The following is a 41,603-nucleotide window of genomic DNA, read 5'->3' as shown; positions in this document are numbered from 1 at the left end:
GGCCAGCGCCGGGGTCACCTTCGACAGGCCGCCGTAGTCGGAGATCAGGCGCGAGCCACCCCGGATGATCACCATGCCGACGACGATGAACAGCATGCCGGTGGTGATGCCGTGGTTGACCATGTAGAGCGTGGCGCCGGCGAAGGCCTGGCTGGAGAACGAGAAGATGCCCAGCGCGATGAACCCGAAGTGGGCGATCGAAACGTACGCCACGAACCGCTTCATGTCCTGCTGCCCGGCCGCGAGGATCGACCCGTAGAGCACGCCGATCACGGCCAGCACGAGCACCAGCGGTGCCAGCGTCTTGCTGGCTTCGGGGAACATCGGCAGGCAGTACCGCAGGAACCCGAACGTGCCGACCTTGTCCAGCACGCCGACCAGCAGCACCGCGACCCCGATCGGCGCCTCACCGGCCGCGTCGGGCAGCCAGGTGTGGAACGGCACCAGCGGCGCCTTGATCGCGAACGCCAGGAAGAAGCCGAGGAACAGCCAGATCTGCGTGGACAGCGGCGCGTCCCGCACGACCGTGACCAGGGTGGCCCAGTCGAACGTGCCGTTGCCGGGCACCAGCGCGTAGGCGCCGATCGCCGACGCCAGCATGATCAAGCCGCCGAGGAACGAGTACAGGAAGAACTTCACCGCCGCGTACTGCCGGTTCGCGCCGCCGTAGCCGCCGATGAGGAAGTACATCGGGATCAGCATGATCTCGAACAGCACGTAGAACAGGAAGACGTCGGTCGCCGCGAACACCGCGATGGTCAGTGCCTCCTGCACCATGATCAGCGCGAAGAACCCGGCCACGCTGCGGCCTTCCGGCAGCCGGTCGGCGGTGCCCAGCGCCCCCATCACGATGGGCACCAGGAATGCGATCACCGCGATCATGACGAGCGCGATCCCGTCGACGCCGAACGAGATGTGGATGCCGAAGGACGGGATCCAGTCCATCGACGTGGCCTGCTGGATGCGTGCGCCACCGGGCGAGTAAACCGTCCACAGTGGAATGATCAGCACCAGTTCCAGCAACGCGAAGGCGAGCGCGATCCGCGTGGCCAGCCGGTCGTTCTGCTTGAACGGCGTGAGCGCGAGCGCGCCGACCAGCGGCAGGAGGATGAGGGCCAGTACCCAAGTCATGAGAACCTCACCAGGAGCAGAGCCGCCACCAGGACGAACGAGCCGGCGAGCATGGAGAGCGCATACGACCGGACGAAACCGGTTTGCAGCCTTCGCAGGCGTCCCGACCCGCCGCCCAGACCCGCGGCGAGACCGTTTACCGCGCCGTCGACGCCCCGGCTGTCCAGGAACACCGAGAACCGCGTGAGCCACAGGCCGGGCCGCGCCACGAGGGTCTCGTTCAGCGCGTTGCCGTAGAGGTCCTTCCGCGCGGCCCGGACCGGCGCCGACACCCCTGCGGGCCGCTCGACCGGAGTGTCCCGCCTACCCACCACGAGCCACGCGACGAGCACGCCGAGCGCCGCGAGAGCGATGGTCAGCCAGGGCACCAGCGCGGGCGGCAGCGCCGAGTGCTCAGCCTCTTCGAGGCCGCCGAGCGACGGCTCGAGCCAGTTCGTCAGCCGGTGGCCGAGCGAGAAGAACGCGCCGGCGCCGATCGAGCCGACCGCCAGGATGATCATCGGCACGGTCATCACGCGGGGCGACTCGTGCGGGTGGAACTCCTTGCCCTCATCGGTGCGAAGGTTTTTCCAGCGTTCCTTGCCGAAGAAGGTCATCAGCATCAGGCGGGTCATGTAGAACGCGGTCAGGCCGGCGCCCAGCATCGCGGCGAGGCCGAACACCCAGCCCTGCCAGCCCGGCCGGCCGAACGCCGCCTCGATGATCGCGTCCTTCGAGAAGTACCCGGACAGGAACGGGAACCCGATCAGCGCGAGGTAACCGAGGCCGAAGGTGACGAAGGTGATCGGCATGTGCTTGCGGAGGCCGCCGAACCTCCGCATGTCGACCTCGTCGTTCATGCCGTGCATGACCGAACCGGCGCCGAGGAACAGGCCCGCCTTGAAGAAGCCGTGGGTGAGCAGGTGCATGATGCCGAGCGCGTAGCCGAACGGGCCGAGCCCCACCGCCAGCATCATGTACCCGATCTGGCTCACCGTGGAGTAGGCAAGGACCTTCTTGATGTCGTCGTAGGCGCACCCGATGACACATCCGATCAGCAGCGTCACCGCGCCGACGAGGGCCACCAGCAGGCGACCGGTCGCGGTCTCGTCGAAGATCGGGTTCGACCTCGCCACCAGGTAGACCCCGGCGGTGACCATCGTTGCCGCGTGGATCAGGGCGGACACCGGGGTCGGGCCCTCCATCGCGTCCGGAAGCCAGGCCTGCAACGGGAACTGGCCGGACTTGCCGCAGGCGCCGAGCAGGAGCAGCAGCGCCATCGCGGTGATCACGCCGGGCGGCGCGTGCCCGATGTTGGCGAACACGCCCGCGTAGCTGACCGTGCCGAGGTACTTGAACATCAGGAAGATCGCCAGTGCCAGGCCGACGTCGCCGACCCGGTTCATCAGGAAGGCCTTCTTCGCCGCGGTCGCCGCGGACGGCCGGTCCTGGTACCACCCGATCAGCAGGTAGGACGCCAGGCCGACGCCCTCCCAGCCCAGGTAGAGGGTGACGAAGTTGTTGCCGAGCACCAGCACGAGCATCGAGGCCACGAACAGGTTCAGGTAGCCGAAAAACCTGCGCTTGTCCGGATCATCGGCCAGGTAGCCGATCGAGTAGACGTGGATCAGCGAGCCGACACCGGTGATCAGCAGGACAAAGACCAGGGACAGCGCGTCGATGCGGAACCCGAAGTCGACCTGCAGGCTCTCGACCGGGATCCAGGAGAAGAACTTCGTGTCGGCCGGCTTGCCGTCGCTGCCGAAGAACAGCACCAGGCCGTACACAAAGGACAGGATGACGGTCGCGCAACCGAGCAGGTGGCCCCACGGGTTGGTGCGCCTGCCACCGGCCAACAGGACCAGCGCACCCAGGGCCGGGAACGCGACCAGCAGCCACGATGATGCGATCACACATGAGTCCTTTCTGCGGCGCGCCAGCGCCTCCGTTGAGGGTGGCGGGCGGGGCTCTCAGTACTTGAGCAGGTTCGTGTCGTCGACGGAAGCCGAGCGCCGGGTGCGGAAGATCGCCATGATGATCGCCAGGCCGACCACGACCTCCGCGGCGGCCACGACCATCACGAAGAACGCCATCACCTGGCCGTCGAGCCCGCCGTTGATCCGCGAGAACGTGACGAGCGTGAGGTTCACCGCGTTGAGCATCAGCTCGATGCACATGAACACCACGATCGTGTTGCGCCGCACCAGCACGCCGACCGCGCCGATGGTGAACAGCAACCCCGACAACAGCAGGTAGTACGTGGGAGTCATTTGCCCGCCCCTGTTTCTTCGGCATCCGATCCGATGAGTGCGTGCGCGTCCGGCTTGGGTTCGGTGCCTTCGACGACCTTGCGTTCCGCTTCGAGCCGCGCGGTCGGCGTGGACTCGATGATCGCCGACAGCGACTCCGGGGCCACCGAGCCGTCCGGCAGAAGCGCCGGGGTGGCGACCGAATGGGAGGTGGCGAAGACACCGGGGCCGGGCTTCGGCGAGATCCGCTCGTACTCGCCCCGGAACCGGGCTTCGACGAGTTCCTTCTGGGTGCGGCGGCGGCCACGCTTGTCGGTGAACGCCAGCACCATCGCACCCAGCGCCGCGGTGATCAGCAGCGCCGAGGTGAGCTCGAACGGGAACAGGTAGTCGGTGAAGATCATCCGCCCGAGCCCGCCCGGCGTGCCGTCGGCGGGGGGCGCCGGGGTGACGTTGGTCAGCGCGCGGGTGAGCGCGGTGGCCAGCAGCCCGGCGACGCCGACACCGAGGATCCCGGCCCAGAGCCGTTGGCCCCGCAGCACCTCCACCACCGAGTCCGAGCTCTCCCGGCCGACCAGCATGAGCACGAACAGGAACAGCATCATGATCGCGCCGGTGTACACGATGATCTGGGTGAAGCCCAGAAACGGCGCCTGCTGGACCATGTACAGCACACCGAGGGAGAACATCGTCATCGCGACGAACAGCGCGGAGTGCACGGCGCTGCGGGCGAAGATCAGGCCCAGCGCCCCGAGCAGCGCGATCGGGCCGAGCACCCAGAACGCGATCGCCTCGGCGACCGAGACATGCTGGTCGACGCCCTGCGCCAGGACGAGTGCGGTCATCACTGGATAACCTCCTCCCGTGCCGTCTCGACGGTTTCACCCGCGGGAACCCCGCGCCCACGAGCCAGTTCGGGCCCGTTGACGTAGTAGTCCTGCTCGTTGTCGCCGAGCCGCATCGGGTGCGGCGGCGCCTCCATGCCGGGCAGCAGCGGCGCCAGCAGGTCTTCCTTGGTGTAGATCAGCCGCTGACGGTCGTCGTCGGCGATCTCGTAGAAATTGATCATGGTGAGTGACCTGGTGGGGCAGGCCTCGACGCACAGGCCGCAGCCGATGCAGCGCAGGTAGTTGATCTGGTAGTCCTTGCCATAGCGCTCACCGGGCGAGTAGCGCTCGTCCTCGGTGTTGTCGCCGCCCTCGACGTAGATCGCGTCCGCCGGGCAGGCCCACGCGCACAACTCACAGCCGACGCACTTCTCCAGCCCGTCCGGATGCCGGTTGAGCTGGTGCCGCCCGTGGTAGCGGGGGGCGGCGGGGGCTCCGGCCTCGGGATACTCCTCCGTCGCCACCTTCTTGAACATCGTCGAAAAGGTGACCCCGAAGCCCTTGATCGGATCGAAGATACCCATTCAGCTCTCACTCCCGATCTGCGCGTGCTCGCTCGTCTTCGCCACCCGGCGGCGCCGCTTCCGCGCGGCACCCCGTTCCGGCACCTCGGGCACCTTCAGGTCCAGCGGCGGCAACGGGTAGCCGCCACCGGTGACCGGCACCGAGTCGGTCCTGACCGGCTGTTTGGCGTCCACGCTCAGCGCGGCCGTCACCGCCACCAGCACCGCGATGGCGCCGCCGACGACGATCTTGATGCCCCAGTTGTCGATCGTCCGGAACGAGACCACGGCCACGATCCACACCAGGTTGACCGGGACCAGAACCTTCCAGCCCAGCTTCATGAACTGGTCGTAGCGGAACCGGGGCAGCGTGGCGCGGAGCCAGATGAACCCGAACAGCAGCACGAACAGCTTGACGAAGAACCAGATGATCGGCAGCCAGCCCTTGTTCAGCGGCGAGTCGAGTCCGACGAACGGGAACATCCAGCCGCCGAGGAACAGCGTGGTCGCGAACGCCGAGACGATCACCATGTTGACGTACTCGGCGAGGAAGAACATCGCGAACTTCATCGACGAATACTCGGTGTGGAAGCCCCCGACCAGTTCGGACTCGGCCTCCGGCAGGTCGAACGGCGCCCGGTTGGTCTCGCCGACCATGGAGATCAGGTAGATCACGAAACTGGGCAGCAACAGGTAGAAGTACCAGCCGTGCTGCTGGGCGTTGACAATGTCCCCTGTGGACAGTGAGCGCGCGTAGAGCACCACCGCGACCAGTGAAAGGCCCATCGCGATCTCGTAGGAGATCACCTGCGCCGCCGAGCGCAACCCGCCGAACAGCGGGTACGGCGAGCCGGACGACCAGCCGGCCAGCACGATCCCGTACACCCCGACCGAGGAGCAGGCGAGGACCACCAGCACCCCGACCGGCAGGTCCACCAACTGCAGCACGGTGCGCTGCCCGAAGATCGACACCTCGGGGCCGAACGGGATGGCCGACAGCGCGATCAGCGCCGGGACGGCCGACAGCACCGGGGCGAGGAAGTAGACCTTGCGATCGGCGGTGTCCGGGATGATCTGTTCCTTGAACGGCAGCTTGACCGCGTCCGCCAGGGACTGGAGGTAACCGCCGGGGCCGACCCGGTTGGGGCCGGGCCGGTTCTGCATCCGGCCGATCGCCTTGCGCTCCCAGACGATCAGGAAGATCGTCAGCAGCGGCCCGATCAGCAGGATCACGATCGCCTTGACCAGGACCAGCCACCACGGGTCGTCGGCCAGCAACTCGGCCCGAGTCAACGGCTCCTGCGCCTGCACCAGCAAGGGGCTTGATGACACAAGTGGTGTCATTCTTCGACGCCTCCCTTGATCGAAACCACGCTGCCGTGCCCGGCTCCGAGCGTGGCGCGCACGCGGGAGCCGGTGGAGTTGGCGGGGAGCCACACCACGTTGTCGGGCAGGTCCGCCACCTCGACCGGGAGCGTGACCTCCCCGCGGTCGGTGGCCACCGTCACGGTCTCGCCCACGCTTTCGGCCGTCTTGGCCGACAGCCGCGCCACCACCTTGCGCGCGGTTCCGGCCAGGTGCGGCTCGTCGTCCTGCAGCGACCCCTCGTCGAGCAACTGGCGCCAGGTCGCGAGCTTCGCCTGTGAACTCGCCAAGGCGACCTTCGCCGCCTCGGACGCCGGGAAGGTGCCGGGCCGCGGCGTGAACCTGGGCAGCCTCGCCAGGTCCGCCCCGGATGCCGCCGGGGTCTGGGTGAACAGGTCGGCGTCCATCTCGACGGCGAGCGTGTCGAGGACCCGGCAGTCGGAAAGGGCGCCGGTGTTCTCGATCGTGGTGTCGAACGGGCGGGAGCGCCCTTCCCAGTTCAGGTAGCTGCCGGACTTCTCCACGTCCGGGGCGATCGGCAGTACCACGTCGGCGTACTCGGTGACCGCGCTCGGCCGCAGTTCGAGGCTGACGATGAAGTCCGCGGACTCCAGCGCCCGCCGGGCCAGTTCCGGGTCCGGCAGGTCGTCGGGGTCGACACCGCCGATGACCAGGCCGGACAGCCCGCCCTCCGCGGCGGCCCTGAGGATGCCGTTGGTGTCTCGGCCGGGCTTGGCCGGGATCGGGACGCCCCAGTGGGACTCGACCTCGGCGCGTGCCGCCGCGTCGGTGACCGGGCGGCCGCCCGGGAGCAGCGACGGGGCCGCGCCCACCTCCAGCGCGCCACGCTCACCGGCCCGGCGCGGGATCCACGCGACCTTCGCGCCGGTCCGCTCGGAAAGCGCGACCACGGCGGCGAACAGTCCCGGCACCTCGGCCGCCCGCTCCCCGACCAGGATGACCGCACCCGGCGCGGAAAGCGCCCGCTCCAGGTCCGGGGCGTGCCTGCCGAGCCCGTCGAGCGCGGCCGGTTCCTCGCCCGGGACGCAGGCCAGCAGCTCGCCGAAGGTCTTGCGTACCGACGGCGTGCTCCACTGTCCCAAGTGGACGATTCTGGCACCGCGCTTGCGGGCCGCCTTGCGCAGCCGCAGGAAGACGATCGGCGCCTCTTCCTCGGGCTCGAAGGTCACGCAGAGCACGGTCGGCGCGTGCTCCAGCGCGGCGAAGGTGACGCCGTTGTCCGGGTTCGTGCCGACCACCCGTGAGGCCAGGAACTCCAGTTCCTCGGCCGAATGTGCACGGGCCCGGGAGTCGATGTCGTTGGTGCGCAGGGCGATCCGGGCGAACTTCGAGTACGCGTAGGCGTCCTCGACGGTCAGCCTGCCACCGGTCAGCACCCCGGCGCCGCTGCCTTCGCGGGCCTTCACCAGCCCCTCGGCGGCGACTCGCAACGCCTCCGTCCAGGACGCTTCCTCCAGCAACCCGGAGGCGTTGCGGACCAGCGGGCGGCGCAACCGGTCGCCGGCTTGGGCGTACCGGAACGCGAAGCGGCCCTTGTCGCAGATCCATTCCTCGTTGACGTCCGGGTCGTTGCCCGCCAGCTTGCGCATGACCTTGCCGCGCCGGAAGTCCGTGCGCTCGGCACAGCCGGACGAACAGTGTTCGCACACACTCGGCGAGGACACCAGGTCGAACGGCCGCGACCGGAACCGGTACTGCGCACTGGTCAGCGCGCCGACCGGGCAGATCTGGATGGTGTTGCCGGAGAAGTAGGACTGGTTTCGGTCCCCGCCGACGCCGTCGCTTTCGGCCGCTCCCTCGACCTCGGCCGTCGACGCTGTCCCGATCTGCTGGTGTGCGCCGCGTTCCAGCAGGTCGAGGAAGTTGTCCCCGGCGATCTGCTGGGAGAACCGGGTGCAACGCTGACAGAGCACGCAACGCTCTCGATCGAGCAGGATCTGTGCCGAGATCGGGATCGGTTTCGGGAACGTCCGTTTCGTGTCGTGGAACCGGGAGTCCGCACGGCCGTGCGCCATCGCCTGGTTCTGCAGCGGGCACTCCCCGCCCTTGTCGCAGATCGGGCAGTCCAGCGGATGGTTGATCAGCAGCAGCTCCATCACGCCCTGCTGCGCCTTGTCCGCGACCGGCGAGGTCAGCTGGGTCCTGACCACCATCCCGTCGGCCACCGTCATGGTGCACGAGGCCTGCGGCTTGGGCATCGGCCTGCCGCCCATCTCGACCTCGACCAGGCACTGGCGGCAGGCGCCCGCCGGGTCGAGCAACGGATGGTCGCAGAAGCGGGGGATCACTGTGCCGAGCCGCTCGGCGGTGCGGATGAGCAACTCGCCCTTGGGCGCGATGACCTCCTCACCGTCGATGGTCAGCCTGACGTAACCCTCGGGCACAGCGTTCTCGGAATCGGGTGCTGTGTCTTTTCGGCTTGGCGCCATGGTCATGCGCGCGCTCCCACCAACTCGGCCTTGGCTGTCCCGGCCTTGTCACGTTCACACAAGGCCAGGAACTCGTCCCGGAAGTACTTGATGCCACTGACGATCGGGCTGACCGCGCCGTCGCCGAGGGCGCAGAACGACCGGCCGAAGATGTTGTCGCAGACGTCGAGCAGGGTGTCGATGTCCTCCTCGGTGCCCCGGCCCTCGACCATGCGCTCCAGAATCTGCGCCAGCCAGTAGGTGCCCTCACGGCACGGGGTGCACTTGCCGCACGACTCGTGCTCGTAGAACTTCGTCCACTTCATCACGGCCCATGGCACGGAAACCGTCTCGTTGAAGACCTGCACCGCCGTCGTGCCGAGCATCGAGCCGGCTTCCGCCGCGCCCTCGAAGTCCAGCGGGACGTCCAGGTGTTCGGCGGTCAGCAGCGGCGTCGAGGACCCGCCGGGGGTCCAGAACTTCAGCGGGATGCCGTCCTTCATGCCGCCGCACAGTTCAAGCAGCTCCCGGAGCGTCGTACCGAGCGGCGCCTCGTACTGACCGGGCCGTTCCACGTGCCCGGAAATCGAGTAGATCTTCGGGCCCGGCGACTTCTCGCGGCCCATCTGGCGGAACCAGTCCGAACCCGCGTTGACGATGAACGGCACGCTGGCGATGGTCTCCACGTTGTTCACCGTCGTCGGCGCCGCGTACAGGCCGGCGGCGGCCGGGAACGGCGGCTTGAGCCGGGGCTGGCCTCGCCGTCCTTCCAGCGAGTCCAGCAGCGCGGTCTCCTCGCCACAGATGTAGGCACCCGCTCCGGCGTGCACGGTGATGTCGAGGTCGTAGCCGGTGCCGAGGATGTTCCGGCCCACATACCCCGCGTCGTACGCCTCGCGTACCGCGGCGTTCAGGCGCCGCACGCAGTGCAACGCCTCGCCGCGCACGTAGATGAAGCAGTGGTGGGACCGCATCGCGTAGGAGGCGATGACGCAGCCTTCCAGCAGCGAGTGCGGGTCCGCCATCATCAGCGGAATGTCCTTGCAGGTCCCGGGTTCGCCCTCGTCGGCGTTGATCACCAGGTAGTGCGGCTTGTCCTCGTTGGGCGGCATGAACGACCACTTGAGGCCCGCGGGGAAGCCCGCGCCGCCACGGCCGCGCAGGCCGGCGTCCTTGATCAGCTGGACGAGCTGTTCCGGGGTCCCGGCCAGCGCCTTGCGGATCGCGGTGTAACCCTCGAGCTGCTCGTAGGTGGACAGTCGCCAGGAGTTCGGCGAGAGCCAGCGTTTGGTCAGCACCGGAGTCAACGGATCAGCCATTACTTGGTCCCTACTTCTGGAAGGGGCACGTCCTCCATCACCGGCGCGGTCCAGCCGCGGTCCCGGGCGAGCGCGGCACCCCGCAGGGTCTCCACCGCCTGCGAACGACCGTCCACCTCGGACCGGTAGGTTTCCTCGTCTTCCGGGAAGAATCCCGCCAACTGCAGCTCGGCGCCCTTGAAGTCGCTCAGCGGGGCGCCCCGGGTCGGCGCCGGCTTCTCTCCGCGCCGCAGGGCCGCCACCAGCTCGGCCGCCGACTCGGGCGTCTGCTTGTCGTAGTACTCGTAGTTGACCTGCAGCACCGGGGCGAGGTCGCAGGCCGCGAGGCATTCGACGTGCTCCAGGGTGATCGACCCCGGTTCACCGGGCTCGCCCGCGGTTTCCTCGTGCCCGACCCCGAACTGCTCGGACAGCCTGGCGTAGATCGCGTCGCCGCCGAGCGCCGCGCACAGTGTGTTGGTGCACACGCTGACCAGATGCTCACCGCAGGGCCGCCGCTTGTACATCGTGTAGAACGTGACCACGGCGCTGACCTCGGCCTCGGACAGGCCGAGCTGCTCGGCGCAGAAGTCGATGCCCTCCTGGCTGACGTGGCCCTGAACCGACTGCACGAGGTGCAGCATCGGCAGCAACGCCGACCTCGACTGCGGATAGCGCGCGACGATGCTCCGCGCCTTCTCCACGATCTCGGAACTGAAAACCTGTGCTCGAGTCACCTGTCAACTCCCCCCATCACCGGGTCGATCGAGGCCACCGCGGCGATCACGTCCGCGACCAGACCGCCTTCGGACATCGCGGGCATCGACTGCAGGTTGACGAAACTGGGGTCGCGGACGTGCACCCGCCACGGTTTCGTGCCGCCGTCGGACACCACGTGGTAGCCGAGCTCGCCGCGCGGCGACTCCACCGGCACGTAAACCTGCCCCGGCGGCACCTTGAAGCCCTCGGTGACCAGCTTGAAGTGGTGGATCAGCGACTCCATCGACTGGCCCATGATCTTGCGCACGTGCTCGAGCGAGTTGCCCATGCCGTCGCTGGAGATCGACAGCTGGGCCGGCCACGCGATCTTCTTGTCCGCCACCATGACCGGGCCGGGTTCGAGTTTCTTCAGCACCTGCCGGATGATCCGCAGCGACTCGTGCATCTCCTCGACCCGGCACAGGTACCGCGCCCAGCAGTCCGCCTCCGTGCGGGTCGGCACCCCGAAGTCGAACTCGTCGTAGCACGAGTACGGCTCGATCTTCCGGAGGTCCCACGCCAGCCCGGCCGAGCGCAGCACCGGACCGGTGGCCCCGAGCGCGAGGCAGGCGTCCACCGGCAGGTAACCGACGCCCTTGAGCCGGTTGCGCCAGATCGGCTGGCCGGTGAACAGCTTGTCGTACAACGGAAGCCGCTTGCTCATCACCTTGATGAACTCGCTGATCTTCTCGTGGTGGTCGGTGGGCAGGTCCTGCGCGACCCCGCCCGGCCGGATGAACGCGTGGTTCATCCGCAGGCCGGTCAGGTACTCCAGCAGGTGCAGCACCTCTTCGCGCTCGCGGAAACCGAAGGTCATGGCCGTGGTGGCACCCAGTTCCATGCCGCCGGTGGCGATGTAGACCAGGTGTGAGCCGATCCGGTTGATCTCCAGCAGGAGCACGCGGATAAGCTGGGCCCGCCGGGGCACCTCGACACCGAGGAGCTTTTCGACCGCGAGGCAGTAGGCCATCTCGTTGGCCAGCGGCGCGAGGTAGTCCATCCGCGTCACGAAGGTGACGCCCTGGGTCCAGGTGCGGTATTCGAGGTTCTTCTCGATCCCGGTGTGCAGGTACCCGATCACGGACCTGAGCTGGGTGACCGTCTCCCCCTCCAGCTCCAGCACGAGCCGGAGCACGCCGTGCGTGGACGGGTGCTGCGGGCCCATGTTGATGACCATGCGCTCGTCGTGCTCGGCGTCGGTGAGCACGTCGTCCCAGTCGCCGCCGCTGACGTGGTAGACCCGGCCCTCGGTGGTCTCCCGCGACGCCGCGTAGGGTGCGCTGTCCGCACCCTTACCGGTGGTGTCCGTTCCGGTCGTGACGTCCGAAAGGCGCTCTGTGTTCGTCACGAGTACGACCTCCGCTGGTCCGGGGGCGGGATCTCCGCGCCCTTGTATTCCACCGGGATCCCGCCGAGCGGGTAGTCCTTGCGCTGCGGGTGCCCGTCCCAGTCGTCCGGCATCAGGATGCGGGTCAGCGCCGGGTGGCCGTCGTAGACGATGCCGAACATGTCATAGGCCTCCCGTTCCTGCCAGTCGGCGGTCGGGTAGACCTCCACAATGGACGGCACGTGGGGATCGTCAGCGTCGTTGCAGTCGAGCGTGACCTCGAGCCGGATCCGCCGCCGGTAGGTCATCGAAGTCAGGTGGTACACCGAATGCAGCCGCTGCGGCACGTCCGGGCCGTAGTCCACTCCGGACACCGAGCTGCACAGCTCGAACCGCAGTCCCGCGTCGTCGCGCAGGATCCGGCACATCTTCACCAGATGCGTCTTGTCGACGTACAGGGTGATCTCGCCGCGGTCCACGGTGACCTGCTGCACCGCCTCCGCGGGCACCCCGTTTTCGGCCAGCGCGGCGAAGAACTGGTCGGCGAACTCGTCGAACCAGCCGCCGTACGGGCGCTCTGCGGGGGCCGGCGTGTAAGCGGGCAGCCGCAGCCCGCCGTAGCCCGAGGTGTCCCCGGTGTCGGACACCCCGAACATGCCCTTACGCGCCCGGCCGGCGACCACCGGCTGAGCCGGCCGGGGCCCGCGCGGCTCCAGGCCCTGCTCGGCCCGCTCGGCGCTGGACTGCTCGCCGCCGGTGACCGGTTTCTCTTCAGACATTCCGTATCACTTCTTCGCGTATTTGATCGACGACGGCACCAGTTCGGTCCGGTGGCCCGCCTTGAGCGCGGCGCGGCGCGGGCCCATCGGCTCGTCCTGGATCTTGGCGTGCAGCTTGAGGATCGCGTCCAGCAGCATCTCCGGCCTGGGCGGGCAACCGGGCAGGTACATGTCGACCGGCACGATGTGGTCCACGCCCTGAACCACCGCGTAGTTGTTGAACATGCCGCCCGAGGAAGCGCACACCCCCATCGCCAGCACCCACTTCGGCTCGGCCATCTGGTCGTAGATCTGCCGGAGCACCGGCGCCATCTTCTGGGTCACCCGGCCCGCGACGATCATCAGGTCCGCCTGCCGGGGGGTGGCGCTGAACCGCTCCATGCCGAACCGGGCGATGTCGTAGCGGGAACCGCCGACCGTCATCATCTCGATCGCGCAGCAGGCGAGACCGAAGGTGGCCGGCCACAGCGAGTTCTTCCGCGCCCAGTTGACCAGGCCTTCCAGGCTGGCCAGCAAAATTCCGTTCGGGAGCTTTTCTTCCAGACCCATGACTCACTAGTTCCAATCCAGGCCGCCGCGCCGCCACACGTAGGCGTAGGCGAACCCGACCGTGGCGATGAACAGCACGATCTCCACCAGGCCGAACACACCGAGCGCGTCGGCCGTCACCGCGAACGGGTAGAGGAAGACCATTTCGATGTCGAACAGGATGAACAGCATCGCGGTGATGTAATAGGCGACGGGCATCCGGCCGCCACCCACCAGCGGCTGCGGCGACGGCTCGATGCCGCATTCGTACGCCTGCAGTTTCGCCTTGTTGTACCGGGTGGGGCCGACCAGCGGGCCGAGCAGCACCGAGAACACGGCGAACGCCGCGGCGAGTGCGAACAGCAGGACGAGCGGCAGATATTGGGCCAAGGACATCGGCTAGCGCCCCTTCCACAACACTGTGTTCCTCGCGACCCGCGTCGCGGAACCCTCGTCGCTTGTGAAATCATTCACAAGCTTCCCGACGAAGTTGTGAAGCGGTTCACAAAGCATGGGTGCAGTGTAGGACGGCGCTCACATTGTTGTCTCGGGGGCTTTGGTTTGAGGGCGACCTAACCTCGGTGCCACCGCTCGGGTGACCAACAGCCTGGACCAGCACCAAAGGATCAAGATCACCTTTGTGTCGCTTGGTAACTGTGATGTTTCACACGGTGTCGCGCCATGCACGGGCCGCGACATCGCCGGCCAGCCGCCGGCTGGCCGGGTATTTTACACATGAGCCGCTGACCTGCGGTGATGCCCGGGAGATCACCCTAGTGCAGCCCGCTGACCAGCCGAAACGTGTCCATGTGCGGAGAACGGGACCAGCGGTCCACAGCGACGACGGCCCGCCTCCCCGCCCGGGTACGGCGTCACTCCCCGTCACCGGGCCCGTTCCGCGCGGCGTTCACGCCTCATGCGCTCGGGGTGAGCCGGGCGGCCAGCGAGATCAGCCGGTCGACGCCGTCGCCACCGCTGGCGTCGTAGCAGCCGGAAAGTCCCTTGTATATCAACGGGATCAGGGGGTTGACCCGCAGCCCGTACCTGGTGGCCGCGTGCATCACCTTCGGGTTGCCGATGGCCTTGGCGAAGAGGTTGCCGAGCCGGTAGTAACCGCCCATCAACTCCTTGAGCGCCACCGGGTACCCGCACAGCGCACGCTCCCGCGACGGGCCCTCCGGGCGGGCCAGCGCCTGACCGACGACCTCCGCCGCGAGTTGCGCCGACTCCATCGCCGCCGAGATGCCCTCGCCGTTGAACGGGCTCACCATCCCGCCGGCGTCGCCGAGCAGCAGCAGGCCGTCGCGGTAGTGCGGGGTGCGGTTGAAGCCCATGGGGAGCCCGGCGCCCCCGATCCGGCCGATGGCGTTCTCCTCGCGGAACCCCCACTCCTCCGGCGTCGAGTCCAGCCACTGGCGCAGCAGTGCGCGGTAGTCGGTGTTGCGAAACGCTTTCGACGTGGACAGCATGCCGAGGCCGACGTTCACGGTGCCGTCCCCGAGCGGGAACGCCCAGCCATAGCCGGGCAGCAGTTTCGGATCGCGCGGGTCGCCGCGGTCCCAGAGCTCGAGGTGCCCTTCGATGAACTCGTCGTCGTGGCGCGGGCTCTTGTAGTAGCGGCGCACCGCCACGCCCATCGGCCGTTTCTCGCTCGTCTCGATGCCCACCGAACGCGCGAGCCGCGACGACACGCCGTCGCAGGCCAGGACGAGCGGCGCGCGGTAGGTCACCGGGGCCTTGTCCGGACCGGTCTTCGCCTCGACGCCGATCACCCGGCCGGTGCGCTCGCCGGTCAGCGCGCCCGTGACCGTGGTCTGCTCCCGCAGCCGCGCGCCCGCCTTGACCGCGGTCTTGGCCAGCAGGTCGTCGAAGTCGTGCCGCGTGCGGGAAACGCCGTACGGCGGATAGCTGGTCAGTTCGGGCCAGTCGAGTTCGAGCGTGCGCCGGCCGGTGAGGATGCGCAGGCCACGGCTGTGCACCCAGCCGGCTTCCCGGCTGGTGTCGATGCCCAGGTCGATCAGCTGCTTGACGCCGCGCGGGGTCAGCCCGTCGCCGCAGACCTTCTCGCGCGGGAACGTGGTTTTCTCCAGAAGCAGCACGTCGAGCCCCGCGCGCGCCAGATACGTGGCCGCGGTCGAGCCTGCCGGACCCGCGCCGACCACGATCACCTGAGCTGTGTTGTCTTCGCACTCGCTCGCGTGGCCAGGGCTCTCCACCGCGTCTACCTCACATTTTCCTTGATCGGAGCCCTGCCCCAGGATCGGGTACCTGGTGCGGCACCTCGTCTTGACGAGGCATGTCACGTTGAGCAGGAACGTCAGTCACTGAGCCGAGTCTACGGGTGGCTTGATCGCGCGGTGGATCGCGACGACACCGAACGTGAGGTTCAGCCATTCGACCCGCTGCCACCCGGCCGAAGCGATGATCTCGGCGAGGGCGCGCTGATCGGGCCAGGTCGCCATCGACTCGGCCAGGTAGGTGTACGCCTCCGGGTTGGACGAGGCGAACCGGCCGAGCATGGTCGTCGCGCGCCGGATGATCTTCCGGTACAGGAACCGGATGGGCGGCGGTGTGGGCGTGGACACCTCGCAGACCACCAGCCTGCCGCCGGGCCGGACCACGCGGGCGATCTCGATCAGCGCGGCCTTGGTGTCGACGAAGTTGCGGATGCCGAAACTGATCGTCGCCGCGTCGAAGCTGTTGTCGGAGAACGGCAGGTGCAACGCGTCGGCGGCCACCATCGGCACCTTGCGGTGCAGGCCGTTACGGAGCATGCCGAGCGAGAAGTCGGCGGCCAGGCACCAGGCGCCACCGCTGGCGTACCTCTGGGTGGACACCCCGGTGCCCGCGGCGAGGTCGAGCACCCGCTCCCCCCGCCGCGCGCCGAGGACGTGTGCGGTGGTGGTTCGCCAGCGCCGGTCGAAGCCGAACGTCATGACGGAGTTGGCCCGGTCGTAACCGGAGGCGACACCGTCGAACATGGCGGCGACCTCGTGCGGCTCCTTGTCCAGACTGGCTCGCATGCTTGGAATGTAGTGCGGTGGCCCCCACGCGCCTCCGTCGAGGGTGGGGTGGGCTGGCGGGCGGCCCTCAGTGCGGGCTGGGGAGAACGGCGAGCATGCCCTGGACGGAGGCCGGCCAGGCGAACTCCTCGGCGCGGGCGCGGGCGGCCGCGCGGCGAAAGTCCTCGGGGCTGTCCAGCAGCCCGGTCACGGCCGAGGCGAAGGCCGGTGCCATGTCCGCCACCGCCGCCCCGCATCCAGGACGCACGATCTCGCGCAGCGCCGAAGACGCCGAGACCACCACGGGCGTGCCCGAGGCGAGCGCTTCCAGCGCGGCCAGCCCGAATGTCTCATGTGGGCCGGGCGCGAGCGAGACATCGGCGCTGGCCAGCAGGCGGGCCACGGTGCTCCGATCGGACACGAAGCCGAGGAAGGTGACCGGCAGGCCGCGGGCACGGCGTTCCAGCGCGCGCCGGCGGGGCCCGTCGCCGGCGATGACCAGCCGCACCGCGGCGCCCGACTCGGTGAGCTCGGCCACGGTGTCCACGCTGCGCTCCACGTGCTTCTCCGGCGACAACCGTCCACAGTGGACAATAAGCGCGTCGGCGCCGCGGGCCAGGTCCTGGCGCCAAGCGCCGTCCCGGTTTCCGGGCGCGAAGGTGGCGAGGTCCACACCGAGCGGGACCCGCTGCACGTTGGGCGCGCCGATCCGGTCGAACTCCTCACGGGCGAAGGCCGTGGTGCACACGACCCGGTCGTAGCTCTCGGCCATCCGCCGGTTGGCCACGTCGGCGACCTTGCGGGCCAGCGGGCCGGGCACCAGGAACTGCTTCAGCAGCCGGTCCAGCCGCTCGTGGGAGATCACCAGGCTGGGCACGCCGTTACGCCGGGCCCACGCGCCCATCCCGCGCAGGGTGAGCCGGTCCGACACCTCGAGCCGGTCGGGCGTCAGCGCGCGAAGCAGCCCCCGCACCCGGTACGGATCGACCGCGCGATAACCACCGGTGCCCGGGATCTTGGGCGCGGGCAGGGAAATCCGGCGCACCCCGGTCGGCAGCATCTCGTCATCGAAACGGTGCCCGGGGACCACGAGCGTGACGCGATGGCCGTTCGCCACATACCCGGCGCCGAGGTGGTTCAGGGCCGTGCGCAGCCCGCCCGACCTCGGTCCGTAGAAGTTGGCGAGTTGAACAACGTGCACGGCTCACGCCGCTTCGGCCACTCGGCCGGTCACGGCTTCGTAGTGGCCGACCAGTTCCGCGCACACCGCGGGCCAGGTCCGGCCGAGCACCACCTTGCGCGCCTTCTGCCCGAGCCGCGCCCGCAGCGCCGGATCACGCAGATCGTCGATCCGGCGAGGCAGTTCGGCGGCGAACCCCGCCCGGTCGGCCGGGAGCAGGTAACCGGTGCGGCCGGGTAGCACGAGATCCCGCGGGCCGCCCGCGTCCGGCGCCAGCACCGGCAGCCCGGACGCCATCGCCTCCTGCACGGCCTGGCAGAACGTCTCGTGCGGGCCGGTGTGGACGAAAACGTCCAGGCTCGCGTAGGCCGCCGACAGCTCCTCGCCGTAGCGCGCGCCAAGGAACGCGGCGTCGGGAATGCGCTCTCTGATCAGGTCCAGTTCGGGCCCGTCGCCGACGATGACCACTCGCACCCCGGCCATCCCGGCCAGTGCCGCCAGCCGGTCGACCTCCTTTTCCGGGGCGAGGCGGCCGACGAATCCGACGAGCAGTTCCCCGTTGGGCGCGAGTTCGGCCCGCAGTGCCGGATCCGCGTAGGCCGGTGAAAACCGCTCGACATCGACTCCGCGGCCCCAGCGGTGCACCCGCGGCACGCCATGCGCCCGCAAGTCCTGTACGGACTGCGTGGACGGAGCGAGGGTGCGGTCGGCCCTGCTGTGCAGTCGCCGCACCCAGCGCCAGGCCGCCCGCGCGCCAAGACCGAGGCCGTACGCGGTCGCGAAGCCGGCGATGTCGGTCTGATAGACGGCGATCGACGGAACGCGAAGGCGCCGCGCGGCGGCCAGTCCCCGGGCGCCGACCACGACCGGCGACGCCAGGTGCACCACGTCCGGCCCGAACGCCGCCAGCGTGGTGAGCACGGTTCTGGTCGGCAGGCCGACCGGCAGCGAGTTCACCACGGGCAGGTCCACCGCCGGAATCCGGACCACCGGGGCGCCCCGGTATTCCGTGGGCCCGGTCAGCCCGGGGGCGACGACCAGCACGTCGTGGGCTCGCTCGCGCAGGTGTTCCACCACTCGGAGCACGGAGTTGGTCACGCCGTTCACCTGCGGGAGGAAGCTTTCGGTGACAATGGCGACTCGCACAACACCGACCATGACATTCGGCGCGTTACCGGCGCACCTACTCGCAGGTGAACTCTTCGGGGTTCGGCGGATTAATCGAAAACAGGAAGTTGGTTCTTCATCTCCCCGTAGCGTTCCGGACACTCGGCGCGGCCACACTCGACGGGCGTGACCCTGCTCTCCGCCCGCCCCGCCCAGCCGGTCGAACCTGGCCTGCTGTCGCGCGCGCTCGAGGTTGCCGGACGGCTGGCCAACGAGGCCACCGACGTGATCACCGCGACCGCGGGCAGAGGCGCACATCCGGAGACCAAGGACTCCCCCTTCGACTGGGTCACCGACACCGACCGGACCCTCGAACGGCACACCCGCCGGGTGCTGACCGCCGAGTTTCCCGGGATTCCCGTTGTGGGCGAGGAGTTCGGGGCCGACCTGGGCGCCGGTGACGCGCCCTACCGTTGGGTGGTCGACCCGGTCGACGGCACCGCGAACTACGTCGCCGGAATGCCCTGGTGCGCCTACAGCCTCGCGTTGATCGACGCCTACGGCCCAGTGGTCGGGGTGGTCGCCGACCCGTACCGCGCGCAGATCTACGCCGCCGCCCGAGGTCGGGGCGCCCGTGCGAACGGGAAGCCCATGCGCCTGGTCGACCGTGGCCACACCGAGAGCGCGATCGTGTGCACCGAACTGGCCCGCAAGGGACCGTGGCCGGGAATGGGCGAGTTCATCCAGCATGCCGCCGGAGCGCACGCGGGGGTGCGGGTGCTCGGCTCGGCGGCCCTGTCGATCGCGCAGGTCGCGCTCGGCCACGCCGTCGCCGCGGTGCTGCACAGCTACCACGAATGGGACGTGGCCGGTTCGGTGGCACTCGCCATCGAGGCCGGAGCCGTCGTGCTGGACCGCCGCGGCGAGGACACCGCGTTACCGGCGGACGGGCTGCTCGTCGCCGCCCCGAGCGCCGCTGAGCAGGTTCTTTCCTGGTGGCAGAAGGCCGCCTCGGCCACGGCTGCCTGAGCGGTTCGGAACCACGCGTAGGGTTCGTGCGTCGGAGGCACGACTCTGGAGGGAAACCGATGCTCATCTACGGCTGGCGGAAGCGCGTCCTGCACCTGGCGACCGCGACCTACCTTTGTGGACAGTGCCACAACCCCACCGCGCACGCGTTGCGCCGGGCGGTCACGAAGTTCACCCTGTTCTTCATCCCGCTGTTCCCGATCAGCTCCAAGTACTTCACGGTGTGCACGTTCTGCGGCGCGACGAACCAGCTGAGCAAGGCCGAGGCCCAGCAGGTCCTCGCCGTCCAGCAGTCCCCGGCGCATCAGCCGCAGGCGCCCGCGCCGCAACCGCGGACGCCCCAGTACCTGCAGCCCGGCTACCCGGCGCCCGGCGGGCTCCCGCAACAGCAGCCGCCGTTCCCGCAGCAGCCACCCCACCCCGGGCGGTAACTCTCCAGGTCGTGCTTCAGAAGCGGCGGAGCCGCTTGCGGTGCGGCACGCGCTATGAACCGGCCACGGTCGCTGGTTCCCGCACCGCGGCCACCGCATGGGCGCGGTGCCGGATCCACCACAGCAGGCCGCCCGCGACCAGCCAGGTGATCAGCAACGTCGTGCCGAGGGGCAACAGGGTGAGCGTCGCGGTGCGGCCGGCGACCCGCGCCAGCTCGGGGTTCGCGGTGTCGTACTCGATCCGCACCAGGTCGCCCGCGACCAGGCCGGCCGGGTAGAGCACGCCGTTGGCGGGGATGTGCACGATCCCGTCGGGGGTTTCGAACCGGATGATCGTGCGGTCGAAGGACACCGAGTCGACCTGGGCGTTCGCCGTCCCGAGGTGACCGGTGATGGCGCTGTCGTTGCGGATCGCCGCCAGCAGCAACCCGACACACACCACGCTGACCAGCACGGCGACCGCGAACACGACGCGGCGGCCGACCTTCTGCCGCCGCTCGTGGTTCGTCGTCACACGACCGAGCATAGCCACCACGATCGACGGGGTCCGGGGGGCAAGCCCCGGACCCCGTCACGGTCAGTACTGGTGCGCCGCCGCCAGCAGTTCGTGCGTGCGCTCGATCCGCTGGTACGACTTGGGCTCCTTGGCCTGGGCGGTCGAGAACGTGGTCGCGCTGGTCCCGTTCGGGCCGACCGCGGGCTTGCCCATGGTGAACAGCCAGGTGTTGAACAGGTCGTGCAACGGCTTTCCGGAAATCCGCTCCGACAGCGCGATGAAGTCGTTGATCCGCGCGGCTCCACCCCGGTGCGCGGCCGTCCACGTCTTGAGGATCGTGAAGAACGCGTCGTTGCCGACGGCGGTGCGCAATGCCTGCAGCGCCAGCGCTCCCCGGTCGTACACGGCGTCGTCGAACTGGTTGGCCGCGCCGGGATCACCGGGCAGCACCTTCCAGAGCGCGTCGTCGGCCGGGCGCGAGTCGTAGATATACTGGGCGAGTTCGGCCGGGGTGCCTTCGCCTTCGTGCTCCGACCACAGGTACTCGGCGTAGCTGGCGAATCCCTCGTTCAACCAGATGTCGCTCCACCTGCCCAGCGACACCGAGTCGCCGAACCACTGGTGCGCGTTCTCGTGCGCGATCACCGAAGTGTTGCTCCCGGCCAGGAAGAACTTGTCACTGTAGACCGGGCGCGTCTGTGCCTCCAGCGCGAAGGTCAGCCCCGTGGACACCACGCCGCCCTGGGCCTCGAACGGGAAAGGCCCGAACTGGGTCGCCAGGAAAGCGTCGATCTCGGGGGTGCGCTCGACGCTCGCCTTCGCCGCGCCCAGGGAGTCGCCCGTGGCCGGGTCGTACGCGGTGATGAACGGCTTCCCGTCCGGCGTGGTCGACTGGTTGACCTGGAAGGCACCGATCTCGAGCGTGGTGGCGTAGGTGTTCTGCGGCTGCGTGCTGCGCCACCGCCACCACGTCCAGCCCGCCCGGTACTTGTTCGTGGCAAACGTCCCGTTGGACAGGGCGACGACGTTGTCCGGCACCTCGACGGAAACGTCGTAGGTGGCCTTGTCGGTCGGGTGGTCGTTGGCCGGATACCACCACTGGGAGTTCTGCGGTTCGTCCACGGCCAGCGCGCCGTCGGGGGTCTTCTTCCAGGCGGTGTAGCCGTCGATGACGACCTTCGACGGAGTGTCGGCGTAGTTCACCACGACCGTGATGGTCTGGTTGGCCGCCAGCGGCCTGGCCGGGGTGACGACCAGCTCGCCGTTCTCCTTCGGGTCCACTTCGAACGACGCCGGCACGTTGTTGACCAGAACCGAGTTGGTGTGCAGCCCGAAGTCCAGGTCGAAACTGGACAGTTCCTGGGTGGTCTTCGCGAGGATCGTCGTGGTGCCCGCCAACAGGTCGGTGGCGGGCTGGTAGGTCAACCGGATGTCGTAGTGCGACACGTCGTAGCCGCCGTTGCCCGCATAGGGGTAATACGGGTCGCCGACGCCGGACGCTCCGGCGGCCGGCGCGGCGCTCGCGGTGGAGGTGAACAACATGATCGCGAGGCCGGTGGAGATGGCTCCAACACTCGCTCTGGTTCTCGGACGCATGGGGCAGAACCGTATCCGGCCAGTGGTCAACCTGATACGGCCATAAGGAGGTTTCTTACCACCTGGACGGGGATCGATGGTAGTGACCACTCCGACCAGCCGCCCGGCTGCGCGTCAAATGCCCCAGGTACCGTCGAAGCAGTTGGTAGACCTCGTCGCGGGTCGAAATCGTGATCACAAGGATGACCAGTCGGCCATCATCGATCTTGTAGCACACCCGGTAATCCCTACGCGAATCCGCCACACATCGGCCAGGCCGGTGATCGGCTTGCGGCCATGCGGACGCGGCTCGACGGCCAGGTCCGCGCCTTTGATTGCCTCCGCGTGCTTTGGTTGAGAACGCGCAAGCTTGTCGAGGATTTTTCGCGCAGGTCGGAAGAGGCTGATCGAAAGGTCACTCAGATGTCCCGCAAGGGAGTGCCGCCGGACGAAGGGCTCCGCCTGATCGTTGCCATCGGCGAGTTCGGCCAGTGCCGCGCGCGGCTTCGATGCCGATGAGTTCTTCGAGGTCCTCGAGTGGTTCGGCGGCGGCCGCGGGCACCACGGCTACCGTGCGCTTGCCGTGCTTGGTCGGATGGACCGTTTCACCGCCGTACCCGACGCGATTCGCCACAGGACCGAGTTCTTCTCGCGCGGCGCTCACTGATCACTGTCTACCTGTACAAGATGTACACCTGGACAGTGATCGGGCCTAGCCCAGGGCGGCGGCGACCGCGGCGCGGACGCGAGCGTGCAGGTCCCGGTGCCGTGACCGGTCCACTCGCACCTCGACGACTTGGAGGCCCGGCGCGGGCCGCAGCGCCTCGCGAAACTCCTCGCGCGTCCGGGCGAGACTGTGCGGCACCCCGAAGCCCTGGCACAACGCACCCAGTTCCGCCCCGTGCGGGGTGCCGAAAACGCGTTCGAATGCCTCACTGTGCTCGGGCGCGCCCTGCTCCAGCAAGGAAAAGATGCCGCCGCCGTCATCGTTGAGCACCACGATGGTCAGATCCGGCCGGGCGTCCGCCGGACCGGCGAGCAGACCGTTCACGTCGTGCAGGAAGGTCAGGTCACCGACCAGCGCATAGGAGTGCCCGCGGTGCACGCTCGCGGCCCCGATCGCGGTCGACACCGTGCCGTCGATACCGGCCACTCCGCGGTTGCGGTGCACCAGGACGTCCGGCCGGAGGCCCCCGGCCAGCGCGACGTCGCGTGCCGGGTTGGACGAGCCGACGACCAGCAGCGCGTCCGGCGGCAACGCGTCGACGAGTTCCGCGGCCAGCCGCAGGCCGGTCGGCCATGGTTCGGCCGCCAGCGCGGCGCTCACCGCCGCCAGCGCCGCCCGGTCCGCACGCTGCCAGCTCGCCAGCCAGTCCGGGTCGGCGGGCTTCGACGGCTCGTCGAACCACTGGCCGACCTGCCGGACGTTGTGCGCGGGCGCGGGCCAGTCCGAGTCGGGCCGCACCAGCAGCACCTCGACCTCGGCGTCCGAAAGCAGGGCCTGCACCTGCCGGAACACCGTCGGCCGCCCGATGCACAACACCTGCTCGGGCTTGTGTGCCGCGATGAACTTCTCCGCACCCAGCAGCCAGGCGCCGCTCGCGATCGCGCTCGACCCGGACAGCCCCAGCCCGCCGGTCTCCGACACCACGGGCCAGCCGTGCTGCTCGGCCCACTCCCCGGCCAGCCGGACCCCGCTGTCGCACGCGACGACCAGCCCGCACCGCGCGGAAGGCACCACGGACGAAGGCAGCGCACCGAAATCGGGCAGTTCGGTCCAGCGTGCGCCACCCGGCCTGCCGTCCAGCGATTCGTACCATTCCGGGTCGCCGTCCGGCACCAGCGGCTCGCGGAACGGGATGTTCAGGTGGACCGGCCCGCCCCGCCACTCCCCGTAGGCCGCGTTCCAGGCACGGCAGATCTGGCTTCGCCAGTAAGCGTTCTGCCCGGCCCGGCGTTCGGCGACCGCGAGCTCGTCGAAGTACCGCACCGCTCCGCCGTAGAGCCGCTGCTGGTCGACGACCTGGTTGGCGCCGGCCGCGCGCAGCTCGGGCGGGCGGTCGGCGGTGAGCACGATCAGCGGCACCCCGGCCCGGTCGGCCTCCAGCACGGCCGGATGGAAGTTCGCCGCCGCGGTTCCCGAGGTGCAGACCACCGCGACGGGCCGGCCGGTGCGGGCCGCGATCCCGAGCGCCAGGAACGCGGCGCCTCGCTCGTCGATCCGGACGTAGAGCCGCAGCCGTCCCGCGGTGGCCGCTTCGTGCAGCGCGAACGACAGGGGCGCGTTGCGGGAACCGGGGCAAAGCACGACATGGGAGACGGTGTTGCGAACAAGCTCGTCGACGATGACGCGTGCCTGGGCGGTCGACGGGTTCACCGGCTGCTCCCCGATCGTGGAGTCCGTTGCGTCACGCGGTTCTCCTCCTGAGCGCCTGCCCCAAGCTTGCCCTCGCGCCTACGTCGTAGGCCACATCCGTTGCCGTTGCTGGTCGGCCTATTGTCCCAAAGGTGCATGACAACCGCGTTTCCGAACTGTTCGACCCGACCGTGTGGACCGAGGTCGAGGGTTTCGGGTTCACCGACATCACCTATCACCGCTCCGCCGAGGCCCGCTCGGGTAAACGCGTGGTCCGCGTCGCGTTCGACCGCCCGGACGTCCGCAACGCCTTCCGGCCGCACACGGTCGACGAGCTCTACCGCGCGCTCGATCATGCCCGGATGAGCGCGGACGTGGGCTGCGTCCTGCTCACCGGGAACGGCCCGTCGCCGAAGGACGGTGGCTGGGCCTTCTGCTCCGGTGGAGACCAGCGTATTCGCGGACACGCCGGCTATCAGTACGCCAGCGGCGAGACCTCCGACACGGTGGACCCCGCGCGGGCCGGCCGGCTGCACATCCTCGAGGTGCAGCGGCTCATCCGGTTCATGCCGAAGGTGGTGATCGCGGCGGTGCCCGGCTGGGCGGCGGGCGGTGGCCACTCGCTCCACGTGGTGTGCGATCTCACGCTCGCCTCGGCCGAGCACGCCCGGTTCAAGCAGACCGACGCCGACGTCGGCTCGTTCGACGGCGGTTACGGCTCGGCCTACCTGGCACGGCAGGTCGGGCAGAAGTTCGCCCGCGAGATCTTCTTCCTTGGCCGCACGTACTCCGCCCAGCAGATGCACGAGATGGGCGCGGTGAACGCCGTCGTGCCGCACGCCTCGCTGGAGGCGGAGGCTCTGCGGTGGGCGTGGGAGATCAACGGCAAGTCGCCGACCGCGCAGCGGATGCTCAAGTACGCGTTCAACCTGATCGATGACGGGCTCGTCGGCCAGCAGCTGTTCGCCGGTGAAACCACCCGACTGGCGTACATGCAGGATGAGGCCGTCGAGGGCCGCGACGCCTTCCTGGAGAAGCGCACCCCCGACTGGTCCGCCTTCCCGTACTACTACTGACGGCTCGAACTTTCCCAACTCACCCCTACCGCGAGGGCGACTCGCCGAACCCGTGTAGTTCGCGCTCAACCGAGGGTCCAGGTGCCCTCGGTGGCTTTCATGTACGCGAATTTCGCGCCGTTCGCGGCCACGAGGCACCAGGCGATCGTGCCCCGCCAATGACTGACGTCCAGACCGTGCGTCGTGACAGCCGCGGTCGAGTCCGCTGTGGACATCGTGCGCATCGTCGGGTGGCAGCGGATCACCGGGACTTGTGCGCGCCGGGGGTGGAGCCCAGGTATTCGGTGTCGGGCTTTTCCCCGAACGGCTGGCGGTCGTTCGCGATTTCGCCGTTTGCCGCACTTTGCCGGTTTCCGGCGCGCCGGTCGCCGCGGGCGTGCGCCTGATTTCACCAGCGCGCGCTGTGGACACCGGGTCTCCCCGGTTATTCGGCCGAAACGAACAGTCGGCGGTGAACGCGGAACCCCGAATCGCGTTGCACGAATGGACCGGCCTCGCCGGTACCCTGAGCCACGGAGGAAGCGGTGCGCGAAGTGTGGATGACCGGACCGGAGTCCGTGGCCGAGTTGAGCCGGGCGCTGGCCGACGCCCTCGACGGGGGACCGGCCGTGCTACCGCTCGACGGGCGTGACCTGTCAGCGGCGAAGCTCCGGGACGCGATGGCCCCCGGGAAACCGGTCGAGCCGGATACCGCGGTGATCATCGCCACTTCGGGGTCCGCCGGGCACCCGAAGGGCGTGTTGCTTTCCGTGGGCGCGCTCGGGGCCTCCGCCGCGGCGACCCACACGCGGCTCGGCGGTCCCGGCCGGTGGTTGCTCGCCACGCCCGCCCACTACATCGGCGGCCTGCAGGTGCTGGTCCGCTCGCTGCTGGCCGGAACGACGTGCGAAGTCGTGCCGCCGGGACCGTTTCGGGCCGACACGTTCGCCGAAGCCGCGGCGCCCGTCCTGAAGTGCGACGGCCCGCGTTACACCGCGATGGTCCCCACCCAGCTCACCCGCCTGCTCGACGCGGGAGGCAAGGGACTTGATGCCGCACGCGCCTTCGACGCGATCATCATCGGCGCCGCGGCCACTCCCCCGGTGCTCCGTGAGCGGGCGGCCGAGGCCGGGGTGCGGATCGTGCCGTCGTACGGGATGAGCGAGACCGCCAGCGGGTGCGTCTACGACGGCGTTCCGCTCGACCGTGTCGAGGTGGAAATCGCGGCGGACGGCCGGATTCTGCTGTCCGGGCCGATGCTGGCACATGGCTACCGGCTGCGCCCGGACCTCACCGCCGAAGCCTTCGCCGACGGGTGGTTCCGCACCGGGGACGCGGGCCGGTTCGAGGACGGCAGGCTGACCGTGCTCGGCCGGATCGACGACGTGATCAACACCGGCGGCGTCAAGGTGTCCGCGGCGGCGGTGGAACGCGTTCTCACCGATTGTGCCGGGGTGCGGGACGCGTGTGTGGTCGCGTTGCCCGACGCGGAATGGGGACAGATCGTCGCGGCCGCCGTCGTCGCGGACCGGCCCGATCCCGAACTGCTGTGCGCGGCGGTCCGGGCAGGTCTCGGGGCTGCCGCCGTGCCGAAACGCCTGGAGTTCGTGGACGGGCTTCCGCTGCGCGGCCCGGGCAAACCCGACCGCTCGGCCGTCGCCCGGATTTTCCGCTCCACCAGTTGACACGGCGCGGGCGAACCGTGTTCATTCGGGCCATGAAACGTGCCCTGCTCACGGCCATGATCGGGGTCCTGCTGGGACTTTGGGAGATCCCCGCCGCCGCCTCGGCCGACGAATGTCCCAACAGCGGAACCCTGACCTGGGCCCAGCCAGACCATCGGTGACCGTTCCCCCAGAATGGGGACATGGCGACGGTGACGGAATGGATCGAGGGAGCACGGCCACGCACGCTGCCGAACGCGGTGGCGCCCGTACTGGCCGGAGTCGGCGCGACGATCCAGTTGGGGGCGTTTTCGTGGTGGCGATCGCTGCTCGCGCTGCTGGTGGCGTTGTCGCTGATCGTCGGGGTGAACTTCGCCAACGACTACTCCGACGGCATCCGCGGCACCGATGAAAACCGCGTCGGCCCGCTGCGGCTGGTCGGTTCCGGCGTGGCCGCGCCGAAGACGGTGCTCGTCGCGGCGCTGACCTGCCTTGGCCTCGCCGGAGTGCTCGGCCTGGTACTGGTCGCCGCGACCGGCAAGTGGTGGCTGCTCGCGATGGGCGCGTTGTGCATCCTCGGCGCCTGGTTCTACACCGGCGGCAAGAAACCGTACGGCTACGTGGGTCTCGGCGAAATCGCGGTGTTCGTGTTCTTCGGACTCGCGGCCGTGCTCGGCACGGTCTACGTACAGGCAGGCACGATCAGTTGGCCCGCGCTCGGCGCCGCGGTCGGCATCGGCTGTTTCTCGACCGGCGTGCTGACCGCCAACAACCTGCGCGACATTCCCACCGACCGCGAGGTGGGCAAGAACACGCTTGCCGTCCGCCTCGGCGACGCGAGCACACGCCGGTTCTACCTGACGCTGGTGACGGTGCCCTTCGTCATCACCGTCCTGCTCGCCCTGGCCCACCCGCTCGTGCTGATCGCGCTGGTCACCGCCGTCCTGCTGGTTACGCCGGTGCGAGTGATCATTAGCGGCGGTACCGGGCCGCGGCTCATCCCGGTGCTGCGGGACACCGGCCTGGTCATGCTCGCCTGGTCCGCGTTCACCAGCCTTGCACTGGCACTGTCCTGACAGCCAGACGTCGGCGGACCACAAACCGTGTGGTCGCGGTGTTCACCCGGTCCAAACGGTGTGGACAAGGTGCGACGTCCTCATTGGCTCATTGGCCGTGGCTCACTTCGGCCAGCGGCCGGTGCGGAGGAACTCCTCCATCAGGGCCAGCTGAGGGCCAAGATCCAGACCCTGCTCGGCGAGCCATTCGTCGTTGTAATACGTATTCGCGTAGCGCTCGCCGCCGTCGCACAGCAACGTGACCACACTGCCGGCCTGCCCCTCGGCGAGCATCCGGGCGATGAGCTGAAAGGCGCCGTAAAGATTGGTGCCGGTGGAGCCCCCCGCCCAGTGCCCGGTGTGCTCACGCAGCACGCGGATCGCCGCCAGGGAACCGGCATCCGGAATGCGCAACATTTCGTCGATCACGCCGGGTACGAAGGACGGCTCCACCCGCGGCCGCCCGATCCCCTCGATCCGCGACGGCATGCCGGTCGAGTAGTCCATCGCGCCGGTCTCCCAGGCGCCGTAGAACGAGGAGTTCTCCGGGTCCACCACCGCGATCCTGGTGGTGTGCCTGCGGTAACGGACGTGGCGGCCGAAGGTCGCGCTCGTGCCGCCGGTGCCCGCGCCCACCACGATCCAGGCGGGCACGGGATGCCGCTCGGACCGCATCTGCGCGAACACCGATTCGGCGATGTTGTTGTTGCCCCGCCAGTCCGTGGCCCGCTCGGCATAGGTGAACTGGTCGAGGTAGTGACCGCCGACCTCGGCGGCGAGGCGCTCGGCCTCCCCGTACATGTCCGGCGCGATGTCGACGAAGTGACATTTGCCACCGTAGAACTCGATCAACGCGACCTTCTCGCGGCTGGTCTTGCGTGGCATGACCGCGACGAAGGGCAGGCCCAGCATGCGCGCGAAGTACGCCTCGGAAACCGCGGTCGAGCCGCTGGACGCCTCGATGAGCGTGGTGCCGGGGCCGATCTGACCGTTGACCAGGCCATAGAGGAGCAACGACCGGGCGAGGCGGTGTTTGAGCGAGCCGGTCGGGTGCACCGACTCGTCCTTGAGATAGAGGTCCACACCCCATTCCTGGGGGAGCGGGAAGACGTGGAGGTGGGTGTCGGCGCTGCGGTTGGCATCGGCCTCGATGCGCCGGACCGCCTCACGCACCCAAGCCCTCACTCCTCGCCTCGCAGTTGTGCCCTCAGCTTGGCGCGCTCGCGGGCACGGCGCTCGTTACGCGCGGCGAGGCCGGCCGTGACACGGGCGTTGAGCCCGCGCAGGGTGAGCAACCCGACCGGGAGGCCGACCACGACGGCGACGGCGAGTGCCACCAGCAGCGGCACCTTGACCAGCACCAGAACGGCCGCCACGACGGCGATCAGGCCGAACCGCGCGAGGATGTAGAGCGTCAGGTCACGAGCCAGGTGCGGAGTACTCACAGGTCACGAGATTACGCGTCCGGGTCGATCTCGCTGTTGTTCGGCCGTCCCTCGAAGCGGGTGGACAGCACGACCGTGGTGCGGGTGCGGGCCACCCCGTCGATGCGGCGCAGGCTGTTCAGCGTCTGCTCGAGCTCGTCCACCGTGGCCACCCGCACCTTGACCACGAACGCCTCGTCGCCGGCCACCGCGTAGCAGCTCTCCACCTCGGGCAGTTCGCCGAGCGCCCCGGCCACGTCCTCGTTCGCCGCCGTCTCGGTGGGATGGATGCCGACCAGCGCGGTGACGCCGAGACCCACCATGCCGGGGTCGACCACCGCGTGGTAGCCCGTGATCACCCCCGCGGCCTCGAGCTTGCCGACCCGCTCGTGCACCGAGGACGCGGACAAGCCGACGGTGCGGCCGAGTTCCGCGTAGGTGGCCCGGCCGTTGACTCGTAACGCCGCGATGATCCTGCGGTCCAGTGCGTCCACGGACCCACCCTAGGCCGCGCTTGAAAAGGCCTGATGGTGACACCGACGGCTGGGCGATTTGTCCCTTACTACCCCTTTACTCTTCCACAACCGTTCGAGTACCCGCCGGGTGAGATGCCACGATTGCCCCGTTGGCAGGCCCGGGACCAACTCGGGTCTAACACAGAAGTCGTGAAGGAGGCGGAAAATGACCTCGACCATCGGAGGGCGGCTGCTCACGCCCGGCGAAGTCGCCGCGCTGTTCCGCGTGGACCCGAAGACCGTGACGCGCTGGGCGACGGCGGGCCGGATCGGCTCCATTCGTACCCCCGGCGGCCACCGCCGGTTCCGCGAGTCCGAGGTGAACGAACTGCTCGCCCAGCTCACCACGGACGCCAGCGAACCGGCTCGCTGACTTCCCGTGAGGTCACCTTGGGGGCATCCGACGCCGTTCACGGCATCCGATCCCCCCAAGGTGGCCTTGCGGGCCATGATCCGGGGGTCCGGGGGCTCACCCCCGGTCGGGGCGGTGTCGGTGCCAGCCTCATAAGGCCCGGAGGGGATGTCCCCGAACTGCCACGGAAGGGTTACCCTCGTGGACAGTCAGTTCGCGGCATTCGGAAGGAGCGAGCATGATCTACGCGCTCGCAGCGATCGGAGCGCTCACCATCGCTGTCCTGTTGTGGCGGGCCTTCGGTCCCGAACAGGTCGGTGTTTCGGCACGCCGCGCCCCGGTAGCGCCGGACGACGACCCGGACTTCCTCCGCAAGCTGTCGGAGGAGCAGCGCCGCAAGGACGAAGAATCCTGAGTCAGTGTCCCTTGAGCGGAAACGCGTCGGCCATCGCGGCGGCGAGTTCCAGCAGGGCCGTTCTTGTCTCCGGCGACAACCGGTCGAGTTCGATCTCGGCGCCTTCTTCCAGGTGTGGATCGAACGGGATCTGACATACCGCTCTGGTCCGCGCGGCGAAGTGGGCGGCCAGCCTCTCCAGATCGACCGAACCCGCCCGCGGGCGCACCGAATTGATCACCGAGATCGACCGTTGGACCAGGTCACCGTAGCCGTGCGCGTCCAGCCAGTCGATCGTCGCGGACGCGCTCCGCGCGCCGTCGACCGATGAGGAAGACACCACCACCAGCGCGTCGGCCAGGTCGAGCACGCCCTTCATGGCCGAGTGCATCAGCCCGGTCCCGCAGTCGGTGAGCACGATGTTGTAGTAGTACTCCAGCAGGTTCACCGTGCGTAGGTAGTCGTCCTCCGAGAACGCCTCGGACACCGCGGGGTCCTGTTCGCTGGCCAGGATTTCCAGCCGGCTGGCACCCTGTGACGTGTAGGCCCGGACGTCGCTGTATCTGGTGATCTTGTCGGCGTCGCGCAGCAAATGCCGGACCGTCGCCGTGGTCTCGATCGGGATCTTCTGCGACAGCGTGCCGCGGTCGGGGTTGGCGTCCACCGCGATCACCCGGTCGCCGCGCAACGAGGCGAAGGTCGAGCCGAGGATGGTGGTCACCGTGGTCTTGCCCACCCCGCCCTTGAGGCTGAGCATGGCGATCTTGAAACACCCGCGCAGAGGCTGGTTGACCCGCAGCACCAGTTCCCGCTGCAGGCGTTCGGCCGGGCTTTCGCCGGGGTTGACCAACTTGCCGGTGCCCAGGTAAAGGGCCTTGCGCCAACCCGACCGCGGGGCGCGCTTGGGCGGGCGGATCGGTTGGTGGATGCCGCCCGCGTTCTGCCGGGGCCGCGAGGGCTGTGGCAGCGGTGGGTACGGCGACTCGGGCACGAGCGGCAGCAGCATTTCCTGGCCGGCGTAGGCGCCCCCCGGTAACTGGGCCCCCGGGGGGCCGGGATGGGACGTCGAGTCGGTGCTTTCCTCTGAGAAGTAGGGATCGGGTTGACGCGGATCCGCCATCAGCCGACCCCGGCGTACGAATGCAGCCCCGTGGTGACCAGGTTGACGAAGAACAGGTTGAACACCATCACGGCGAACCCCAGCACGTTGATCACGGCCGCCCTGGTTCCGCGCCAGCCCGCCGTCGCCCGCGAGTGCAGGTACGCGGCGTAAACCACCCAGGCGACGAAGGCGGTCGTCTCCTTGGGGTCCCAGCCCCAGAACCGGCCCCAGGCCGACTCCGCCCAGACGGCGCCGCACAGCACCCCGAAGGTGAACAGGGGGAACGCCAGCACGGTCGCCCGGTAGGCTACGCGGTCCAGCACGGCGGCGTCAGGCAGCTTCGGCGCGAACCGGGCGAAGCGCCGTTCGTCACGCTCGTGTGCCGATCGGATGAGGTAGCAGATGCTGGCGACGCCGGGCACCATGAACACGCCGGAGGAGATGATCGCGGCCGAGACGTGGATCCACAGCCAGTAGGACTGCAACGCCGGCTGGACCGGTGCGGCGACCGTGTAGAGCGCGGTGCCGCCGACGAACATCAGGATCACGACCGGCAGCAGCATGAACCCGGACAGGTGGCGCACCGGGAACTTCCTGAGCACCACCAGCCAGGTCACCACGGCGATGAAGGTCACCGCCATGATGTACTCGTACATGTTGCCCCACGGCACGCGATGCGTCGCCAGCCCGCGCAGCAGCAGCGCCGTGACGTGCAGAAGCACCCCGAGCACGGTCAGCGAGACGCCCATCCGGCCGATGCGCTCGGCCCGGCCCCGCACCGGACGCACGGGTGCCGGCGGCGGTGCCTCCACGGGCGCACCGGCCCCGACCAGTTGGCGGGCACCGGACCGTTCGGCGGCCAGCCGGCCCTTGGCGCCGAAGGACTGCTCGATGAGGAAGAACACCAGCGCCAGCACGTAGATCGCCGTCGCCGTGGTGTAGGACCAGTCGCTGTACTGGGACAACGTCTCGTTCACCGGCATGCCTGATTCTCCCTCTCCCCATCCGTCCCGGGCTTGTTTTCCCTGGTGAGACACCCTGCCGACGGGTCAGCGTACGCCCTGCTCAGCCCTTGGCGGGGGTGCCGCCCCCAGACTTCGTCGCGGCATCCGCTATTCGGTGGAACTCCTCGCCATAGCCCGCCTGGTCGGTCCGGGCCAGCCCGCCGACCTGCACCACGGTACCGCCCTCGCCGGCCGGGGCCGGGCTCACCCGAATCCACACGCGCCGCCTCTTGATCAGCAGCGAGGCACCCAGCCCGAGCAGCATCGCGACCGCGAAGACGAGCACGTAGTCCTGGGTCGGATCGTGCGAGACCTGCAACGACACCCACCGCTCGACACCGTCGAAGCCGACCTTCGTGCCGTCGTCGAGAGTGATGGCCTGGCCCACCGCCAGGTTCTCCCGCGCCACCCGCTTGAGCCTGCCGTCGTCCACCATGGACTGATCGATCTCGAAGATCGACTGGCTCCGCCCGGAATCGAGGCCGAGATCACCGCGCATCACGTCCACCGCCACCATCGGGCCGTTCAGCTGGGGCGCGGTGGAGGTGAGCACGCCCTCGTGGACGAACGGGGTCGGCGCGAGCAGCCCGGTGACCGCCAGCTGTTTCGTACGCCGCTCGGCCGCGTCGGTGATGCCGGGCGGGTCGAACTTCGTCGCGCCCTCGGCGAGCATGGTGCTGGGATCGGTCGTCCGCCACTGGATGGTCTGGGTGCGCTTCTCCCCGTTGGGATAAGTGACCGTGAACGTGGGCGAGTAGCCGTTGCCGAGGAGGTAGACGCGGTCGCCCGCGGTGCGCAGCGGCGAATTCACCTCGAGCAGGTAGGGCTTCCAGACGTCGTTCCGCAGGTCCGCGCCGGACTGGTACTCGATGTGCGACTGGTAGCCCACCGGTTGGTTGGCCTCGGTGTACCGCGCGGAAAAATCGTCGACCTTGACGCAGAACGGGTTCAGGTCGGTGCCGTCGACACGCAGGCCGGGCGAGAACGAGTCATAGTTGAGGATGCCGGAGTTGCAGAACTGAGAGCCGTCGGCCTGCACGATGACCTGGCCCTCGTAGCTGTACATCTTGCCCAGCGCGAAGGCGATGATCAGGCCCAGCATGGCGAAGTGGAACACCAGGTTGCCGGTCTCGCGCAGGTAGCCGCGCTCGGCGCTGATCGTGCGGACGCCGCCGTCCTCGTCGCGCTCCGCCGTGCGCCAGCCCTTCAGCCGCGCGCGGGCGGTTTCGAACACCTTGTCCGGGCTCGCGTCGAGACGGGCTTCGTGGAAATGCGGCATGCGCGAGAGGTTGCGCGGGGTGAGCACCGGCTTGGCCCGCATCGACCGGACGTACTCCAGGCTGCGCGGCGCGAGGCAGCCGACCAGCGACACCATGAGCAACAGGTAGATGGCCGAGAACCAGACGCTGGAATAGACGTTGAAAAACTGGAGGCGGTCGAGCAGGGTGCCCCACCAGCCGTGGTCGGCGATGTACTGCTCGGTCTTCGGCGGGTTGAGCGTGCGCTGGGGCAGCAACGCTCCCGGCATCGCGGCCAGCGCGAGCAGGAAGAGCAGGATCAGCGCCGTCCGCATCGACGTCAGCCCGCGCCAGGCGTTGCGGGCGAAGGCGACAGCGCGTCTCGCGGGCGTATCGCGGTACGCGGGCTGGGGCGGTGTAGCGGTGGTGGTCACAGCGGCAGCACCGTGTCCGTCACGACGGCATTGCGCAGCCAGCCGACCATCTCCGCCCACAACCCGGTGACCAGCAGCGCCCCGACCACGATCAGCAGCCCTCCGCCGAAAACCTGCACCCGCCTGCCGTTGCGGCGCAGCCAATCGGTGGCACGCACGGCCCAGCGCGCGCCGAACGCGATCAGCACGAACGGCAGGCCAAGGCCCACGCAGTAGACGAGCACCAGCAGGAAACCGCGCGCCCCCGCGGTCCCGGTCGCTGTCGCCAGCGCCAGCACCCCGGACAGCGTCGGGCCGATACAGGGTGTCCAGCCGAGCCCGAACACCGCGCCGAGCAGCGGCGCACCGAGCAGCCCCGCGCGCGGCACGCGGTGGGCCCGTACATCACGTTGCAGCCACGGGACCAGCCCGAGGAACACCAGGCCCATCGCGATGGTGACCACCCCGCCGACGCGCTGCAGCAGATCCTGGTTACCCAGCACGGCATCCGCGAGCCAGACCAGGCTCCCCACCCCGGCGACGAACACCACGGTGAACCCGAGCACGAACAACGCCGCCGCGCCCACCACCGCGAAGCGGCCCTTCTTGCGCTCCTCGTGCACGCTGACCGCGGGCGCATCGGCACCGACCAGAGCCGCGAGATACGCGAGGTAACCAGGCACGAGCGGAACCACGCACGGCGAGGCGAACGAGACGGCACCGGCGAGCAGGGCCACTCCGGCGGCGAGCAGCAGCGGCCCGGAGGTCGCCAGCTCGGTCACGGAGTTCACCTTGCTGAGCGTAGGCAGTGAACTTCGTGTGAAGTCAGTTGGGGCAGCGCGGAAGCTGGTCATCAGGACATGCGCCCCGACCGTCGCGTGACGATGCCAAGCGCGCCCCTGGGATTACTCCTTCGCGAGCTTCTCCACGAGCGGGAGCACGTCGGAGGCCAGGATGGAGCGCAGGTAGACCGCCGCGACGCGCTGCTGCTTGTCGAGCACGATGGTCGACGGGACCGCGCTCAGGGGGTAACCGTTCAGCTTCAGTAGGCCCCGCCCCGGGGGGTCGTAGATCGACGGGTAGGTCAGGCCGCGGTCCCGCACGAAGTCCTGCGGCGCCGACCGGTCGAAATCGCGGACGTCGTAGCCGAGCACCTGCACGCCCGAGGCCTGTCCCCGCTGATGGAGCTTCTCCAGCTCCGGCGACTCGGTCCGGCACGGGGCGCACCACTGGCCCCACAGGTTGAGCACCACGACCTTGCCGGTGTAGTCGGCGACCGAGATCTGCTTGCCGTCGTTCATCAGGTCGTCGCCGGACAGCTTGGGAATCGGCTGCCGGTTGCTGTCGTAGGTGATGTCGGTCTGCCCCCCGGGCGAGACGAACTGGAAGTCGCCGCCCTGGGAAACCGCGTCCTTCCCGGTCGAGCAGCCGGCCAGGGCCAGCACGGCGCCCAGGGCCGCCAGCAGCCTTCTCATGCGCCCGTCACCTTGGGATCGCCTGCCCCGGCAGGCTCGGAGTAGACGATGTCGACCAGTTCCTCGTCGTTGAAGACCAGGCTGGTCAGCGAGGCCAGGGAACACTGCCGTTTGCGGGGGTCGTGCCACAACGTCTTCGCTTCCAAAAACCGCCGCAGCGTCCAGATCGGGAGCTGGTGCGACACGCACAACGCCTCGTGGCCGCTGGCCGCCGCACGCGCCCGGTACACCGCACCGAGCATCCGGTGCGCGATTTCCACGTACGGCTCGCCCCACGACGGGAGGAACGGGTTGTACAGCTTCGGCCAGTACCTCGGTTGCCGAAGCGCGCCGTCGCCGACCGAGACGCGCTTTCCCTCGAAGACGTTGTCCGCCTCGATGAGCCTGCCATCGGTGTGCACGTCGAGCCGGTGTGCGGCGGCGATAGGGGCAGCGGTCTCCTGGGCCCGCTCCAACGGCGACGCCACCACGTGCGTGATGTCGTGTCCCGCGAGTGTTTCGGCGACGAGCAGTGCCTGCCGCTGTCCCCGCTCGGACAGCCGGAAACCGGCCAACCGCCCGTACAGGATCTGATCCGGGTTGTGTACTTCGCCGTGCCGGAGGAGGTGGACGATGGTGGTCACCGGCCGGCCTCCACCGCCGCCTGAGCCGCCGCCGGCAACGCCGCTTTGATGATCTCGAACGCGGCGTCGTCCATCGCCGCGTTGACGAACCAGGCCTCGTAGGGACTCGGTGGCCCGTACACGCCCCGATCCAGCAACGCGTGGAAGAACGGCGGGAAGCGCCAGGTGTCCGTGCCCCTCGCGTCGTGGTAGTCCCGAACGGGCTGCTCGCTGAAGAACACGCTCAGCAGATTCCCGGCGTACGCGACGTGATGCGGGACGCCCGCCGCGTTCAGCGCCTCGGTGAACAACGCGCCGAGACGCTGCGAGTTCGCGTCCAGTGCGCGGTAGACGTCGTCATCGGCCGCCCGCAACGTGGCCAGGCCGGCCGCCACGGCCACCGGGTTCCCGGACAGCGTCCCCGCCTGGTACACCGGGCCGGTCGGCGCCAGCCTGACCATCACGTCGGCCCGCCCGCCGAAGGCCGCCGCCGGCAGCCCACCGGACATCACCTTGCCGAAGGTGTAGAGGTCACCCGGCACGGCTTCCAGGCCGAACCAGCCCGCGCGCGAGACCCGGAAACCGGTCATCACCTCGTCCATGATCAGCAGCGCGCCGTGGTCGTGGGCGAGTTCCCGCAGGCCCGCGTTGAAGTCGCCGACCGGGGCGACCGCGCCCATGTTCCCGGCCGCCGCCTCGGTAATGATCGCGGCGATGCTGTCCGGGTTCTCCCCGAAAGCCTTCCGCACGGCTTCGAGATCGTTGTACGGCAAGACGATCGTGTCCGCGGCCTGCGCTCCGGTCACACCGGGCGACGTGGGCAGGCCGAGCGTGGCCACGCCTGAACCGGCTTGAGCGAGCAACGCGTCGACGTGACCGTGGTAGCAGCCGGCGAACTTGATGATCTTGCTGCGCCCGGTGAACCCGCGGGCCAGGCGGATCGCACTCATCGTCGCCTCGGTGCCGGAGCTGACCAGCCGCACCTGCTGCACCGGGTCGACCCTGGCGATGATCTCCTCGGCGAGTTCGACCTCACCGGTGGTCGGGGTGCCGAAGGACAAGCCCGAACCGGCCGCCTCGCGCGCCGCGGCCACCACCTGGGGATGGGCGTGCCCGAGGATCATCGGCCCCCAGGACGACACCAGATCGACATAACGGTTGCCGTCGACGTCCCAGAGATACGGCCCTTCGCCCCGGACCATGAACCGTGGGGTGCCACCGACCGAATTGAAGGCGCGCACCGGCGAGTTCACCCCACCGGGAGTGGCGGCCGCCGCCCGTTCGAACCATGCCCTGGACTGATCGACTCCGTGCGTCACGACTGCCAGTCTCGCAGCTCGCAGAAGGAGCTGTCAGGCACCCTCGAGGTGGGCCTCCGGAATCCGGCGAGAGGGCACACGGACGGCGAGTATCGCTTCACGCGCGGCGTCCACCAGCAGGATCGCCGCCACCAGACCGAGCCCGATCGCGCCGGTCATCCAGCTGCCGACGAACCGGGTGGAGGTCAGCACGGTGCCATCGGACAGCGTGACCGTGAGCGTTCTCACGCCGAGATCCCAGAGCGGAACCGCGCCCCACACGGCGCCCGCCGCCAGCAGCACTTCGACGACCACGATCAGCGCGCGCCACGGCCGGTGCAGCCTCGCCGGTCTCATACCGTCGTCGTTCACGGCGACCAGCCTTTCACACTCCGAATCGCGGCGCGCAACGCTGCGCCCTCCCTCGCCCAGGCGAGCACGACCGAGTCGTCGTCCAGCCGGATCGGGATCTCGTCGTATTTCCGGGGCGCGCTCCAGCCACCGCCGAGCACCCGCGCGCCCGCCGGGAGACCGACGTCGGTCACCTCGGCGATCCGGCCGATAGGCAGCTCCTCCCGGCCCTGCCACAGCGCGGTCGGGGTGACGCGGACGGTGAAGAACCGTCGCCGCGCGTGGATCCAGGGCGCGGTGATCGCGGCGAGCCCGAGACCGGCCAGCACCCAGGCGAAGACGTGTACCGGCCCGCCGATGGCCCATTCGGCGAGCGCGCCGAGCACCGCGAACCCCGGCCCGTACAGCAGCGCACACCAGCTCGCGCCACGCTCCAGATAGTGGTCGGGGGCGTCCACGAACCGCCCCCTATCCGCGGCCGGCCTTCGGGAAGTAGGGCCATACGGCCGGCAGGTACATCAAGAGCAACGCGATGAGGCCGAGCAGCACGCTGAGCAGCCCCAGGTAGATCATGAGAAGGCCGAGGGTGAGCTGCAACAGCCCCACGACCAGCCACAACACGGTCAGCACCGTCCGCGCCGAACGAGTCCCCTGGCGGGCCTTGTAGGCGAACAGGCCGTACAGGAGGGCCACACACACGGCGCCGATCAGTGCGATCACGAGGATTCGCGTGGTGCCCGTCGCGATCATTTCCGGGGTGTACCTCGGGTCATGGGTGTTCTTCACGACCTGATCGACGATCTGCTGACGATACGCGAACACGTACGCGTAGTTGGCGATCGTCAGCAACGCCGAGACGATCCAGAGCCAGAACGAGATCGTGACCGGTCTCGGCGGCTTGGCCAAGGCGGGCGTCTCGTCCGCGGGGCTCGGCGCGCGAGGCGGCCAGAACGAGATCGTGGCCGGTTTCGGCGGCTTGGCCGGGGCGGGCGTCTCGTCCGCAGGGCTCGGCGCGGGAGGCCGGTCCTTGCCGCGACGCACGTCGTCCGATTCGTCTGGTGGGGTCACGACCAGAGAATACTTCGCCACACGGCGAGCCCGCGGATCGGCGGTGACCCTCAGTCCAGCCAGGCCGGGGCTTCCGCGGCCCAGTACGTCAGGATCATGTCCGCCCCGGCCCGGCGGATCGACGTCAGCACCTCGAGGATGGTGCGCTCCCGGTCCAGCCAGCCGTTGGCGGCCGCGGCCTCGACCATCGCGTACTCGCCGGAGATGTTGTACGCCGCGACGGGAACCGGGGACGCCTCGGCCGCCGCACGCAGGATGTCCAAATAGGACAATGCGGGCTTGATCATCACGGCGTCCGCGCCCTCGGCGACGTCGAGTTCGATCTCGCGCAGCGCTTCGCGGGCGTTTCCCGGGTCCTGCTGGTAGGTCTTGCGGTCACCCTTGAGCTGGGAATCCACCGCCTCCCGGAACGGGCCGTAGAAAGCGCTGGCGTACTTGGCCGAGTAGGCGAGAATGCCGGTGTCGGTGTGTCCGGACGCGTCGAGCGCGCCGCGGATCGCGCCGACCTGCCCGTCCATCATGCCGCTCGGGCCGAGCAGGTGGGCGCCCGCTTCGGCCTGCGCGACCGCCATGTCCGCGTACACCCGCAGCGTCGCGTCGTTGTCCACACCACCGTTTTCGTCGAGCACACCGCAGTGGCCGTGGTCGGTGAACTCGTCGAGGCACGTGTCGGCCATCAGCACGGTTTCGTCGCCCAACTCGGCCTTGAGGTCGCGCAGCGCGACGTTGAGGATGCCGTTCTCGTCGACCGCACCGGAGCCGACGGCATCCCTGTGCCGCGGCACCCCGAAGATCATCAGACCGCCGACGCCCGCCCGGACCGCGTCGACCGCGGCCTTGCGCAGCGAATCACGGGTGTGCTGGACGACGCCGGGCATGCTCGCGATCGGCCGCGGCGCCTCGGCACCCTCCGCGACGAACATGGGCAGGATCAGCTGGCGTGGCCGCAGCGTGGTCTCGCTCACCAGGCGCCGCAGCGCCGCCGTCGTACGAAGCCGCCGTGGACGATGTTCGGGAAACACGCCGTCGAGGCTACTCCCGCCCCGCGAGTCCCCCTCCCAGTGCACGCGAGTTCGGCTTTCGCGACGCGCGAGTTCCGACTTCGGGACGCCGCGAACGTGGAACCCGCGCGCGGTGAGTGTTGGGACTCGCGGCGCGAAACCGGTCAGGAGCGGCGGGTGCGCTTGGCCTTCCGGGGCGGGGGCAGGGTGCCTTCGGCACGGAGCTTGGCCGCGTGCGCGGCCAGCGCGTCGACCAGGTGCGGAACGTCCGCCTTCTCCGGCTGGACGTCCACGCGCAGGCCGAACTCCACCGCCGTCTCCGCCGTCTTGGGGCCGATGCAGGCGACCAGCGTCCGCGTGTGCGGCTTGCCCGCGATGCCGACCAGGTTCCGCACGGTCGACGACGAGGTGAAGCACACCGCGTCGAACCCGCCGGTCTTGATGGCCTCGCGGATCGGTGCGGGCGGCGGGGCGGCGCGCACGGTCCGGTAGGCGGTGACGTCGTCGATCTCCCAGCCGCGCTCGGTCAGGCCGGCGGCGAGGGTCTCGGTGGCGATGTCGGCCCGCGGCAGCAGCACCCGGTCGACCGGGTCGAGGATGTCGTCGTGCGGCGGGAACAGCTCGAGCAGGCCCTCCGAGGTGGAGCTCTGCGCCTCGTTCACGTCCGGCACCAGCTCGGGCACGATGCCGAACTCGCGCACCTTCTCGGCGGTCGCGGTGCCGACGCAGGCGATCTTGACGCCGGAGAAGGCGCGGGCGTCGAGCCCGAACTCGGCGAACTTCTCCCAGATCGCGCGCACCGCGTTGGTCGAGGTGAACACGACCCAGGCGTACCGGCCGTCGACCAGGCCCTTGACCGCGCGCTCCATCTGCGTGGGCGAGCGCGGCGGCTCCACCGCGATGGTGGGGACCTCCTCGGGGATCGCGCCGTGCACGCGCAGCCGGTCGCTCATCGCGCCGGCCTGGTCCTTGGTGCGCGGCACCAGCACCCGCCAGCCGTACAGCGCCCGCGACTCCCACCACGACAGCCGGTCGCGCTGCTCGACGGCGGTGCCGATCGTGACGACGAGCGGGCCCTCCAGGTCGGCGCCCTCGCCCGCCAGCTTCTCCAGCGTCGTCTGCACGGTCTTCTGCGCCGTCAGCGTGCCGCGCGCGGTGACAGCGACCGGCGTGCCGGCGGTG

45 protein-coding genes are annotated in these 41,603 nt (G+C 69.3%); 8 read left to right on the top strand and 37 right to left on the bottom strand.

Annotation, left to right across the window (positions count from 1 at the left end; genetic code table 11):
• The 17 genes from VJT49_RS03310 to VJT49_RS03230 form a co-directional block, all read right to left on the bottom strand.
• On the bottom strand, positions 1 to 1,131 hold a 1,131-nt coding region (locus tag VJT49_RS03310; RefSeq protein ID WP_324163174.1), incomplete at its 3' end, for an NADH-quinone oxidoreductase subunit M.
• A complete protein-coding gene (gene nuoL / locus VJT49_RS03305; RefSeq protein ID WP_324163173.1) occupies positions 1,128 to 3,023 on the bottom strand; it encodes an NADH-quinone oxidoreductase subunit L in 1,896 nt (631 codons plus the stop codon). The genes VJT49_RS03310 and nuoL, both read right to left, overlap by 4 nt.
• Positions 3,024 to 3,080: 57 nt before the next feature.
• The gene (nuoK, locus tag VJT49_RS03300) at positions 3,081 to 3,380 is read right to left on the bottom strand and encodes an NADH-quinone oxidoreductase subunit NuoK (protein ID WP_324163172.1); all 300 of its coding nucleotides are present in this window, start codon (positions 3,378 to 3,380) and stop codon (positions 3,081 to 3,083) included.
• Positions 3,377 to 4,204 carry an NADH-quinone oxidoreductase subunit J gene (locus VJT49_RS03295; RefSeq protein ID WP_324163171.1) on the bottom strand — a complete coding sequence of 276 codons (828 nt, stop codon included), beginning with the start codon at positions 4,202 to 4,204 and terminating at the stop codon, positions 3,377 to 3,379. The genes nuoK and VJT49_RS03295 overlap by 4 nt, the downstream gene beginning before the upstream one ends.
• Positions 4,204 to 4,770, bottom strand: coding sequence for an NADH-quinone oxidoreductase subunit NuoI (gene nuoI, locus VJT49_RS03290; RefSeq protein ID WP_324163170.1), 567 nt, complete (start codon positions 4,768 to 4,770; stop codon positions 4,204 to 4,206). Before nuoI ends, VJT49_RS03295 begins: the two co-directional genes overlap by 1 nt.
• Complete coding sequence (gene nuoH, locus VJT49_RS03285; protein ID WP_324163169.1) at positions 4,771 to 6,093, bottom strand: NADH-quinone oxidoreductase subunit NuoH; 1,323 nt, start codon at positions 6,091 to 6,093, stop codon at positions 4,771 to 4,773.
• Entirely contained in the window at positions 6,090 to 8,570 is a 2,481-nt protein-coding gene (locus VJT49_RS03280) for an NADH-quinone oxidoreductase subunit G (RefSeq protein ID WP_324163168.1), read from the bottom strand. Before VJT49_RS03280 ends, nuoH begins: the two co-directional genes overlap by 4 nt.
• On the bottom strand, positions 8,567 to 9,862 hold the full coding sequence (nuoF, locus tag VJT49_RS03275) for an NADH-quinone oxidoreductase subunit NuoF (RefSeq protein WP_324163167.1): 1,296 nt from the start codon (positions 9,860 to 9,862) through the stop codon (positions 8,567 to 8,569). Before nuoF ends, VJT49_RS03280 begins: the two co-directional genes overlap by 4 nt.
• Positions 9,862 to 10,578 carry an NADH-quinone oxidoreductase subunit NuoE gene (gene nuoE / locus VJT49_RS03270; protein ID WP_324163166.1) on the bottom strand — a complete coding sequence of 239 codons (717 nt, stop codon included), beginning with the start codon at positions 10,576 to 10,578 and terminating at the stop codon, positions 9,862 to 9,864. Before nuoE ends, nuoF begins: the two co-directional genes overlap by 1 nt.
• Positions 10,575 to 11,948: an NADH-quinone oxidoreductase subunit D gene (locus VJT49_RS03265; RefSeq protein ID WP_324163165.1), complete on the bottom strand. Its 1,374-nt coding sequence runs from the start codon at positions 11,946 to 11,948 to the stop codon at positions 10,575 to 10,577. Before VJT49_RS03265 ends, nuoE begins: the two co-directional genes overlap by 4 nt.
• Positions 11,945 to 12,706, bottom strand: coding sequence for an NADH-quinone oxidoreductase subunit C (locus VJT49_RS03260; protein ID WP_324163164.1), 762 nt, complete (start codon positions 12,704 to 12,706; stop codon positions 11,945 to 11,947). Before VJT49_RS03260 ends, VJT49_RS03265 begins: the two co-directional genes overlap by 4 nt.
• A 6-nt stretch (positions 12,707 to 12,712) precedes the next feature.
• Positions 12,713 to 13,255 carry an NADH-quinone oxidoreductase subunit B family protein gene (locus VJT49_RS03255; protein WP_324163163.1) on the bottom strand — a complete coding sequence of 181 codons (543 nt, stop codon included), beginning with the start codon at positions 13,253 to 13,255 and terminating at the stop codon, positions 12,713 to 12,715.
• 6 nt (positions 13,256 to 13,261) lie between these two features.
• A complete protein-coding gene (locus tag VJT49_RS03250; protein ID WP_324163162.1) occupies positions 13,262 to 13,630 on the bottom strand; it encodes an NADH-quinone oxidoreductase subunit A in 369 nt (122 codons plus the stop codon).
• A gap of 518 nt (positions 13,631 to 14,148) precedes the next feature.
• On the bottom strand, positions 14,149 to 15,450 hold the full coding sequence (locus tag VJT49_RS03245; protein WP_324163161.1) for a geranylgeranyl reductase family protein: 1,302 nt from the start codon (positions 15,448 to 15,450) through the stop codon (positions 14,149 to 14,151).
• Positions 15,451 to 15,555: 105 nt separating this feature from the next.
• Positions 15,556 to 16,257: a demethylmenaquinone methyltransferase gene (locus tag VJT49_RS03240; RefSeq protein WP_324163160.1), complete on the bottom strand. Its 702-nt coding sequence runs from the start codon at positions 16,255 to 16,257 to the stop codon at positions 15,556 to 15,558.
• A 67-nt stretch (positions 16,258 to 16,324) separates the two neighbouring features.
• The gene (locus tag VJT49_RS03235; RefSeq protein WP_324163159.1) at positions 16,325 to 17,437 is read right to left on the bottom strand and encodes a glycosyltransferase; all 1,113 of its coding nucleotides are present in this window, start codon (positions 17,435 to 17,437) and stop codon (positions 16,325 to 16,327) included.
• A gap of 3 nt (positions 17,438 to 17,440) precedes the next feature.
• Entirely contained in the window at positions 17,441 to 18,562 is a 1,122-nt protein-coding gene (locus VJT49_RS03230; RefSeq protein ID WP_324163158.1) for a glycosyltransferase family 1 protein, read from the bottom strand.
• Positions 18,563 to 18,709: 147 nt separating this feature from the next.
• On the opposite strand from VJT49_RS03230, the gene VJT49_RS03225 reads away from it, so the two are divergent.
• Together VJT49_RS03225 and VJT49_RS03220 are read left to right on the top strand one after the other, a co-directional pair.
• Entirely contained in the window at positions 18,710 to 19,552 is an 843-nt protein-coding gene (locus tag VJT49_RS03225; protein ID WP_324163157.1) for an inositol monophosphatase, read from the top strand.
• Between the two features lie 59 nt (positions 19,553 to 19,611).
• Positions 19,612 to 19,983, top strand: a complete 372-nt coding sequence (locus tag VJT49_RS03220) for a zinc-ribbon domain-containing protein (protein WP_324163155.1) — start codon at positions 19,612 to 19,614, stop codon at positions 19,981 to 19,983.
• Positions 19,984 to 20,035: 52 nt separating this feature from the next.
• Here the strand turns inward: VJT49_RS03220 and VJT49_RS03215 are convergent, their stop codons facing one another.
• The 4 genes from VJT49_RS03215 to menD all read right to left on the bottom strand — a co-directional run bounded on the left by VJT49_RS03215 (position 20,036) and on the right by menD (position 24,431).
• Complete coding sequence (locus tag VJT49_RS03215; protein ID WP_324163153.1) at positions 20,036 to 20,497, bottom strand: DUF3592 domain-containing protein; 462 nt, start codon at positions 20,495 to 20,497, stop codon at positions 20,036 to 20,038.
• A 63-nt stretch (positions 20,498 to 20,560) separates the two neighbouring features.
• Entirely contained in the window at positions 20,561 to 22,075 is a 1,515-nt protein-coding gene (locus tag VJT49_RS03210) for a M1 family metallopeptidase (protein ID WP_324163151.1), read from the bottom strand.
• A gap of 394 nt (positions 22,076 to 22,469) precedes the next feature.
• Positions 22,470 to 22,718, bottom strand: a complete 249-nt coding sequence (locus VJT49_RS35020) for a hypothetical protein (protein WP_414635797.1) — start codon at positions 22,716 to 22,718, stop codon at positions 22,470 to 22,472.
• Positions 22,719 to 22,766: 48 nt separating this feature from the next.
• Entirely contained in the window at positions 22,767 to 24,431 is a 1,665-nt protein-coding gene (gene menD / locus VJT49_RS03205; RefSeq protein ID WP_324163150.1) for a 2-succinyl-5-enolpyruvyl-6-hydroxy-3-cyclohexene-1-carboxylic-acid synthase, read from the bottom strand.
• Between the two features lie 131 nt (positions 24,432 to 24,562).
• Here menD and VJT49_RS03200 point away from each other — a divergent pair, with 131 nt between their 5' ends.
• Positions 24,563 to 25,486, top strand: a complete 924-nt coding sequence (locus VJT49_RS03200) for a 1,4-dihydroxy-2-naphthoyl-CoA synthase (RefSeq protein ID WP_324163148.1) — start codon at positions 24,563 to 24,565, stop codon at positions 25,484 to 25,486.
• 65 nt (positions 25,487 to 25,551) lie between these two features.
• On the opposite strand, the gene VJT49_RS03195 is transcribed toward VJT49_RS03200, so the two are convergent.
• Positions 25,552 to 25,701: a GH25 family lysozyme gene (locus tag VJT49_RS03195; protein WP_324163147.1), complete on the bottom strand. Its 150-nt coding sequence runs from the start codon at positions 25,699 to 25,701 to the stop codon at positions 25,552 to 25,554.
• A 309-nt stretch (positions 25,702 to 26,010) separates the two neighbouring features.
• Between VJT49_RS03195 and menE the strand changes: the two genes are divergently transcribed.
• The 3 genes from menE to VJT49_RS03180 are packed head-to-tail and all read left to right on the top strand — an operon-like array spanning position 26,011 to position 28,205.
• Entirely contained in the window at positions 26,011 to 27,150 is a 1,140-nt protein-coding gene (gene menE / locus VJT49_RS03190) for an o-succinylbenzoate--CoA ligase (protein ID WP_324163145.1), read from the top strand.
• A gap of 32 nt (positions 27,151 to 27,182) precedes the next feature.
• Positions 27,183 to 27,311 carry a hypothetical protein gene (locus tag VJT49_RS03185; protein WP_324163143.1) on the top strand — a complete coding sequence of 43 codons (129 nt, stop codon included), beginning with the start codon at positions 27,183 to 27,185 and terminating at the stop codon, positions 27,309 to 27,311.
• 21 nt (positions 27,312 to 27,332) lie between these two features.
• On the top strand, positions 27,333 to 28,205 hold the full coding sequence (locus VJT49_RS03180) for a 1,4-dihydroxy-2-naphthoate polyprenyltransferase (RefSeq protein ID WP_324163141.1): 873 nt from the start codon (positions 27,333 to 27,335) through the stop codon (positions 28,203 to 28,205).
• 102 nt (positions 28,206 to 28,307) lie between these two features.
• On the opposite strand, the gene VJT49_RS03175 is transcribed toward VJT49_RS03180, so the two are convergent.
• Genes VJT49_RS03175 through VJT49_RS03165 form a run of 3 tightly spaced genes read right to left on the bottom strand, consistent with a single transcriptional unit; the run spans position 28,308 to position 30,102 of the window.
• Entirely contained in the window at positions 28,308 to 29,369 is a 1,062-nt protein-coding gene (locus VJT49_RS03175) for a PLP-dependent cysteine synthase family protein (protein ID WP_324163139.1), read from the bottom strand.
• A complete protein-coding gene (locus VJT49_RS03170; RefSeq protein ID WP_324163138.1) occupies positions 29,366 to 29,629 on the bottom strand; it encodes a DUF4229 domain-containing protein in 264 nt (87 codons plus the stop codon). Before VJT49_RS03170 ends, VJT49_RS03175 begins: the two co-directional genes overlap by 4 nt.
• Before the next feature lie 11 nt (positions 29,630 to 29,640).
• Positions 29,641 to 30,102, bottom strand: coding sequence for an Lrp/AsnC family transcriptional regulator (locus VJT49_RS03165; RefSeq protein WP_324163136.1), 462 nt, complete (start codon positions 30,100 to 30,102; stop codon positions 29,641 to 29,643).
• Between the two features lie 187 nt (positions 30,103 to 30,289).
• On the opposite strand from VJT49_RS03165, the gene VJT49_RS03160 reads away from it, so the two are divergent.
• A complete protein-coding gene (locus VJT49_RS03160; protein WP_324163134.1) occupies positions 30,290 to 30,496 on the top strand; it encodes a BldC family transcriptional regulator in 207 nt (68 codons plus the stop codon).
• A 217-nt stretch (positions 30,497 to 30,713) separates the two neighbouring features.
• Positions 30,714 to 30,890: a hypothetical protein gene (locus tag VJT49_RS03155; protein ID WP_324163132.1), complete on the top strand. Its 177-nt coding sequence runs from the start codon at positions 30,714 to 30,716 to the stop codon at positions 30,888 to 30,890.
• 1 nt (position 30,891) lies between these two features.
• On the opposite strand, the gene VJT49_RS03150 is transcribed toward VJT49_RS03155, so the two are convergent.
• The 12 genes from VJT49_RS03150 to VJT49_RS03095 form a co-directional block, all read right to left on the bottom strand.
• Complete coding sequence (locus tag VJT49_RS03150) at positions 30,892 to 31,989, bottom strand: MinD/ParA family protein (RefSeq protein WP_324163130.1); 1,098 nt, start codon at positions 31,987 to 31,989, stop codon at positions 30,892 to 30,894.
• A complete protein-coding gene (gene ccsB, locus VJT49_RS03145; RefSeq protein ID WP_324163129.1) occupies positions 31,989 to 32,954 on the bottom strand; it encodes a c-type cytochrome biogenesis protein CcsB in 966 nt (321 codons plus the stop codon). Before ccsB ends, VJT49_RS03150 begins: the two co-directional genes overlap by 1 nt.
• An 82-nt stretch (positions 32,955 to 33,036) precedes the next feature.
• Positions 33,037 to 34,647: a cytochrome c biogenesis protein ResB gene (gene resB / locus VJT49_RS03140; RefSeq protein ID WP_324163127.1), complete on the bottom strand. Its 1,611-nt coding sequence runs from the start codon at positions 34,645 to 34,647 to the stop codon at positions 33,037 to 33,039.
• Positions 34,644 to 35,417, bottom strand: coding sequence for a cytochrome c biogenesis CcdA family protein (locus VJT49_RS03135; RefSeq protein ID WP_324163125.1), 774 nt, complete (start codon positions 35,415 to 35,417; stop codon positions 34,644 to 34,646). The genes resB and VJT49_RS03135 overlap by 4 nt, the downstream gene beginning before the upstream one ends.
• A 114-nt stretch (positions 35,418 to 35,531) precedes the next feature.
• Entirely contained in the window at positions 35,532 to 36,101 is a 570-nt protein-coding gene (locus VJT49_RS03130) for a TlpA disulfide reductase family protein (RefSeq protein WP_324163123.1), read from the bottom strand.
• On the bottom strand, positions 36,098 to 36,724 hold the full coding sequence (locus VJT49_RS03125; RefSeq protein ID WP_324163121.1) for a histidine phosphatase family protein: 627 nt from the start codon (positions 36,722 to 36,724) through the stop codon (positions 36,098 to 36,100). The genes VJT49_RS03130 and VJT49_RS03125 overlap by 4 nt, the downstream gene beginning before the upstream one ends.
• Positions 36,721 to 38,022: a glutamate-1-semialdehyde 2,1-aminomutase gene (hemL, locus tag VJT49_RS03120; protein ID WP_324163119.1), complete on the bottom strand. Its 1,302-nt coding sequence runs from the start codon at positions 38,020 to 38,022 to the stop codon at positions 36,721 to 36,723. Before hemL ends, VJT49_RS03125 begins: the two co-directional genes overlap by 4 nt.
• 33 nt (positions 38,023 to 38,055) lie before the next feature.
• The gene (locus tag VJT49_RS03115; protein WP_324163118.1) at positions 38,056 to 38,373 is read right to left on the bottom strand and encodes a hypothetical protein; all 318 of its coding nucleotides are present in this window, start codon (positions 38,371 to 38,373) and stop codon (positions 38,056 to 38,058) included.
• Positions 38,370 to 38,810: a hypothetical protein gene (locus tag VJT49_RS03110; protein WP_324163116.1), complete on the bottom strand. Its 441-nt coding sequence runs from the start codon at positions 38,808 to 38,810 to the stop codon at positions 38,370 to 38,372. Before VJT49_RS03110 ends, VJT49_RS03115 begins: the two co-directional genes overlap by 4 nt.
• A gap of 10 nt (positions 38,811 to 38,820) precedes the next feature.
• A complete protein-coding gene (locus VJT49_RS03105; RefSeq protein WP_324163114.1) occupies positions 38,821 to 39,420 on the bottom strand; it encodes a hypothetical protein in 600 nt (199 codons plus the stop codon).
• Between the two features lie 50 nt (positions 39,421 to 39,470).
• Positions 39,471 to 40,442 carry a porphobilinogen synthase gene (hemB, locus tag VJT49_RS03100; RefSeq protein WP_324163113.1) on the bottom strand — a complete coding sequence of 324 codons (972 nt, stop codon included), beginning with the start codon at positions 40,440 to 40,442 and terminating at the stop codon, positions 39,471 to 39,473.
• Positions 40,443 to 40,585: 143 nt separating this feature from the next.
• The coding region (locus tag VJT49_RS03095; RefSeq protein ID WP_324163111.1) for a uroporphyrinogen-III synthase at positions 40,586 to 41,603 on the bottom strand (1,018 nt) is incomplete at its 5' end.

The sequence above is a fragment of the Amycolatopsis sp. genome (assembly GCF_035276945.1).
Lineage (GTDB): Bacteria > Actinomycetota > Actinomycetes > Mycobacteriales > Pseudonocardiaceae > Amycolatopsis_E.
Note: the sequence above shows the minus strand (reverse complement) of the source record. Positions and strands in the feature narration are given on the sequence as shown.

Excerpts from the sequence above, each read along its gene's own strand:
- nuoK (WP_324163172.1), bottom strand. The coding sequence starts at position 3,380 with ATGACTCCCACGTACTACCTGCTGTTGTCGGGGTTGCTGTTCACCATC.
- VJT49_RS03295 (WP_324163171.1), bottom strand. The coding sequence starts at position 4,204 with ATGACCGCACTCGTCCTGGCGCAGGGCGTCGACCAGCATGTCTCGGTC.
- nuoI (WP_324163170.1), bottom strand. The coding sequence starts at position 4,770 with ATGGGTATCTTCGATCCGATCAAGGGCTTCGGGGTCACCTTTTCGACG.
- nuoH (WP_324163169.1), bottom strand. The coding sequence starts at position 6,093 with ATGACACCACTTGTGTCATCAAGCCCCTTGCTGGTGCAGGCGCAGGAG.
- VJT49_RS03280 (WP_324163168.1), bottom strand. The coding sequence starts at position 8,570 with ATGACCATGGCGCCAAGCCGAAAAGACACAGCACCCGATTCCGAGAAC.
- nuoF (WP_324163167.1), bottom strand. The coding sequence starts at position 9,862 with ATGGCTGATCCGTTGACTCCGGTGCTGACCAAACGCTGGCTCTCGCCG.
- VJT49_RS03260 (WP_324163164.1), bottom strand. The coding sequence starts at position 12,706 with ATGTCTGAAGAGAAACCGGTCACCGGCGGCGAGCAGTCCAGCGCCGAG.
- VJT49_RS03255 (WP_324163163.1), bottom strand. The coding sequence starts at position 13,255 with ATGGGTCTGGAAGAAAAGCTCCCGAACGGAATTTTGCTGGCCAGCCTG.
- VJT49_RS03250 (WP_324163162.1), bottom strand. The coding sequence starts at position 13,630 with ATGTCCTTGGCCCAATATCTGCCGCTCGTCCTGCTGTTCGCACTCGCC.
- VJT49_RS03240 (WP_324163160.1), bottom strand. The coding sequence starts at position 16,257 with ATGCGAGCCAGTCTGGACAAGGAGCCGCACGAGGTCGCCGCCATGTTC.
- VJT49_RS03220 (WP_324163155.1), top strand. The coding sequence starts at position 19,612 with ATGCTCATCTACGGCTGGCGGAAGCGCGTCCTGCACCTGGCGACCGCG.
- VJT49_RS03210 (WP_324163151.1), bottom strand. The coding sequence starts at position 22,075 with ATGCGTCCGAGAACCAGAGCGAGTGTTGGAGCCATCTCCACCGGCCTC.
- VJT49_RS03195 (WP_324163147.1), bottom strand. The coding sequence starts at position 25,701 with ATGTCCACAGCGGACTCGACCGCGGCTGTCACGACGCACGGTCTGGAC.
- VJT49_RS03185 (WP_324163143.1), top strand. The coding sequence starts at position 27,183 with ATGAAACGTGCCCTGCTCACGGCCATGATCGGGGTCCTGCTGGGACTT.
- VJT49_RS03180 (WP_324163141.1), top strand. The coding sequence starts at position 27,333 with ATGGCGACGGTGACGGAATGGATCGAGGGAGCACGGCCACGCACGCTG.
- VJT49_RS03160 (WP_324163134.1), top strand. The coding sequence starts at position 30,290 with ATGACCTCGACCATCGGAGGGCGGCTGCTCACGCCCGGCGAAGTCGCC.
- VJT49_RS03155 (WP_324163132.1), top strand. The coding sequence starts at position 30,714 with ATGATCTACGCGCTCGCAGCGATCGGAGCGCTCACCATCGCTGTCCTG.
- VJT49_RS03150 (WP_324163130.1), bottom strand. The coding sequence starts at position 31,989 with ATGGCGGATCCGCGTCAACCCGATCCCTACTTCTCAGAGGAAAGCACC.
- ccsB (WP_324163129.1), bottom strand. The coding sequence starts at position 32,954 with ATGCCGGTGAACGAGACGTTGTCCCAGTACAGCGACTGGTCCTACACC.
- VJT49_RS03130 (WP_324163123.1), bottom strand. The coding sequence starts at position 36,101 with ATGAGAAGGCTGCTGGCGGCCCTGGGCGCCGTGCTGGCCCTGGCCGGC.